At 72.0% G+C, this 53,784-nt stretch carries 58 protein-coding genes (1 of these 58 only partly in view); 32 read left to right on the forward strand and 26 right to left on the reverse strand.

Annotated elements, in window-relative coordinates; translation table 11 throughout:
• Positions 1-110 precede the first annotated feature (110 nt).
• Entirely contained in the window at positions 111-932 is an 822-nt protein-coding gene (locus ACZ4WZ_RS30125; protein ID WP_467895483.1) for a DUF3626 domain-containing protein, read from the reverse strand.
• Between the two features lie 41 nt (positions 933-973).
• Here ACZ4WZ_RS30125 and ACZ4WZ_RS30130 point away from each other — a divergent pair, with 41 nt between their 5' ends.
• Positions 974-1,519, forward strand: a complete 546-nt coding sequence (locus ACZ4WZ_RS30130; protein ID WP_467895486.1) for a GNAT family N-acetyltransferase — start codon at positions 974-976, stop codon at positions 1,517-1,519.
• Positions 1,520-1,536: 17 nt separating this feature from the next.
• Here the strand turns inward: ACZ4WZ_RS30130 and ACZ4WZ_RS30135 are convergent, their stop codons facing one another.
• The 7 genes from ACZ4WZ_RS30135 to ACZ4WZ_RS30165 form a co-directional block, all read right to left on the reverse strand.
• Entirely contained in the window at positions 1,537-3,219 is a 1,683-nt protein-coding gene (locus tag ACZ4WZ_RS30135) for a type VI secretion protein (protein ID WP_467895489.1), read from the reverse strand.
• Positions 3,220-3,221: 2 nt separating this feature from the next.
• Complete coding sequence (locus ACZ4WZ_RS30140) at positions 3,222-4,640, reverse strand: ATP-binding protein (protein ID WP_388945844.1); 1,419 nt, start codon at positions 4,638-4,640, stop codon at positions 3,222-3,224.
• A gap of 19 nt (positions 4,641-4,659) precedes the next feature.
• Positions 4,660-6,219 carry an SCO6880 family protein gene (locus tag ACZ4WZ_RS30145; protein ID WP_467895492.1) on the reverse strand — a complete coding sequence of 520 codons (1,560 nt, stop codon included), beginning with the start codon at positions 6,217-6,219 and terminating at the stop codon, positions 4,660-4,662.
• Positions 6,216-7,598, reverse strand: coding sequence for a hypothetical protein (locus ACZ4WZ_RS30150; protein ID WP_467895495.1), 1,383 nt, complete (start codon positions 7,596-7,598; stop codon positions 6,216-6,218). Before ACZ4WZ_RS30150 ends, ACZ4WZ_RS30145 begins: the two co-directional genes overlap by 4 nt.
• Positions 7,588-8,427 (reverse strand): DUF8175 domain-containg protein, encoded by an 840-nt coding sequence (locus tag ACZ4WZ_RS30155; protein ID WP_467895498.1) that lies wholly within the window; start codon positions 8,425-8,427, stop codon positions 7,588-7,590. The genes ACZ4WZ_RS30150 and ACZ4WZ_RS30155 overlap by 11 nt, the downstream gene beginning before the upstream one ends.
• A 102-nt stretch (positions 8,428-8,529) precedes the next feature.
• A complete protein-coding gene (locus ACZ4WZ_RS30160; RefSeq protein WP_008742356.1) occupies positions 8,530-8,838 on the reverse strand; it encodes a hypothetical protein in 309 nt (102 codons plus the stop codon).
• Positions 8,839-9,183: 345 nt separating this feature from the next.
• Positions 9,184-10,002 (reverse strand): pentapeptide repeat-containing protein, encoded by an 819-nt coding sequence (locus tag ACZ4WZ_RS30165; protein WP_467895501.1) that lies wholly within the window; start codon positions 10,000-10,002, stop codon positions 9,184-9,186.
• A 58-nt stretch (positions 10,003-10,060) separates the two neighbouring features.
• Here ACZ4WZ_RS30165 and ACZ4WZ_RS30170 point away from each other — a divergent pair, with 58 nt between their 5' ends.
• From ACZ4WZ_RS30170 to ACZ4WZ_RS30190, 5 genes are all read left to right on the forward strand, one after another.
• Positions 10,061-10,669: a LysE family translocator gene (locus ACZ4WZ_RS30170; protein WP_388945857.1), complete on the forward strand. Its 609-nt coding sequence runs from the start codon at positions 10,061-10,063 to the stop codon at positions 10,667-10,669.
• A 50-nt stretch (positions 10,670-10,719) separates the two neighbouring features.
• Positions 10,720-11,511 (forward strand): thioesterase family protein, encoded by a 792-nt coding sequence (locus tag ACZ4WZ_RS30175; RefSeq protein ID WP_467895504.1) that lies wholly within the window; start codon positions 10,720-10,722, stop codon positions 11,509-11,511.
• Between the two features lie 49 nt (positions 11,512-11,560).
• A complete protein-coding gene (locus ACZ4WZ_RS30180; RefSeq protein ID WP_467895507.1) occupies positions 11,561-13,312 on the forward strand; it encodes a serine/threonine-protein kinase in 1,752 nt (583 codons plus the stop codon).
• Positions 13,313-13,371: 59 nt separating this feature from the next.
• Positions 13,372-14,391, forward strand: a complete 1,020-nt coding sequence (locus tag ACZ4WZ_RS30185) for a C40 family peptidase (protein WP_467895510.1) — start codon at positions 13,372-13,374, stop codon at positions 14,389-14,391.
• 201 nt (positions 14,392-14,592) lie between these two features.
• The gene (locus tag ACZ4WZ_RS30190; protein WP_467895513.1) at positions 14,593-15,288 is read left to right on the forward strand and encodes a phosphatase PAP2 family protein; all 696 of its coding nucleotides are present in this window, start codon (positions 14,593-14,595) and stop codon (positions 15,286-15,288) included.
• A gap of 116 nt (positions 15,289-15,404) precedes the next feature.
• Here the strand turns inward: ACZ4WZ_RS30190 and ACZ4WZ_RS30195 are convergent, their stop codons facing one another.
• Complete coding sequence (locus tag ACZ4WZ_RS30195) at positions 15,405-15,647, reverse strand: hypothetical protein (RefSeq protein ID WP_467895516.1); 243 nt, start codon at positions 15,645-15,647, stop codon at positions 15,405-15,407.
• Positions 15,648-15,717: 70 nt separating this feature from the next.
• Positions 15,718-15,936 (reverse strand): hypothetical protein, encoded by a 219-nt coding sequence (locus ACZ4WZ_RS30200; protein ID WP_467895519.1) that lies wholly within the window; start codon positions 15,934-15,936, stop codon positions 15,718-15,720.
• Positions 15,937-16,078: 142 nt separating this feature from the next.
• On the opposite strand from ACZ4WZ_RS30200, the gene ACZ4WZ_RS30205 reads away from it, so the two are divergent.
• Positions 16,079-16,951 (forward strand): SCO4651 family lipoprotein, encoded by an 873-nt coding sequence (locus ACZ4WZ_RS30205; protein ID WP_467895521.1) that lies wholly within the window; start codon positions 16,079-16,081, stop codon positions 16,949-16,951.
• Between the two features lie 147 nt (positions 16,952-17,098).
• Positions 17,099-17,251, forward strand: coding sequence for a hypothetical protein (locus ACZ4WZ_RS30210; protein ID WP_467895684.1), 153 nt, complete (start codon positions 17,099-17,101; stop codon positions 17,249-17,251).
• 79 nt (positions 17,252-17,330) lie between these two features.
• Here the strand turns inward: ACZ4WZ_RS30210 and ACZ4WZ_RS30215 are convergent, their stop codons facing one another.
• A complete protein-coding gene (locus tag ACZ4WZ_RS30215) occupies positions 17,331-17,645 on the reverse strand; it encodes a metal-sensitive transcriptional regulator (protein ID WP_042801353.1) in 315 nt (104 codons plus the stop codon).
• 193 nt (positions 17,646-17,838) lie between these two features.
• Here ACZ4WZ_RS30215 and ACZ4WZ_RS30220 point away from each other — a divergent pair, with 193 nt between their 5' ends.
• Both ACZ4WZ_RS30220 and ACZ4WZ_RS30225 read left to right on the forward strand, forming a co-directional pair.
• Positions 17,839-18,459: a DUF47 domain-containing protein gene (locus tag ACZ4WZ_RS30220; RefSeq protein WP_388945876.1), complete on the forward strand. Its 621-nt coding sequence runs from the start codon at positions 17,839-17,841 to the stop codon at positions 18,457-18,459.
• Positions 18,460-18,464: 5 nt separating this feature from the next.
• Positions 18,465-19,463 (forward strand): inorganic phosphate transporter, encoded by a 999-nt coding sequence (locus ACZ4WZ_RS30225; protein ID WP_467895526.1) that lies wholly within the window; start codon positions 18,465-18,467, stop codon positions 19,461-19,463.
• A 121-nt stretch (positions 19,464-19,584) separates the two neighbouring features.
• On the opposite strand, the gene pstB is transcribed toward ACZ4WZ_RS30225, so the two are convergent.
• The 6 genes from pstB to ACZ4WZ_RS30255 form a co-directional block, all read right to left on the reverse strand.
• Entirely contained in the window at positions 19,585-20,361 is a 777-nt protein-coding gene (pstB, locus tag ACZ4WZ_RS30230; RefSeq protein ID WP_467895529.1) for a phosphate ABC transporter ATP-binding protein PstB, read from the reverse strand.
• Positions 20,362-20,417: 56 nt separating this feature from the next.
• Positions 20,418-21,500 carry a phosphate ABC transporter permease PstA gene (pstA, locus tag ACZ4WZ_RS30235; protein WP_467895532.1) on the reverse strand — a complete coding sequence of 361 codons (1,083 nt, stop codon included), beginning with the start codon at positions 21,498-21,500 and terminating at the stop codon, positions 20,418-20,420.
• Complete coding sequence (gene pstC, locus ACZ4WZ_RS30240; RefSeq protein WP_388945887.1) at positions 21,500-22,489, reverse strand: phosphate ABC transporter permease subunit PstC; 990 nt, start codon at positions 22,487-22,489, stop codon at positions 21,500-21,502. The genes pstA and pstC overlap by 1 nt, the downstream gene beginning before the upstream one ends.
• Positions 22,490-22,620: 131 nt before the next feature.
• A complete protein-coding gene (pstS, locus tag ACZ4WZ_RS30245) occupies positions 22,621-23,760 on the reverse strand; it encodes a phosphate ABC transporter substrate-binding protein PstS (protein WP_467895535.1) in 1,140 nt (379 codons plus the stop codon).
• A 327-nt stretch (positions 23,761-24,087) separates the two neighbouring features.
• Positions 24,088-25,053: a CHAD domain-containing protein gene (locus tag ACZ4WZ_RS30250; protein WP_467895538.1), complete on the reverse strand. Its 966-nt coding sequence runs from the start codon at positions 25,051-25,053 to the stop codon at positions 24,088-24,090.
• Positions 25,034-27,340, reverse strand: a complete 2,307-nt coding sequence (locus ACZ4WZ_RS30255; RefSeq protein ID WP_467895541.1) for an RNA degradosome polyphosphate kinase — start codon at positions 27,338-27,340, stop codon at positions 25,034-25,036. The genes ACZ4WZ_RS30250 and ACZ4WZ_RS30255 overlap by 20 nt, the downstream gene beginning before the upstream one ends.
• Before the next feature lie 297 nt (positions 27,341-27,637).
• Between ACZ4WZ_RS30255 and ACZ4WZ_RS30260 the strand changes: the two genes are divergently transcribed.
• Genes ACZ4WZ_RS30260 through ACZ4WZ_RS30270 form a run of 3 tightly spaced genes read left to right on the forward strand, consistent with a single transcriptional unit; the run spans position 27,638 to position 31,087 of the window.
• Positions 27,638-28,822 (forward strand): S1C family serine protease, encoded by a 1,185-nt coding sequence (locus ACZ4WZ_RS30260; RefSeq protein ID WP_467895544.1) that lies wholly within the window; start codon positions 27,638-27,640, stop codon positions 28,820-28,822.
• 52 nt (positions 28,823-28,874) lie between these two features.
• Entirely contained in the window at positions 28,875-29,624 is a 750-nt protein-coding gene (locus tag ACZ4WZ_RS30265; RefSeq protein WP_467895546.1) for a response regulator transcription factor, read from the forward strand.
• Positions 29,621-31,087 (forward strand): sensor histidine kinase, encoded by a 1,467-nt coding sequence (locus ACZ4WZ_RS30270; protein WP_467895549.1) that lies wholly within the window; start codon positions 29,621-29,623, stop codon positions 31,085-31,087. The genes ACZ4WZ_RS30265 and ACZ4WZ_RS30270 overlap by 4 nt, the downstream gene beginning before the upstream one ends.
• On the opposite strand, the gene ACZ4WZ_RS30275 is transcribed toward ACZ4WZ_RS30270, so the two are convergent.
• Both ACZ4WZ_RS30275 and ACZ4WZ_RS30280 read right to left on the reverse strand, forming a co-directional pair.
• Positions 31,067-31,942, reverse strand: a complete 876-nt coding sequence (locus ACZ4WZ_RS30275; protein ID WP_467895552.1) for a phosphatidylinositol-specific phospholipase C — start codon at positions 31,940-31,942, stop codon at positions 31,067-31,069. The two genes, ACZ4WZ_RS30270 and ACZ4WZ_RS30275, sit on opposite strands and share 21 nt — an antisense overlap.
• A 61-nt stretch (positions 31,943-32,003) precedes the next feature.
• Positions 32,004-32,591: a TetR/AcrR family transcriptional regulator gene (locus ACZ4WZ_RS30280; RefSeq protein ID WP_467895554.1), complete on the reverse strand. Its 588-nt coding sequence runs from the start codon at positions 32,589-32,591 to the stop codon at positions 32,004-32,006.
• A gap of 148 nt (positions 32,592-32,739) precedes the next feature.
• Between ACZ4WZ_RS30280 and ACZ4WZ_RS30285 the strand changes: the two genes are divergently transcribed.
• Positions 32,740-33,525, forward strand: a complete 786-nt coding sequence (locus ACZ4WZ_RS30285) for an alpha/beta fold hydrolase (RefSeq protein WP_467895557.1) — start codon at positions 32,740-32,742, stop codon at positions 33,523-33,525.
• Between the two features lie 108 nt (positions 33,526-33,633).
• Here ACZ4WZ_RS30285 and ACZ4WZ_RS30290 read toward each other — a convergent pair whose 3' ends face one another.
• Positions 33,634-35,451 carry a bifunctional metallophosphatase/5'-nucleotidase gene (locus tag ACZ4WZ_RS30290; RefSeq protein ID WP_467895560.1) on the reverse strand — a complete coding sequence of 606 codons (1,818 nt, stop codon included), beginning with the start codon at positions 35,449-35,451 and terminating at the stop codon, positions 33,634-33,636.
• Between the two features lie 137 nt (positions 35,452-35,588).
• Here ACZ4WZ_RS30290 and mshD point away from each other — a divergent pair, with 137 nt between their 5' ends.
• Complete coding sequence (gene mshD, locus ACZ4WZ_RS30295; RefSeq protein WP_467895563.1) at positions 35,589-36,518, forward strand: mycothiol synthase; 930 nt, start codon at positions 35,589-35,591, stop codon at positions 36,516-36,518.
• Positions 36,519-37,000: 482 nt separating this feature from the next.
• Here mshD and ACZ4WZ_RS30300 read toward each other — a convergent pair whose 3' ends face one another.
• From ACZ4WZ_RS30300 to ACZ4WZ_RS30310, 3 genes are all read right to left on the reverse strand, one after another.
• Positions 37,001-37,450: an NUDIX hydrolase gene (locus ACZ4WZ_RS30300; RefSeq protein ID WP_467895679.1), complete on the reverse strand. Its 450-nt coding sequence runs from the start codon at positions 37,448-37,450 to the stop codon at positions 37,001-37,003.
• Between the two features lie 62 nt (positions 37,451-37,512).
• Positions 37,513-37,833 (reverse strand): putative quinol monooxygenase, encoded by a 321-nt coding sequence (locus ACZ4WZ_RS30305; protein WP_467895566.1) that lies wholly within the window; start codon positions 37,831-37,833, stop codon positions 37,513-37,515.
• Positions 37,834-37,932: 99 nt separating this feature from the next.
• Positions 37,933-39,153: a helix-turn-helix domain-containing protein gene (locus ACZ4WZ_RS30310; RefSeq protein WP_467895568.1), complete on the reverse strand. Its 1,221-nt coding sequence runs from the start codon at positions 39,151-39,153 to the stop codon at positions 37,933-37,935.
• 132 nt (positions 39,154-39,285) lie between these two features.
• Here ACZ4WZ_RS30310 and ACZ4WZ_RS30315 point away from each other — a divergent pair, with 132 nt between their 5' ends.
• Positions 39,286-39,459: a hypothetical protein gene (locus tag ACZ4WZ_RS30315; protein ID WP_467895570.1), complete on the forward strand. Its 174-nt coding sequence runs from the start codon at positions 39,286-39,288 to the stop codon at positions 39,457-39,459.
• Positions 39,452-39,706, forward strand: coding sequence for a hypothetical protein (locus ACZ4WZ_RS30320; RefSeq protein ID WP_467895573.1), 255 nt, complete (start codon positions 39,452-39,454; stop codon positions 39,704-39,706). Before ACZ4WZ_RS30315 ends, ACZ4WZ_RS30320 begins: the two co-directional genes overlap by 8 nt.
• 484 nt (positions 39,707-40,190) lie before the next feature.
• Here the strand turns inward: ACZ4WZ_RS30320 and ACZ4WZ_RS30325 are convergent, their stop codons facing one another.
• Positions 40,191-41,213, reverse strand: coding sequence for a LacI family DNA-binding transcriptional regulator (locus ACZ4WZ_RS30325; RefSeq protein ID WP_388942551.1), 1,023 nt, complete (start codon positions 41,211-41,213; stop codon positions 40,191-40,193).
• Between the two features lie 24 nt (positions 41,214-41,237).
• A complete protein-coding gene (locus tag ACZ4WZ_RS30330; protein ID WP_467895576.1) occupies positions 41,238-42,056 on the reverse strand; it encodes a response regulator transcription factor in 819 nt (272 codons plus the stop codon).
• 478 nt (positions 42,057-42,534) lie between these two features.
• On the opposite strand from ACZ4WZ_RS30330, the gene ACZ4WZ_RS30335 reads away from it, so the two are divergent.
• The 13 genes from ACZ4WZ_RS30335 to ygfZ all read left to right on the forward strand — a co-directional run bounded on the left by ACZ4WZ_RS30335 (position 42,535) and on the right by ygfZ (position 52,187).
• A complete protein-coding gene (locus ACZ4WZ_RS30335) occupies positions 42,535-42,789 on the forward strand; it encodes a MoaD/ThiS family protein (RefSeq protein ID WP_361608620.1) in 255 nt (84 codons plus the stop codon).
• A gap of 10 nt (positions 42,790-42,799) precedes the next feature.
• Positions 42,800-44,518: a hypothetical protein gene (locus ACZ4WZ_RS30340; RefSeq protein ID WP_467895580.1), complete on the forward strand. Its 1,719-nt coding sequence runs from the start codon at positions 42,800-42,802 to the stop codon at positions 44,516-44,518.
• A 94-nt stretch (positions 44,519-44,612) separates the two neighbouring features.
• Positions 44,613-45,320: an LmeA family phospholipid-binding protein gene (locus tag ACZ4WZ_RS30345; RefSeq protein WP_467895583.1), complete on the forward strand. Its 708-nt coding sequence runs from the start codon at positions 44,613-44,615 to the stop codon at positions 45,318-45,320.
• Positions 45,321-45,482: 162 nt separating this feature from the next.
• On the forward strand, positions 45,483-45,566 hold the full coding sequence (locus tag ACZ4WZ_RS30350) for a putative leader peptide (protein ID WP_350206375.1): 84 nt from the start codon (positions 45,483-45,485) through the stop codon (positions 45,564-45,566).
• A gap of 197 nt (positions 45,567-45,763) precedes the next feature.
• Positions 45,764-46,609: a sulfurtransferase gene (locus ACZ4WZ_RS30355; RefSeq protein WP_388942538.1), complete on the forward strand. Its 846-nt coding sequence runs from the start codon at positions 45,764-45,766 to the stop codon at positions 46,607-46,609.
• Between the two features lie 64 nt (positions 46,610-46,673).
• A complete protein-coding gene (locus ACZ4WZ_RS30360) occupies positions 46,674-46,964 on the forward strand; it encodes a DUF1416 domain-containing protein (protein WP_007265476.1) in 291 nt (96 codons plus the stop codon).
• A gap of 112 nt (positions 46,965-47,076) precedes the next feature.
• Positions 47,077-47,340, forward strand: coding sequence for a DUF3099 domain-containing protein (locus ACZ4WZ_RS30365; RefSeq protein WP_467895586.1), 264 nt, complete (start codon positions 47,077-47,079; stop codon positions 47,338-47,340).
• Positions 47,341-47,483: 143 nt separating this feature from the next.
• Entirely contained in the window at positions 47,484-48,260 is a 777-nt protein-coding gene (locus tag ACZ4WZ_RS30370; protein WP_467895589.1) for a hypothetical protein, read from the forward strand.
• Positions 48,257-49,054, forward strand: coding sequence for a hypothetical protein (locus ACZ4WZ_RS30375; protein WP_467895592.1), 798 nt, complete (start codon positions 48,257-48,259; stop codon positions 49,052-49,054). The genes ACZ4WZ_RS30370 and ACZ4WZ_RS30375 overlap by 4 nt, the downstream gene beginning before the upstream one ends.
• Positions 49,051-49,839 carry a hypothetical protein gene (locus tag ACZ4WZ_RS30380; protein ID WP_467895595.1) on the forward strand — a complete coding sequence of 263 codons (789 nt, stop codon included), beginning with the start codon at positions 49,051-49,053 and terminating at the stop codon, positions 49,837-49,839. Before ACZ4WZ_RS30375 ends, ACZ4WZ_RS30380 begins: the two co-directional genes overlap by 4 nt.
• Before the next feature lie 267 nt (positions 49,840-50,106).
• Positions 50,107-50,679, forward strand: a complete 573-nt coding sequence (locus tag ACZ4WZ_RS30385; RefSeq protein WP_467895598.1) for a heme-binding beta-barrel domain-containing protein — start codon at positions 50,107-50,109, stop codon at positions 50,677-50,679.
• A 78-nt stretch (positions 50,680-50,757) separates the two neighbouring features.
• Entirely contained in the window at positions 50,758-51,198 is a 441-nt protein-coding gene (locus tag ACZ4WZ_RS30390) for a Fur family transcriptional regulator (protein WP_467895601.1), read from the forward strand.
• A 20-nt stretch (positions 51,199-51,218) separates the two neighbouring features.
• On the forward strand, positions 51,219-52,187 hold the full coding sequence (gene ygfZ, locus ACZ4WZ_RS30395) for a CAF17-like 4Fe-4S cluster assembly/insertion protein YgfZ (RefSeq protein WP_467895604.1): 969 nt from the start codon (positions 51,219-51,221) through the stop codon (positions 52,185-52,187).
• A gap of 19 nt (positions 52,188-52,206) precedes the next feature.
• Here the strand turns inward: ygfZ and dtd are convergent, their stop codons facing one another.
• A complete protein-coding gene (gene dtd / locus ACZ4WZ_RS30400; RefSeq protein ID WP_467895606.1) occupies positions 52,207-52,632 on the reverse strand; it encodes a D-aminoacyl-tRNA deacylase in 426 nt (141 codons plus the stop codon).
• Positions 52,633-52,765: 133 nt separating this feature from the next.
• On the opposite strand from dtd, the gene ACZ4WZ_RS30405 reads away from it, so the two are divergent.
• Both ACZ4WZ_RS30405 and ACZ4WZ_RS30410 read left to right on the forward strand, forming a co-directional pair.
• Positions 52,766-53,371, forward strand: coding sequence for an RsiG family protein (locus ACZ4WZ_RS30405; RefSeq protein ID WP_467895609.1), 606 nt, complete (start codon positions 52,766-52,768; stop codon positions 53,369-53,371).
• Positions 53,372-53,483: 112 nt separating this feature from the next.
• Positions 53,484-53,784, forward strand: the start of a protein-coding gene (locus ACZ4WZ_RS30410; RefSeq protein WP_467895612.1) for a GNAT family N-acetyltransferase. The gene runs 944 nt beyond the window's last position; only the first 301 of its 1,245 coding nucleotides appear in the window; its start codon is at positions 53,484-53,486; its stop codon lies off the right edge, out of view.

The following is a 53,784-nucleotide window of genomic DNA, read 5'->3' on the forward strand; positions in this document are numbered from 1 at the left end:
GCAGGGGGGACCCTGTGGGAGAGTAGGACGCCGCCGAACAATCATTGTGGGAAAGCCCCGCACCTTCTGGTGCGGGGCTTTTCTGCGTTTACGGGGCTTTACGCGGGTCTTTATGCCTGAGAGCCGAAACGGGCCAGGTAGTGCCAGACGCGCTTCAGGGCCTGCTCGTCGTAACGGCCCGTGCGGGCGGCCTCGCCGAGGATGCGCGGGGTGAGGACGTCGCCGACGGCGAGGGCGCAGCCGAGGTCGACGAAGTCCTGGCCGCGGTAGTCCGGGTGACGGCGGAGTTCGGTGACCGTGAGGCGGAAGCCCGGGTGCCATTCCGTGGGGCAGGGGAGCTTCGCGGCGGCGGCTTCGACCTCGGTGTCGCGGTAGCTGGGGTCGAGGACGAGGGCCGCGACGTCGTGGTCCAGCCGTACCGGGGTGTGGACCTGGGCCTCGATGTAGTCGTCGAGCGCGTCCTGGTCGTCGGCCAGGGCCAGGGGGATCAGCGACATGCGGTCGGCCACGCCGAAGGACTCGGGCTCCAGGTAGCTGTCCGGGTAGCAGAAGGTGGTGCGGGCCAGGGTTTCCGGGCGGAGACGGAAGTGGGCGGATCCGAAGCGGGGAGCGGCGCCGGCCGGGTTGTGGCGGAAGTTGAGGGCGCCGTACACCGGGCGGCCCTCGGCGGGCGCGTCGTCGTAGGCGCCGCCGAAGATACGGCTCTCCCAGTGCCAGCGGGCACCGCCGGGGCGGGCGGTGAGGCCGCCGTTGCTGGTGCCCGTCACGAACTGCGAGCGGTAGACGCCCTCCTCGGCCAGAGCGGTGAGGATCGGCCGGTCGTCGCTGACGCGGTCCGGGTGGAAGTTGAGCGTGACCGTGAGGGCCGGGTCCAAAGGGGGGCCGGAGGAGAGGGCGGTGACGTGGGCGAGCGCCCGGGCGTGCGGATGCATGGGTGCAGTGTGCACCAAGCGGGTCGCTAGGATCCGCGATTATGGATCAGTACGTGGTGCGGGCCGTACGGGCCGACGAGTGGCAGCGGGTCAAGGCGTTGAGGCTCGACGCCCTGCGGGACCCGGCGGCGCCGGTGGCGTTCCTGGAGACGCTGGAGCAGGCGGAGGAACGGCCGGACGAGTTCTGGCAGGCCCGGGCGCGGGGGGCCTCGCACGGGCGGGTCGCGCGGCAGTTCGTCGCGGAGGGGCCCGACGGGGAGTGGGACGGGTCGGTGAGCGTGCTCGTCGAGGAGGAGGGGAGCACCGACTTCTTCGGCCTGCCCGTGGAGAAGCACCAGGCGCATGTCGTGGGGGTGTTCGTACGGAAAGGGCGGCGGGGTAAGGGGCTCGCCGAGGCGCTGTTCACGGCCGCTGTGGAGTGGGCGCGGGGGCTGGAGGCGCCGGTGCCGGAGCGCATACGGCTCTTCGTGCACGAGGAGAACCTGCGTGCGGCCGCCTTCTACCGGCGGTTCGGGTTCGTGGCGAGCGGGCGCGTGGTGGAGCTGGAGTCGGGGGCCGAGGAGCGCGAGTACGTCCTCGAGCGGTGAAGCGGGGTCCGGTGGCGTCAGCGGGGCGGGTCCAGGGGGACGTTCGGCCAGCGGGAGCGGGCCTGTTCGCGGCTGCGGCAGAGCGCCAGCAGGGGGAGGGCCTCGTCGTGGAGGAGGTCCGGGAGCTGGGGGAGCGGGGCGACGGCCGCCACGTCCTCCAGGACCAGGGTCAGTGGTGGGTCGAGCCGGCCGTGGGATGACCGTGCGGCCATGCGGCGGCCGTGCTCGACCACGTCTGCGGCGAGTGCGGTCAGAAGGGGCATCGCACCCGGGTGGGTGCGGGGGTCCTCCAGGGGTTCGCCCAGCACGTAAAGGGTGCCCCCTTCGGCGGCGAACGATGCCAGGGTGAGGGAATCCGTACGGTTCGGGTTGCAGGCCTCGCGGATGTGGATCGAGGTCAGGCAGGACAGGGCGCGGGCCGTCAGCTGCTGGGCCTGGTCGCGGCGTTCGGGGTGTGCGGTGAGCGCGCTCTCGAGTTCACCGGCCGCGCCGGCAGCGGCCCGGGGGTGGGTGCGCAGGGTGCGGACCGGGTCCTGGGCGCTGTTGCCCTGGGCCCAGCGGGCCAGGTGCTTGAAGGGGAGGCCGTCGAGGGCGGCGGCCTGGAGCCAGCTGCGCAGGAGGGTCTCGGCGGTGTCGGCGACGGCGCTGTCCAGGCGGGCCTGGGGGCGTACGGGGGCCAGCAGGGCGACCGCCCGGGCGGCGGCGGTGTCGCGGTCGGCGCAGCCGTCGGCGGGGTTCCAGTGCATCCGGGCCGGGGTGTCGCACAGGTGCGAGGGGTCGTAGAGGAGGACCGGCCCGAGTTTCGCCCGCGCGTCCTTGGTTTCCGACCACAGTGCGGGGGACGAGGTGACCACCAGGGCGGCGCCCTCGGCGGCGGAGAGGGCCTGGGCGGCGAGGCGGTGGCGTTCGGCCGGGCCGCCGTAGGCGAGGCGGGGGGCCGGGGCGGTCGACGGTGCCGGGGCGTAGCCGAACCCATAGCGGTAGGCGTCCCCGGCCGGTGCGGGGGCCTGGCCGGCGGTGGTGTAGCGGGCCGGGGTCGGCTTCCGGGGCGGGCTGGCCGGTGCGGGTACGGGCGCCGGTGCCGGGGCGGAGACCGGGGCGTGCGCGGCGGGTGCGGCCGTTGCCCGGGCCGGGGCGTGTGCCGGGCCGGGGAGCGGGGTCCGGCCCCCGGGGGCGGGGGGTGCCGGTGCCGGGCCGGGGTGACCCGGTGCGGTCGCCGCCGGTGCCGAGGCGTGGGCGCGGGGGTCGCCCGGCACCTGGCCCGGCGGCGCGGTCGGTGCCGGGGCCTGGGCAGGGGCGGGGTCGGGGCCGGTGTCGCCCGGCTGGTGTCCGGCGCGGGCGCGGCGGGCCTTCGTACGGGCCACGACGCCCATGGTGAAGATCGTCAGGACCAGTAGGACCAGCAGCTGGCTGATGAACAGGCCCCAGAAGAGCCCCCATCCGGGGAGGGCCGCCGGGTCGGTGTCGGGCCAGGCCCCCGCGAGGTCGTGGGGTTGCGTTATCAGGGCCCGGACGGCTTCCGGGGTGCGGGTGAAGGTGACGGTGTCCGGCCAGGCGCCCTTGGTGAAGAGGGCGGCGAGGCCGGTGGCCGACCAGACCAGGACGGCGAGGCCGAGGAGGAAGGCCAGGAGGCCGACGAGGACCCCGTCGGGGACGCCGCCGGCGCGCGCGGGGGGTTCCGTACGTCTCGCGTCGGGCATGGTCAGGCCACCGTGGTCGCTGATCCGGGGCCGGAGCCCCGCTGGCGTTCGATGTACAGGGCTCGTTCCTCCGCTTCGAGTTCGGCGGCCAGCAGTTCGTCGGGGAGCTGCTCGGGGGTGGAGGACTCGGTCATCGCGCGGTCGGTGTAGACGAGGGGGCGTTCGGTTTCGGTGATCAGGTGTTTGACGACCTGGACGTTGCCGTTGACGTCCCAGACGGCGATGCCGGGGGTGAGGGTGGGGATGATTTCCACGGCCCAGCGGGGCAGGCCGAGGACGCGTCCGGTGGCGCGGGCCTCGTCGGCCTTCTGGGCGTAGATGGTGCGGGTGGAGGCCATTTTGAGGATGGCGGCGGCCTCGCGCGCGGCGGCGCCGTCGACGACGTCGGAGAGGTGGTGGACGACGGCGACGAAGGAGAGGCCGAGGCGGCGGCCGAACTTGAGGAGGCGCTGGAAGAGCTGGGCGACGAAGGGGCTGTTGATGATGTGCCAGGCCTCTTCGACGAGGAAGATGCGCTTCTTGCGGTCCGGCCGGATCCAGGTGTGTTCCAGCCACACGCCGACGATCGCCATGAGGATGGGCATGGCGATGGAGTTGCGGTCGATGTGGGAGAGGTCGAAGACGATCAGCGGGGCGTCGAGGTCGATGCCGACGGTGGTGGGGCCGTCGAACATGCCGCGCAGGTCGCCGTCGACGAGGCGGTCGAGGACGAGGGCCACGTCGAGGCCCCAGGCCCGGACGTCGTCTATGTCGACGTTCATGGCCAGCGCCGATTCGGCTTCGGGGTGGCGCAGCTGTTCCACGATGTCGGTGAGGACGGGCTGGCGGTCCTGGATGGTCTCGACGACGTAGGCGTGGGCGACCTTGAGGGCGAAGCCGGAGCGTTCGTCGAGGCCGTGGCCCATGGCGACTTCGATGATGGTGCGGAGCAGCGCGAGCTGTCCGGTCGTGGTGATCGCCGGGTCGAGGGGGTTGAGGCGGATCCCGTCGTCGTTGGCGGCGACGGGGTCCAGGCGGATGGGGGTTATCCCCAGCTGCTGGGCGATGAGGTTCCATTCGCCGACGCCGTCCTCGCCCTGGGCGTCGAGGACGACGACCTGCCGGTCGCGGAAGCGGAGCTGGCGCAGGACGTACGTCTTCTCGAGCGCCGACTTGCCGTTGCCGGACTCGCCGAGGACGAGCCAGTGGGGGGCGGGGAGCTGCTGGCCGTAGAGCTGGAAGGGGTCGTAGATGTAGCCCTTGCCGCTGTAGACCTCGCGGCCGATGATCACGCCGGAGTCGCCGAGGCCGGGGGCGGCGGTGGGCAGGTAGACGGCCTGGGCCTGGCCGGTGGAGGTGCGGACGGGCAGGCGGGTGGTCTCGACCTTGCCGAAGAGGAAGCTGGTGAAGGCGTCCGTCAGCGCGGACATGGGATCTCGCATGGGCGGCACTTCCCTCCAGCTAGCGTCGGATGCCGGTGGCGAACGGCAAGGTGTTGACGAAGGCGCGGTGGTGCTCGCGGTCGCACCATTCGAGCTTCAGGTAGGACTTGCCGGCGGAGGCGCGGATGGTGCGCTTGTCGCGGGCGAGGGCCTCGGGTGAACGCGAGGACACCGTGATGTACCCGACGAGGTTGACTCCGGCAGCGCCGCTGGCGAGATCTTCACCCCTCTGGTCGAGGCGGCCGTGGGCGGCGATGTCGCGGGGGTCGACGGTGCGGTTCATCTTGGCGGCGCGGGAGGCGTCGGCCTCGTCGTTGGTCTTCTCGGTGAGCATGCGCTCGATGGCGATCTCGGTGGGTTCGAGGTCCATGGTGACGGCGACGGTGCGGATGACGTCCGGGGTGTGGACGAGGAGGGGGGCGAGGAAGTTGACGCCGACCGGGGTCATCGGCCATTCCTTCACCCAGGCGGTGGCGTGGCACCAGGGGGCGCGGGTGGAGGATTCGCGGGTCTTGGCCTGGAGGTAGGTGGGCTCCACGGCGTCGAGTTCCGCCGGCCAGGCGTTGCGCTTGGTCATGGCCTGGATGTGGTCGATGGGGTGGTCCGGATCGTACATGGAGTGCACGAGGGAGGACAGGCGTCCCTGGCCGAGGGGCTGCCGGACGCGGATGTCGGCTTCGGCGAGGCGGGCGCAGATGTCGGTGAGCTCGCGGGCCATGACGATGGCGAGGCCGGAGTCGCGGTCGAGCTTGCGGCCCTTGTGGCCGCCGGCGCGGGCGATGGCGTTGGCTTCGGCGGCGAGCTCGCGGGTGTAGTGCATGCAGGCGACGAGGTAGGCGCGGTGCTGCTCCGAGGAGGTGGAGACCATCGACTGGAGCTGGTCGTAGGAGTCGCGCAGCCAGGCCGGGGCGTGGGTGTCTCCGCGCTGGGCGACGTCCTTGGCGTGGGCGTCGGGGTCGGCGGGGAGGGTGCGGGCGAGCATCTGGATGCGGGTGACGAAGCCGTCGCCGTTGGCGACGTGCTTGAGGAGGGTGCCGAAGCGGTCGACGAGGGCTTCCTGGTCCTCGCTGTCGCGCAGGCCGACGCCGGGGCCCTCGATCTCGATGGCGGCCGTGACGGTTCTGCGGTCGGCGTGCAGGAGGACGGCGATCTCGTCGGGGCCGAAGGGGGCGGCGAGCCAGTTGATGCGGCCGATGCCGGGGGGCGGGCCGACCTCGACCTCGCGGCCGTCGATGGCGCGGGTGCCGGCTTCGACGGCGCCCGATCGGTACGTCGTACCGCGCCGCAGGATGCGCTTGTAGCTGCGGCTGATCTCGAACCACCGGTAGAAGGTGCGGCCCTTGTAGGGGACGTACACGGCGGCGAGGGCGAGCAGGGGGAAGCCGACGAGGCTGACGATGCGCAGGGTGAGGTGGGGGACGAGCAGTCCGCTCATCATGCCGAAGAAGGCGCCGGTGATGATCAGTGCGATTTCGCCGGTTTCGCGGTTCTTGCCGACGATCGCGTTCGGCCGGGCCCGGCCGATGAGATACGTACGGCGGGGCGCGACCGGGTGGAGCTGGTGGGACTGGGACGTCAACGCCCGTCACCTCCTGTGTTCCTCGTACTCGAGCCAGTGCGGGGCGGGGGTGCGGCGGGGGGGACGTTCCCGCCGCCGGATCCGCTGCCGGAGCGGCGGCTGCTGTGGGCGGCCATGCCTCCGGAGATCTGGTTGGCGTCGCCGCCGCCGGTGTTGCCGCCGGTGGCGCGGTGGGAGCCGCCGCGGCTGCTGTGGGTCTTGATGCCCTGGGAGACGAGGGAGGCCGGGGAGCTGATGACGGCTGCGGCCTGGGCGCCGTCGGTGGCCTTGGAACGGTTGGTGCGGGCGGCGGCGATCTCGTCGCCGAAGCCGGGGACGAAGCGGTAGATCATCGCCGAGGCGAAGATCGCCAGGAGGATGATGGCGAGGCCGGAGACGACGGCGGAGAAGGCGTTGGGGCCCTTGTCGCCGGCGAGGGCTCCGGCGAGGCCGAGGACGATCACGATGACCGGTTTCACGAGGATGACCGCGATCATGATGCCGGCCCAGCGGCGGACGTGGCCCCACATGTTGCGGTCGACGAGTCCGGCGTAGACGACGGTGCCGAGGAGGGCGCCGACGTAGAGCAGGGCGGCGCGGATGACGAGCTCCAGCCAGAGCACTCCGGCGGCCAGGACGGTGACGAGGGAGACGACGACCAGCATGATCGGGCCGCCGCCGATGTCCTCGCCCTTCTTGAGGGCTTCGGCGAAGGAGCCGAAGAAGACGTCGGTCTGGCTGCCGGTGGCGGCGGCGATGACCTCGGTGATGCCGTCGGTGGCGGAGACGACGGTGTAGAGGATCAGCGGGGTGAAGGCGGAGGCGAGGACGGTCAGCCAGAGGAAGCCGATGGCCTCGGAGAGGGCGGTGCTGAGGGGGACGCCGCGGATGGCGCGCTTGGCGACGGCCAGCAGCCACAGGACGAGGGTCAGGACGGTGGAGGCGGCGAAGACGACGGCGTACTGCTGGAGGAAGGCGGGGTTGGTGAAGTCGACGTTGGCGGTGCTCTTGACCGCTTCGCTGAGCTTGCCGACGATCCAGGCGGCGGCGTCGGCGCAGCCCTTGGCGAGGGAGGCGAGGGGGTTGATGGCGTCCGGGGGGCTGTTCGGCGAGAGGCCGGTGCCGGGTGCGGTGCCGGGGGTGTTGCCGACCTGGCGTTCGCAGTCCTCCTTGAGCGGGCCGATGACGCCTTCGCACTTGGAGGGTGACGGGGTGGCGGAGGGTGAGCCCGAGGGGGTGCCCGACGGGGTCGGGGTCGGGCTGGGGGCGGCGTAGGCCCGGGCGGACAGCAGGACGAGCGCCGTCTGTACGGCGGCCAGGGCGGCGGCGGTACGGGCGGCCGCGCCGCGCGGTGCCCGGCTGGTCCTCGTACCGCTGTCGGGGCGGCGGCTACCGGGCATAGGTGAACCCTCCGAACTCCTGGACGGCCTTGCTGATGTCGTCGGACGTGGAGGCGGGGACGTCGCCGGGGACCGGGGCGGGGCCGTCCTGCTGGCTGTCGGAGGCGACCTTCCAGCCGTCCGCGGTCCAGGTCAGTTCGAAGGTCCAGGTCTTCCAGGTGGTGCGGACCGGGCTGGTGGACTTGGGGCCGGACATGCCGACGAGGCCGGTGTACCAGACCGCGATCTTGGCGGTGGTGGGGCTGTAGCCCTCGACGCGGGTGCCGACGGGGACGGCGCGGGTGACGAAGGTGCTGCCCTGCGGGGCGTTGCCGTTCGCGTCGAGTCCGAGGGTGGCGAGGAACGCGGGGGAGTACGCCGCGTCCTGGGTGCCCTTGCGCCGTGCCGCGGCCTCGGGGGTGTAGATGCCGTCCACGAGCGCGTGCCGGACGTCCTTCTTGAGCATGCCGTCGGAGCCGAGGGCCACCGTGTAGTTGGCGGCCGCCGACTGGGCGCCCTGCTCGTCGTGGGCGAAGCCCGAGGGGATGCCGGCCGCCTTGCCGGTGACCGGGGCGGTTCCGGTGGGGGCGGTGGAGTCGGCGGCCGGGGGCTTGTCGGAGGACGGGGAGGCGTCGGGCGGGGGGTCCTGGGACCGGTTCGCGAACGCGATGGCGGCGATCAGCAGGACCACCACCCCGACCACGGTGATCAGGCCGCGGGAGGAGCGGGGGTTGCGGCGCGGGCCGCCGTACGCCTCGGAGGGCAGGTCCGGGAGCCGGGTGCGGGTCTGGCCCGTGCCGCCGACCTCGGCGTGGCCGCTGCCGCCGCCGTACTGGTCGTCGTTGCTCATTGCGTGTCCGCCCCCTCCGCGTCGTACGACGGTAGCGCTCGTTTCCGCTCAGGCGCGGTGTGGTGATTCCTCATCAGGGTGCGGCCGGGTGCGGCGATCCGGCTAGACGGCCATCCCGTAGACGATGGTGAAGAGGGTGCCGAGGGAGCCGATGATGAAGACGCCGGTGAGGCCGGCCACGATCAGGCCCTTGCCCTGTTCGGCGCTGAAGGTGTCGCGCAGGGCGGTCGCGCCGATGCGCTGCTTGGCGGCGCCCCAGATGGCGATGCCGAGGCAGAGGAGGATCGCGACGGCCATGACCACCTCGATCATGACCTTCGCTTCGTTGCCGAGGCTGCCGAACGGCCCCCAGTTCGGGGCGATTCCGCCGATGATGGTGGTGATGTCGCCCTTTTCAGCTGCCAGGATCATGTAACTCACCGCCCCTGTAAGGGTAGTTCCGGTAGCCCGTGCCCGACGGCAGGGGTCACGCACTATCTTCGCTGATGAAACCGGCGCCGTCGTCGACTTGGCCGGTCTCTTTACCCGTTCTCTCGGCCCGCGCCCCGTATGCGCACCCTGAGCAGGTCACTCTGTGTATCACGGGGGGTGACCCCGGGCAATGATTGTCGGCCCGCCGTGCGCGGGGCCTTCCGAGGGCTGGCCGTTCGGACTAACCGGGGGAGTCCGGGGCAGCGGGGGAGCGTACGGAGGCGCGGGGGGCGCATCGGCGCCGGGCGGGCGCCGGAGGGATCGGCGGTGTGTGCGGGCGGCGTGTTACGCGGGGAGCCAGTGCGCGGGGCGGGTGAGGTGTGCGGGGATGCGGGTGGCGGGGTTGCCGCGGGCGGCGCCCAGCTGGGGCTGGGTGAGGAAGAGGGTGTCGCGCAGGTCGGCGCCGCGCAGGTCGGCGTCGCGGAAGTCCGCGCCGATCAGGTCGGCGCCGCGCAGGTCGGCGCGGCTGAGGTCGGCGGCTATCAGGTAGGCGCCGCGCAGGTTGGCCCCGCGCAGGTCGGCGCCGCGGAGGCGGGCGCCCATCAGGTCGGCGCCGCGGTGGTTCTTCTTGCGGCCGGGCGTCTTGGCGCGGACCAGCTCGCTGGTCTCGAGGAGCAGGGCGTTGATCTCCTGGCGCAGGGCCGGGACGTCGAGGGCGGTGAGGGTGGCGGCGTCGGCGCGGGTGAGGGCCTCGGTCCTGGCGAGGGCCGTGCGCAGGGCCGGGTGGAGGGGGGCGGCCGCGGGGCGGGTGAGCGCCTCGGCGGTGTAGAAGAGCAGTTCGTGCAGCTGCCGCATGACCGGGAAGGCCTCGAACATGGCCTCGCGGGTCTCGGGGTGGGTGCGCCAGTCGCGGCCCTCGAAGGTGACCTGGGAGATCTGCTGGCCGGCGCCGAAGCAGTCGAAGACGGTGCAGCCCTGGAACCCTTCGTCGCGCAGCCGGGTGTGGATGCCGCAGCGGAAGTCCTGCCGGAGGTTCTCGCAGGGGGTGCCGGCGGTCTTGTTTGCGGCGAAGTCGGCGGACTTGGCGAAGGGCAGCGCGACGCAGCACAGGGCGAAGCAGGTGGAGCAGTCGGCCTGGAGGAGGGGCAGTGGGGTGGTGGACACCCTTCCATTGTGACCGGAGCGTCTTGATCCGTCGGGAGGGGGCGGCGAGCATCCGTACATGACAGAAGTGATCGCAGTTGCCGTCATCACCCTGCTCGCCGTGATCAGTCCCGGTGCGGACTTCGCGATGGTGGTCAGGAACAGTTATCTGTACGGGCGGCCGACGGGCCTGTTCGCGGCGGCGGGAGTCGCGGCCGGGGTGCTGGTGCACGTGTCGTACACGATGCTCGGGGTCGGTCTGCTGATCGCCTCGTCGACCGCCCTGTTCACGGCGATCAAGCTGGCGGGCGCGGCGTACCTGGTGTGGATCGGCATCCGTACCTTCCGGGCGCGGGCGGAGCTGACCGTGGACCTGGAGTCGAAGCCGGGGCTGACGCGGGCGGGGGCGCTGCGGTCGGGGTTCTTGACCAATGTGCTGAATCCCAAGACGACGCTGTTCGTGGTGTCCACGTTCACCCAGGTGGTCAACCCGGACACCTCGGCGTGGCAGCAGGCGGGGTACGGGCTGTTCATGTCGGCGGCGCACCTGGTGTGGTTCGGGGCGGTGGCGCTGTTCTTCTCCGATTCGCGGCTGCGGGACCGGATGCTGCGGGCGCAGAAGACGCTGAACCGGGCGATCGGGTCGGTGCTGGTGGGGCTGGGGGTCGGGCTGGGTTTCGCGCGCTGAGCCGTGCCGGGTCTGGCATCCCGGGTTACCTGTGGGTAACGTGCCGGGGCATGGATGCTGAGGACGGGTTCTACGAGCGGCTCGGCGAGGGCCGCTTCCTGGCCACGGAGGCGACGCGCGGGCCGTGGGACCCGGGCTCCCAGCACGCCGGACCGCCGGCCGCGCTGCTGGGGCGGGCCGTCGAGGAACGGCCCGGTGCGCGGGCGGACATGAGGATCGCCCGGATCACGTACGAGATCCTGCGCCCGGTGCCGATCGGGGAGCTGGAGGTGACCGCCTCGGTGCTGCGGGCCGGGCGCGGCACCGAGCTGGTCGAGGCGGCCCTCGCCCCGGCGGGCGGGCCGCCGGTGATGCTGGCGCGGGCGCTGCGGATCCGGGTGTCCGGGGAGCCGGTGCCGGCGGTGGTCCCGGCGGCGGTGGTGCCGCCGCCCGGGGAGGTGGGGGTGACGCCGTTCTTTCCCGTGCCGTGGGAGACGGGCTACCACTCCTCGGTGGAGACCCGCTTCACGGAGGGCGCCTTCGCCGAGCGGGGGCCGGGGACCTGCTGGATGCGGATGCGGGTGCCGCTCGTGGCGGGGGAGGAGGTCCGGCCGTTGGACCGGGTGCTGGTGGCCGCCGACTCGGGCAACGGGATCAGCGCGGTGATGGACTTCGGCCGGTTCGTCTTCGTCAACGGGGACCTCACCGTCCACCTGCACCGCCATCCGGTGGGCGAGTGGGTGTGCGTGGAGGCCCGTACGAGCGTGGACGCGGCGGGGATCGGCCTCGCGGACTCCCGCCTGCACGACGAGAAGGGGCCGGTCGGGCGGGGCGCGCAGAGCCTGTTCGTGGCCCCCCGCTGAAGCCAACCCCCGTTTCCCGCGGGGAAGTCGGTATGGCACCCTCGACCGGATGGAGGCCCTGAGAGAGACCGACCCCGCCCACATAGGGGCGCACACGCTGTTGGCCCGGCTGGGGGCCGGAGGCATGGGGCAGGTGTATCTCGGGCGGTCCCCGGGCGGCCGCCTGGTGGCCATCAAGGTGATCAAGGACGAGATCACCGGGCACCCTGAGGCCCTCGCGCGGTTCCGCCGGGAGGCCGAGACGGTGCGCGCGGTGCGGTCGGCCTACACCGCGAACCTGATCGACGCCTCGCTGGCGGCCCCGCCGTACTGGCTGGCCACCGAGTACGTGGCCGGGCCGACGCTCAGTCACGCGGTGGGCGGCTTCGGCGCCCTGCCCGCCGACTCCTGCCGCAGGCTGTTCGCCGCGCTGGCGGAGGGCCTGGCGAGCGTGCACGCGTACGGGGTCACGCACCGGGACCTCAAGCCGCAGAACGTCATCCTGGGCGCGCAGGGGCCGCAGCTCATCGACTTCGGGATCGCCAAGGGCGTGGCCGAGACGGCCCTGACGCAGGCCGGCACCGCCCCGGGCACCCCCGGCTACACGGCCCCCGAGGTGCTGCTGCGCGGCGAGGTGGCGGACGCGGCGGACGTCTTCGCCCTGGGCGCCACCCTCGCGTACGCGGCCACCGGGCGGTCCCCGTACGGCACCGGCGAGCCGACGGCGGTCAACTTCCGCGCGGCGCACGGCGAGATCGACGTCGAGGGCGTGGAGCCGGAACTGGCCGCGCTGATCAGGGCCTGCGTGGCGAAGGAGCCGGGCGGGCGGCCCGCCCTGGCCGAGGTCATCCGCCGCTGCGCGGTGGACGCGGCGCTGGTCGACGACCCGGTGTACGCGGCCCTGACGGCCGCCGGCGGCGGGGCGGCGCGGGTGCCGGCGCTGCCGTCGACCATCGGTCCGGGGCTCGGCGCCGCCGGTTCCGGGTACGTGCCGACGTACGTACCGGCGGCGGCCCCGGTGCCCGCCGGTACGGGCGCCCGCCGGGCCCCGCGCTGGGCGCTGGCGGCCGTCGCCGGGCTGGTGGCGGGGGGACTCGTCGCGGGCGGGTACCTGATGAGCGGGAACGGCAAGGGCGAGGAGGCCGGCGGAGGGGGGCGGGCCGCCGCCCCGCCGGGCGGCGCCGGGGCCTCCTCGGCCGCGCCGGGCGGCGCCGGGCCTTCCGCGGCCGCGCCGTCCTCCGCCGGGCAGCCGGCTGCGAGCCCGGCCGCCCCGGCCGGGGCCGGCGTGCCGGGCGCCGTGCCCGACCACATCGAGCCGAACAAGGTGTCGCGGGACCTGTGGAGCAGCAGTACGGGCGGCTGCAACCTGCCCAACGAGGAGCGGGCGGAGTTCCTGCTGGCGTCCGTCGTCGACGCCGACGATCCGCAGGCGCCGACGGTCTCGGGCAAGGTCAGGATCCGGGTCTTCCTGAAGCAGCACAACACGGAGAAGGGCACCTACGCCGTCTCCGTGGGCGTGAAACCGCCGCACGAGATCGACGAGAGCACCCGGCGGCCCTTCGAGGCGGTCCGCGACTACAACCACAGCATCGGCTACACGAGCCGGCCGGTCGACCTCAAGAATCCGGCGACCGGCGGTTCGGTGGAGCTCACGTATCCGGACGACTTCGTCACGGAGCTCGTGGACAACGCGGGGACGCGGAAGAAGTTCCCGGGCATCCCGACCGCCAACGATCCCGGCGACTGGACCGTGCTGGTCTACCGGGTCCGTGGGGTCCAGGAGTACAGCAGTGTCTACTGCACCGGCTTTCCGGTGAAATAGTGCCGGAACTGACTGGCGAATGCGCTGTCAGGCGGGCCGTCATGAGGCAGTGTTGACGGGTGCGCAAGTTCTGGATGGCGAGCGGGATCGGGATCGGCGTGTGCCTGACCTTCGTCGCGCTGCTGGTCGTCGGCACCTACTCGGCGGCGGCGGGCATCGCGAGCGGTGCCCGGCAGGGCGCGGTCGGGCTGGTGAAGGGCGCGGTGCCGGCGGTCTACCAGCCACTGGTGGAGAAGTGGGGAAACCTTTGCCCCGCGCTCAATCCGGCGCTGCTGGCGGCCCAGTTGTACACCGAGAGCCACTGGAAGCCCGACGCGATCAGCCATGCCGACGCGCGGGGCATCGCCCAGTTCATCCCGGAGACCTGGGCCACGTACGGGGTCGACGGCGACGGTGACGGGGACCGCGACATCTGGGACCCGAGGGACGCCATCCCCTCGGCGGCCACCTACGACTGCCAGCTCGCCAAGGACGTCGCGGGGGTGCCGGGCGACCGGTCCGACAACATGCTGGCCGCCTACAACGCCGGCCCCTACCGCGTCATCAAGGCGGGGGGCGTGCCGCCGATCAGCGAGACCCAGGGCTACGTGAAGGCCATCCGCTCCCTGGAGAAGAGCTTCGCGCGGCCCGTTGCCCGGCTCGCGCCCTCCCAGCAGGCCAGCGGCGCCATGTACTTCGCGCAGAAGCAGCTCGGGACGCCGTACCTGTGGGGCGGCAACGGGACGGCCGACCAGGACGGGCGGTTCGACTGCTCCGGGCTGACCAAGGCGGCGTACGAGAGCGTGGGGATCGAGCTGCCGCGCGTGGCCAACGACCAGTACAACGCCGGGTCGCACCCCTCGCGCGAGGAGCTGCTCCCCGGTGATCTGGTTTTCTTCTCCGACGATCTGACGAACTCTCGGGAGATCCGCCACGTCGGGATGTACGTGGGGGGCGGCTACATGATCAACGCCCCGTACACCGGCGCGGTCATCCGTTTCGACAAGATCGACACCCCTGACTACTTCGGAGCGACCCGGGTGACCAAGGATGGTGCCGCGGCCCTTCCGGAGCCGGCCGGGACGGCTCCCAAGTCTTAGTGACTCTCCGTGAAGCCGAGGCCCTGAGCTGCGACGACGAGTCACTCTTGGATAACGTTGGAGTGATCATTCGGTGGAGGGTGGAACGTCCCAGGCAGAACGGGCGTTCCATGGTCACGGGGGTTGATCGGCTGGGGGGTTGAAGGGGCGCACACCGTCGTGCGCCCGCAGGGGACCTAGGCAGGCAAGGGGCCGCGGCGCATGGCTGGACTCACGACCGGTGGGCCGAATGTGGATGTCAGCCTGCTGTACGGAATCAACGCCCTGTCCCGGCGCGCCCCGGACTGGTTCGACCGCGCCGTGGCCTTCACCGGCTCGTACGGACTGCCGCTGGCCATGGTCCTGCTCGTGCTGTGGTGCTGGCGCGGCACCAGGCGGCAGGACGAGACGACCGCCGCCGAGTCGTTCGCCGCGCTCGTGTGGGCGCCCCTCGCCGCCGGCGTCGCCCTGCTGGTGAACGTACCGCTGCGTCAGTTCGTCGCCCGGCCCCGGCCGTTCCTCCAGCACGACGGCCTGGAAGTGCTCGGCGGCGCGGGCGCGCCCGTCCCCGGCTTCTCCTTCGTCAGCGACCACGCCACCCTCGGGATGGCCCTCGGCGTCGGAGTGTTCCTGGTCAACCGCCGGCTCGGGCTCGTGGGGATCGGCCTGGCGCTCGCCGAGGGGCTGTGCCGGGTCTACCTCGGGGTGCACTACCCGACCGACGTCATCGGCGGGTTCGCGCTCGGCACCGCCGTCGTCCTGCTGCTCGCCCCGCTCGCCATGGCGGCGCTGGCCCCGGTGGTCAGGGCCGTCGCGCGCGCGCCGCGCCTCGGGCGGCTGGTACGGGCTCCCGAGCGGGTGGTGGCGCGCCCGGTCGAGCTGGCGCAGCGCCCGGCCGAGAGCGACCTCGCCGCGTAGGCGCGGCCCCGCCCGGACGGCTCAGGGGTTCCAGAGCGCGAGCAGGAGCGCCACCAGCAGGCACAGCCCCGCGGCGCCGAAGCACAGGCGCACCGCCACCGGGCGCGGGCGCGGCGTCACGGGTCGCCGCCCTCGCCGTCCCCGCCCGGATGCTCCGGCTCCGTGCCGTCGCGGCGGTAGCGGGAACGCAGCCACAGCCCGGTGGCCACGGCCGCCGCGGTGGTGACCCCGATGGCCAGCGCCACGTCGGCCGGTCCGTCCACCGACCCCACCGGGCGGGCCCAGGCAGCCGCGGCCGGGGTGAGCGCGAGCAGCAGGGCCCAGAGGAGGGCCGCGAGGGAGCGTGCGGTACCTGGCATGGAACCAGAGCAACCGCTCGCGGGGGCCCCGGCCAGCCGGGGCGTCCGAACGGACGAAGGCGCGCCGCGGCTATCCCGAGGTGTGCAGGGTCGCGTCCCTGCGGGCCAGGTCACGGGAGCGGCGGGCCGGCCCCTTCCAGCCGCAGCTGCACACGGCCAGGCAGAAGGAGCCGCGTTCCGCGGTGCTCGTGGAGTGGCCGGCGGGCGGCTGTGCGGGTTCCGCGCGGCCCCGCGGCAGGGGCACAGCGGTAAGCGGAGCGAGCGGCGTCGCCTTCGTGTGCTGATCCACCCCTCCACCGTACCCGGGCGCGGGCCCGTCCGGTACGGCCCCGGCAGCTGGGCGGCCCGTTACGGGAAACCCCGGACCTCGTTAACCGGAGCGGGTGGGGGCCTCGGGCAAACAGCGGTCTCGCGTTGGGGGTTGGCAGGCGATGGTGGTGCACCAGCACAGGCGACGGAGAAGGCGTGCGGGTGAGGCGGTGCTCGCGGTCTGTGCGGCGGTGGCCGTCGCGGCGCTGAGCGCGTGCGGAGCGGCGAGCGGCACGGACGCCGGCGGCGGTTCCGGCACGGGCTCCCGCGGCGGTGACGGCCGGCCCCCGGGCGACCCGGCCGCCGCGGTCCGCGGCGCCGCCGACGCGCTGACCGCCGCCGGGAGCGCGAAGGCCCGTACGGCGATGGAGATGGCGACCGGCGGCACCCGGGTCACCATCCGGGGCGAGGGCGGGGTCGACTTCCGCAAGCGGATGGGCCAGCTGCTGGTGATGCTCCCCGCCGACGTGAAGGGTCAGGCCGAGCACCGGCCCATCACCGAGCTGCTCGTCCCCGGCGCGCTCTACATGAAGAACCGGGGCGCCGGAGTCCCCGACGACAAGTGGGTCCGGCTCGACACCGCCACCCTCTCCGACGGGAACCTCGTCACCGGCGGTGCCACCGATCCGGTGGCCGCGGCCGAGCTGCTGCGGGGCGCGCGGGAGGTGACGTACGTGGGCGAGACCGAGCTGGCCGGCACCAAGGTGCGGCACTACCGGGGTACGACGGACATCGCGGAGGCCGCGCGGAGGGCCTCGCCGGAGACCAAGGGGGCCCTGGAGGCGGCGGCGAAAGGGTTCAGCAAGGACAGCGTGCCGTTCGACGCCTACCTCGACGAGGAGGGGCGTCTGCGCAAGGTCCGGCACCGGTTCACGTACGTCAAGAATGGCGTGATCGATGTGTCCTCCACCACGCTGCTCTACGGATTCGGGACTCCGGTGACCGTCGTATTGCCCCCAAGCGGGGACATTTACGCCGGGAAGATCGCCGAATAGCCTGCCGGGCGGGGTGAACCGGCGCCTCCGGGCCATGGCCCCGCTATCCGGAAATGGTCCATCCGTGTCATGCGCGGCGAGAGGCCCGCTCCCTAGGCTGGGATGCCGAGCGCCGACGGGCGAGGGCGGCAGAGAGAGGTGACACGCGTGACTCCCGCAGGCGGCATGACGGTGCAGGACCACGTGGCGCTCGCCGAGATCGAGCTGTGCGGTGAGCTGATCATCGCGGCCTCGGCGGCGGCCGAGGAACGGCTGAGCCAGGACCGGATCGACGAGGTGCTGATGGGGATCCGCCTGTAGCTCCGGGCGGCCCGGGGCGGTCCCGGCGGCGCCGTTGCCGGGGGCCGCGCCCCCGGACCCCGTACCGGCGCGCGCCGGGTCAGCTGCGCAGCAGGCGCGCGATGGCCTTCGTGGCCTCCTCCACCTTCGCGTCGATCTCGGTACCGCCCTTGACGGCGGCGTCCGCGACGCAGTGGCGCAGGTGCTCCTCCAGCAGTTGGAGGGCGAAGGACTGGAGGGCCTTCGTACTGGCCGACACCTGCGTGAGTATGTCGATGCAGTACACGTCCTCGTCGACCAGGCGCTGGAGGCCGCGGATCTGGCCCTCGATCCGGCGCAGCCGCTTGAGGTGCTCGTCCTTCTGGTGGTGGTAGCCGTGGACGGCTCCGGAGCCCTCCGCCTCGATGGTCGTCATCGGTCCTCCCGTGGTCCGGAAAGAGGGGTTATACCCCTCGTGGGTATAGGGTACGTCGCCCGGGCCGGGGGGACAGGGGTCCGTAACCCCCACTCTGCCTGATGGAGGACACTGGGGAACCGCCGGTTAGCCGTGGCCGGGGGATGCGCCTAGCATCAGCCTGACCGAATCCAATGCACCCCGAGGACCTCACGTGCGATTTCGTCTGACCCCCAGGGAGACGAGCTTCTACGACATGTTCGCCGCATCCGCGGACAACATCGTCACGGGCTCCAAGCTCCTGATGGAACTGCTCGGAGCGGAACATTCCGCCCGGGCCGAGATCGCGGAGCGGATGCGGGCGGCGGAACACGCTGGGGATGACGCCACCCACGCGATCTTCCACCAGCTGAACTCCTCCTTCATCACGCCGTTCGACCGCGAGGACATCTACAGCCTCGCCTCGTCGCTCGACGACATCATGGACTTCATGGAGGAAGCGGTCGACCTCGTCGTCCTCTACAACGTGGAGGAGCTGCCCAAGGGCGTCGAGCAGCAGATCGAGGTGCTGGCGCGGGCCGCCGAGCTGACCGCCGAGGCCATGCCGCACCTGCGGACGATGGAGAACCTCACCGAGTACTGGATCGAGGTCAACCGTCTCGAGAACCAGGCCGACCAGATCCACCGCAAGCTGCTCGCCCAGCTCTTCAACGGCAAGTACGACGCCATCGAGGTGCTGAAGCTCAAGCAGATCGTCGACGTCCTCGAAGAGGCCGCCGACGCGTTCGAGCACGTCGCGAACACGGTGGAGACCATCGCCGTCAAGGAGTCCTGAACCCCGTGGACACCTTTGCGCTGGTCGTGACCATCGGTGTCGCGCTCGGCTTCACGTATACGAACGGCTTCCACGACTCCGCGAACGCCATCGCCACCTCCGTCTCGACGCGGGCCCTGACCCCGCGCGCGGCCTTGGCGATGGCCGCCGTGATGAACCTGGCCGGCGCCTTCCTCGGCAGCGGGGTGGCCAAGACGGTCAGCAAGGGTCTGATCGAGACCCCGCACGGCAACAAGGGCATGTGGATCCTCTTCGCGGCCCTGGTCGGCGCGATCGCCTGGAACCTGATCACCTGGTACTTCGGTCTCCCGTCGTCCTCCTCGCACGCCCTGTTCGGCGGCATGGTGGGCGCGGCGCTGGCCGGCGGGACGGAGGTCATCTGGTCCGGTGTGGTCGAGAAGGTCGTCATCCCGATGTTCGTCTCGCCGGTCGTCGGTCTCGTGGCCGGTTATCTGGTGATGGTCTGCATCCTGTGGATGTTCCGCCGGGCCAACCCGCACAAGGCCAAGCGCGGCTTCCGCATCGCGCAGACGGTCTCGGCGGCCGGCATGGCGCTCGGCCACGGTCTCCAGGACGCCCAGAAGACGATGGGCATCGTGGTGATGGCCCTGGTCATCGCCGATGTCCAGGGTGCCGACGAGGCCATCCCGATCTGGGTGAAGGTCGCCTGTGCCGTGATGCTGTCGCTGGGCACGTACGCGGGCGGCTGGCGCATCATGCGCACCCTCGGCCGCAAGATCATCGAGCTGGACCCGCCGCAGGGCTTCGCGGCGGAGACCACCGGTGCCTCGATCATGTTCGGCTCGGCGTTCCTCTTCCACGCGCCGATCTCGACCACCCACGTGATCACCTCGGCGATCATGGGCGTGGGCGCGACCAAGCGGGTGAACGCCGTCCGCTGGGGCGTCGCCAAGAACATCATCCTGGGCTGGTTCATCACCATGCCGGCGGCGGCTGCGGTGGCCGCGGTCAGCTTCTGGATCGTGAACCTGGCCTTCGTGTAGCGCCTTAGCGCCGTACGAAAGCGGGCCGGCTCCCCCCACCCAGGGGGAGCCGGCCCTTTTCTTTCGCCCTGCGGCGGCACCGCCATGCAGCGCCGCAGGACGTCCAGGCGGGTTCCGGCGATCAGCCGAAGCGGCCCGAGATGTAGTCCTCCGTCGCCTGGACGGACGGGTTGGAGAAGATCCGGTCCGTGTCGTCGATCTCGACGAGCTTGCCCGGCTGGCCGACGGCGGCCAGGTTGAAGAAGGCGGTGCGGTCCGAGACGCGGGCCGCCTGCTGCATGTTGTGCGTCACGATGACGATCGTGAAGCGCTCCTTCAGCTCCCCGATCAGGTCCTCGATGGCGAGGGTGGAGATCGGGTCGAGGGCGGAGCAGGGCTCGTCCATCAGGAGGACCTGCGGCTCGACCGCGATGGCGCGGGCGATGCACAGGCGCTGCTGCTGGCCGCCCGAGAGGCCGGAGCCCGGCTTGTTCAGGCGGTCCTTGACCTCGTTCCAGAGGTTGGCGCCCTTGAGGGACCGCTCGACGGTGTCCGCGAGCTCGGCCTTCTTGTAGCTGCCGTTCAGGCGCAGGCCCGCCGCCACGTTGTCGAAGATCGACATGGTGGGGAAGGGGTTGGGGCGCTGGAAGACCATGCCGACCGTGCGGCGCACCGCGACCGGGTCCACGCCGGGGCCGTACAGGTTCTCGTCGTCCAGCAGCACCTTGCCCTCGACGCGGCCGCCGGGGGTGACCTCGTGCATGCGGTTCAGGGTGCGCAGGAAGGTCGACTTGCCGCAGCCGGAGGGGCCGATGAAGGCCGTCACGGAGCGGGGTTCCACGGTCATCGAGATGTCGTCGATGGCCTTGTGGCTGCCGTAGAAGGCGGAGAGGCCGCTGACGTCGATTCGCTTGGCCATGAGGGTCACTTCGCTTTCAGTTGGTCACCGCGGCGGAGCCGCTAATGGGCTCGCTCTTAGCGACCGGTCTTCGGGGCCTTCCAGCGGGCGATGCCGCGGGCCACCAGGTTGAGGATCATGACGAAGGCGATCAGGACGAGCGCTGCCGCCCAGGCCCGGTCGTAGGAGGCTTCACTGCCGACCTTGTACTGCTCCCAGATGTAGAGCGGGAGCGAGGACTGGGCGCCTTCGAAGGGGTTGCCGTTGATGAGCTGCGAGCCGAAGACCAGCAGCATGATCGGCGCGGTCTCACCGGCGATGCGGGCCACCGCCAGCATGACACCGGTGGAGATGCCGCCGATGGCGGTGGGGAGCACCACCTTCAGGATGACGCGCCACTTCGGCACGCCGAGGGCCAGGGCGGCCTCGCGGAGCTCGTTCGGGACGAGCTTGAGCATCTCCTCGGTGGAGCGGACCACGACCGGCATCATCAGGATCGACAGGGCCATCGCGCCGGCGAAGCCGGAGGGGCCGAAGCCGAGCATCAGGTTCCAGGTCGTCAGGATGAACAGGCCCGCGACGATGGAGGGGATGCCGGTCATCACGTCGACGAAGAAGGTGACGGCCTTGGCGAGCCGGCCCTTGCCGTACTCGACCAGGTAGACGGCGGTCAGCAGGCCGATCGGCGCGGCGATCAGGGTGGCCAGGCCGACCTGCTCCAGCGTGCCGAGGAGGGCGTGGTAGACGCCGCCGCCCTGCTCGAAGCTGGTCACGCCGTTCATGGAGTGGCTCAGGAAGTCGCCGTCGAGGACGCCGATGCCGCGGCTGACGGTGGTGATCATCAGGGAGAGCAGCGGGACGACGGCGAGGACGAAGCAGACCCAGACGACGGAGGTCGCGACGCGGTCCTTCGCCTGGCGGCGGTTCTCGACGACCGCGCTGGAGGCGTACGTGATCCCGACGAACAGCAGCGCCGCGATCAGGCCCCACTGGATCTTGCTGTGCAGGCCGAAGAGGAGGCCGGTGCCGGTGCCGAGCGCGGCGGAGGCGACGGCGGTGCCGGCCGGTGCCCAGCGGGGCAGGCCGCCGCGGGTCAGTCCGGCGGGGGAGGAGGAGCGGCGGGCCCCGGCGGGGCGCTGGTCCTGGAGTGCGTGGCTCATCAGGCGTTCGCCCCCGAGAAGTCCTTGCGACGGGCGATGATCAGGCGGGCCGCGCCGTTGACCAGCAGGGTGAGCAGGAAGAGGACCAGGCCGGAGGCGATCAGCGCGTCGCGGCCGAACTCGTTGGCCTCGTCGAACTTCGCGGCGATGTTCTGCGCGAAGGTGCCGCCGCCCGGGTTCAGCACGTGCAGCGAGATGAGGAAGCTCGGGGAGAGGACGGTCGCGACGGCCATGGTCTCGCCGAGCGCGCGGCCGAGGCCCAGCATCGAGGCGGAGATCACGCCGGAGCGGCCGAAGGGCAGCACCGACATCCGGATGACCTCCCAGCGGGTCGCGCCGAGGGCCAGGGCGGCCTCCTCGTTCATGCGCGGGACCTGGAGGAAGACCTCGCGGCTGACGCTGGTCACGATCGGCAGGATCATGATCGCGAGCAGGATGCCCACGGTGAAGAGCGAGCGGGCGACGCCGACCTGGGTCTTCTCGAAGACGTAGGTCCAGCCGAGGTACTCGTCGAGCCAGAGGTTCAGCCCGTTCAGCTGCGGCACCAGGAAGAGGGCGCCCCAGATGCCGTAGACGATCGACGGCACGGCGGCCAGCAGGTCGACCACGTAGGCGAGGGGCGAGGCCAGCTTGCGCGGCGCGTAGTGCGAGATGAACAGGGCGATGCCGACGGCGATCGGGACCGCGATGACCATCGCGATGATCGAGCTGACGACGGTGCCGAAGAGGAGGACGGCTATGCCGAAGACGGGGGGGTTGGCCGAGGCGTTCCAGTCGAAGGTGGTGAGGAAGTTCCCCTCGTTCTTCGACAGCGCGATGGTGGCCCGGTAGGTGAGGAAGGCGGCGATCGACGCCATGATCACCAGGAGCAGGATGCCGGAGCCCTTGGAGAGCCCCGCGAAGATCTTGTCACCGGCGCGGCCGGTGGACCTCGTGCTCGAGGAGACGGGCGGAGCCGCGTCTGTCTGGGTGAATGTGGTGGAAGCCATGGTCTTTCCGGTCTGTGTGGGGGGCGGGCCCCCTGGCGGCGGTGCACCGGATTTCCCCCGGGTGGAGGGGGAGGGTCCCGGGTCCCGGGGCCGATCGGCGGAGGATCGGCCCCGGGCCGGGAGGGGTGTTGCTAGGCCAGCGACTTGATGACTTCGCGGACCTTGGTGTTGATCTCGGCCGGGATCGGCGCGTAGCCGTTCTCGGTGAGGACCTTCTGGCCCGCGTCCGAGGAGGTGTACTCGAGGAAGGACTTCACGGTGCCGAGCGTCTCGGGCTTGTTGCCCTTGTCGCAGACGACCTCGTACGTGACCAGGACGATCGGGTACGCGCCCTCGGCCTTGGTGGTGTAGTCGAGCTTCAGGGCCAGGTCGGAGCCGGTGCCGGCGATCTTCGCGGCGGCGATGGCCTTGGAGGCGTTCTCCGGGGTGGCCTTGACCGGGGTGCCGGCGCCGGTGTTGACGTCGACGGTCTTGATGCTCTGGGAGGTGGCGTACGAGAGCTCGAAGTAGCCGATCGCGCCGTCCACGGCCTTGACCTGGGAGGCGACGCCGGCGGAGCCGGAGGCGGCCTGGCCGCCGGGGGCGGGCCACTTCTTCGAGGCCTCGTAGGACCAGGCGTCGGGGGCGGCGGCCTTGAGGTACTTGCCCAGGTTCTCGGTGGTGCCCGAGTCCTCGGAGCGGTGGAAGGCCTGGATGGCGGTGGAGGGGAGCGTGACGCCGGGGTTCAGCTTCTTGATCGCCTCGTCGTCCCACTTCTTGATCTTGTCGTTGAAGATGTTGGCGATCGTCGCGGCGTCCAGGTTCAGCTTGTCCACGCCGGAGACGTTGAAGCCGAGGGCGATGGGGCCGCCGACCATCGGCAGGTTGATGCCCTGGCCGCCGGTGCAGATCTTCTTCGACTCCTCGACCTGCTCGGGCTTCAGCGCGGAGTCCGAGCCGGCGAAACCGACGGTGCCCTGGTTGAAGGCGACGATGCCCTCACCGGAGGAGGAGGACTTGTAGTTCACCTCGACGCCGGAGCAGGCGGCCATGTAGTTCTTCACCCACAGGTCGACCGCGTTCTTCTGCGCGGAGGAGCCGGAGGCGAGGAGCTTGCCCTTGGCGCCGTCGCACTTGACGTCGCCGGGGGCGGGGGCCGAGGCCTTCTTGGTGCCGTCGGCGCCGGTCTTCGTGTTGTCGTCCGAACCGCACGCCGTGAGGACCAGGGCGCCGGACACGACGAGGGCCCCGAGGGCGGAGGCACGAAGCCGGTTCTTGCGCTGAAGCTTCACTTTCGGGTGTTCCTTCCGAGGAGCCGCCGGCCGCTTTCTGTATCGGGGCGGCGTGCGAAGAGGACTACGGGGCTGTGGGGTGCGGCGCCGCGTTTTCCCGATCGGCTCGCACTGTGCACTATCGAAATTAGGCAGAACAGGTGAAGCCGTCGACCGCGCTTGGTGAACGGGGGGTGAACCGTGGCGGACGGCCTGGTGCGGATGGGGTGGTTTGCGCCGGGGCGCAATCGGGCGTTATCCGCCCGTTACGACGCGGTTGCCTCTTCCCGGGCGCGTGCGCGGGCATGGCCGGATCCCGCCGGTGCCCCGGCCCGGCCCGGCGGGGCGCTACGGGTGGAGGACGGCCCCGGCCGGGGCGGGGTGCCAGACGCGGTGGAAGGCGCGGCGGGCCGCCTCCACCGCGTGGCGCTGGTCGGCGTGCAGCACGCCGAGGGCGTACGCGGTCGCCGGGGCGATGCGCGGGGTGCGGGCGGCCGCCGCCGAGGCCGTGGCGGCCTCCGCGGCGTCTCGGTGCAGGTCCAGCACCTCGCCCGCCGCCGAGAGCCGGGCCACGTCCCCGCCCAGGGCCTCCCGCGCGTACCGGTGCACCCGCAGCAGGCGGCGTACCTCGTGCCAGGCGGCGTCCTCGTGCGCCGCGTACGGGGTGCCCTGCGCGGCGGGCAGGGCGGCGACGGCCCCCGCGAGGCGGGCGCCGGTGAGCTCCGCCAGCGGTTCGAGCACGTCCCCGGCCCGGCCCCGGGCGGCCGCCGGGTCCAGCGGCACCTCCGAGGCCAGCACCGCGACCGCGTCCGCCACCGCGTGGAAGCGGGACGACCCGAGGGCCTGGAGGGTGGCCGAGTGCGCCCGGGTGCGCGCCAGGGTGAGCCGGCGCTCCAGCAGGGCGCCCGCCCGCGCCGAGCCCACCGTGAGGGCGCCCGGGGCGCCCGCCCCGCCCCGCGGCGCGGGCAGGTCGGGGGAGCCCGACAGCCGCTGGAGGGCCTCCAGCAGCCGGGACAGCCGGGCGGCGTGGGCGTGCTCGTCGGCCAGGGTGGCGGACAGCCAGACCAGCTCCGTGCGCAGGGAGTCCGCCCAGCCCGGCTCGGTGACCGGCCGGAACGTGCTCAGCGAGCCGGCGATGCGGCGCGCCGCGCCCCGCAGGCCGTACGCCGCCCCGCTGCTCTCGGCGGAGTCGGAGCCGCCCGCCGCGCCCGCGTCGTGCAGGCGCAGCGCGCGCAGGAAAGCGGTGGCCTGGGAGCGCAGGTACGCGCCGAGCACGTCACCCGCGGTCAGGTCGTCATGGTTTGGCAGAGCCACGCCGGCGCCTCCGGGCGTCTATGAGCATCTCCTGTACGTGCCGCAGCGGCTGGCCTTCGGCGTCGGTGCTGTGCCGGGTCCATTCGCCGTCCGGGCCCAGGTGCCAGGAGGAGGTGGCGTCGGACATGCCGGTCTCCAGCATCCGGTCCAGTGCCGCGCGGTGGGCCGGGTCGGTGACCCTGACCAGTGCCTCGATGCGGCGGTCGAGGTTGCGGTGCATCATGTCGGCGCTGCCGATCCACACCTCGGGTTCGCCGCCGTTGCCGAAGGCGAAGACCCGGGAGTGCTCCAGGAAGCGGCCGAGGATCGAGCGGACCCGTATGTTCTCCGACAGCCCCGGGACGCCGGGGCGCACGGCGCAGATGCCGCGCACCCAGATGTCGATGGGGACGCCCGCGCGGGAGGCCCGGTAGAGGGAGTCGATGAGGGCCTCGTCGACGATCGAGTTCATCTTCAGCCGGACCGACGCCGGGCGGCCCGCCCGGTGGTGGTCGGCCTCCTTGTCGATGCGGGAGATCAGCCCGTCGCGCAGGGACTTGGGGGCGGTCAGCAGCCGGCGGTAGGTCTCGCGGCGGGAGTAGCCGGACAGCCGGTTGAAGAGGTCCGAGAGGTCCGCGCCGACCTGCGGGTCGGCGGTGAGCAGGCCGAGGTCCTCGTACAGGCGGGCGGTCTTGGGGTGGTAGTTGCCGGTGCCGACGTGGCTGTAGCGGCGCAGGGTGTCGCCCTCCTGCCGGACGACGAGGGAGAGCTTGCAGTGGGTCTTGAGGCCGACGAGGCCGTAGACGACGTGGCAGCCGGACTCCTCCAGCTTGCGCGCCCACTTGATGTTGGCCTGCTCGTCGAAGCGGGCCTTGAGCTCCACGAGGACGAGGACCTGCTTGCCGGACTCGGCGGCGTCGATCAGCGCGTCCACTATCGGGGAGTCACCGGAGGTCCGGTACAGGGTCTGCTTGATCGCGAGGACGTCCGGGTCCCCGGCGGCCTGTTCCAGGAAGGCCTGTACGGAGGTGGAGAAGGAGTCGTACGGGTGGTGGAGCAGTACGTCGCGCTCGCGCAGCGCGGCGAATATGTCGGGCGCGGACGCGGACTCCACCTCGGCGAGGTCGCGGTGGGTGCCGGCCACGAACTTGGGGTACTTCAGCTCGGGCCGGTCCAGGGAGGAGATGCCGAAGAGCGCGGTCAGGTCGAGCGGGCCGGGCAGCGGGTACACCTCGGCGGCGCTGACCTTCAGCTCCTGGACGAGGAGGTCCAGGACGCCGGGGTCGATGGACTCCTCCACCTCCAGGCGCACGGGCGGGCCGAAGCGGCGCCGCATGAGCTCCTTCTCCAGGGCCTGGAGGAGGTTCTCGGCGTCGTCCTCCTCGACCTCCAGGTCCTCGTTGCGGGTCACGCGGAACATGTGGTGCGCGAGCACCTCCATGCCGGGGAACAGCTCCTCCAGGTGCGCGGCGATGACGTCCTCCAGGGGGACGTAGCGCTGCGGGGAGGCCTCCAGGAAGCGGGAGAGGATCGGCGGGACCTTGACCCGGGCGAAGTGGCGGTGGCCGCTGACGGGGTTGCGCACGACGACGGCCAGGTTGAGGGAGAGGCCGGAGATGTACGGGAACGGGTGCGCGGGGTCCACGGCCAGCGGGGTGAGCACCGGGAAGATCTGGTTGCGGAACAGGGTGAAGAGGCGGGCCTGCTCCTTCTCGGTGAGGTCGGGCCACCGGATGAGGTGGATGCCCTCCTCCGCGAGCTGGGGGGCGATGTCGTGCTGGAAGCAGGCGGCGTGCCGGGCCATGAGCTCGCGCGAGCGGGTCCAGATCAGGTCCAGCACCTCGCGGGGCTGGAGACCTGAGGCCGAACGGGTGGCGACGCCGGTCGCGATGCGGCGCTTGAGGCCGGCGACGCGGACCATGAAGAACTCGTCGAGGTTGCTCGCGAAGATCGCCAGGAAGTTGGCGCGCTCCAGGAGCGGGGTGGCGGGGTCCTCGGCGAGCTCGAGCACCCGCTCGTTGAAGGCCAGCCAGCTGCGCTCCCGGTCGAGGAACCGGTTCGCGGGGAGCTCGCCGGTCTCGTCCTTGTCCTCGTACGCGTCCAGGTCGGCGTCGAGGTCGGGATCGAGGTCGACGTGGCCGACCACGCGGGCCGCGTGGGGGCGGTGGGCGGCTATGGAACCGAGGCGGGGCTTGCCGGTGCCGGTGCCGTTGCCGGCGTCGCCGGTGCTGCCGCTTCCGGTTGCGGGGGTGTGAGACGGGTGCTGGGCGGGGACCCCGGCGGGGCCTGCGCTGGGCTGGTGGCTCATGACTCCATTCTTCCGCGCACGCGGCAGGACAGGCGCGTCGGAAGTGTCTGCCGTCAGGCGGAGTCGGGGCTGCATGCCGGGAGACTCGCAAGCGCGTCTGAATGCCCGGTTAATGGCGTATGGCTTTCGGGGTCCGCCTGGCGCACGCGGCGGGGGCGGGTGCGCCTTTCCCGCGCCCGGGCGGGCCTTCGGCGGGCCTTCCGGCGGGCGGGGCTTTATATCGGGCATACGCGGTTCTGTCGGGCTTCTCAGCCGGGACTCAGAATGCTTTCATGATCCGCGGACAGAGTCGGAGGCATGACCGAGAGCTTCCGCCGCGAAGGCGAGTACCCCCAGCAGAACCAGGAGAACGGCCCGGACCGCCACGGCGCGCCCTTCGGGGACGACTGGCTGCGGGGGCGCGAGCGGCTGGCGCGGGATGCCGGGGCCGGGGCCCTTCCGCCGCCGCCCCCGTATCCGCCGGCCGCCCCGGCCCCCGGCTGGCACGAGGCGCACCAGCCGCCGGTGCTCCGCGGCGAGGCCCTCCCCGCGGGGCCGCCCGCCGGGCCCGCCACCGGGCCCGCGCACGCGGCCCGCGCCGGGCGCCCCGTCGCGCTGCTCGCCGCCGTCGCCCTCGCGGCGGCCGTGATCGGCGGCGGGTCGGCCGTCGCCGTGCAGGAGCTCCTCGGGCGGGGCGCGTCCACGGGCGGCGGCTTCAGCGGTACCAACGTCTCGCAGTCCAGCAACGGCACCGTCTCGGGGGTCTCCGAGCAGGTCAGCCCGTCCGTCGTCCGCATCGACACCCGCACCGGCTCCGGTCAGGGCACCGGCTCGGGCATCGTGCTCACCGCCGACGGCGAGGTCGCCACCAACAACCACGTCGTCAACGGTGCCTCCGAGATCGAGGTGACGATGAGCGACGGGAAGAAGTACCAGGCCAAGGTGGTCGGGACCGATCCCGGCAAGGACCTCGCGCTCATCAGGCTCCAGGGCGCGAGCGGCCTCAGGCCCGCCGAGCTCGGCGACTCCGACCGGCTCAAGGTCGGTGACCAGGTCGTCGCCATCGGCTCCCCCGACCGCCTCACCGGCACCGTCACCAGCGGCATCGTCTCGGCCCTGAACCGGGAGGTGAACGTGCCGAGGTCCGACGACCGGCAGCAGGCCCCGCAGCGGCAGCCCGGCGGTTGGCCGTTCTCCTTCGAGGGCCGGCAGTTCAACGGCGACACCGGCTCCAGCACCACCTCGTACAAGGCCATCCAGACCGACGCCTCCCTCAACCCCGGCAACTCCGGCGGCGCCCTCGTCAACATGAACGGCGAGGTCGTCGGAATGCCCTCCGCGATCTACTCCCCGGCCGCCGACGGCGCCGGTGCCGGCAGCGTCGGCCTCGGCTTCGCCATCCCCGTCAACACCCTCAAGGCCGACCTCGACTCCCTCCGGAAGGGGGGCGCCGGGAGCGGCGGCGCCGACAGCGGCGCCACCGGCTTCGGCACCTCCTTCTGACACCCTGGGACGTGCCCCGCGCACCGACCGACCACCCCTGGGGGAGCCCACCATGGCCGCAGCCGCCACCACCGGCGCAGAAGGCGAACCGCAGCGGATCCTCGTCGTGGACGACGAGCCGGCCGTACGTGAGGCCCTGCGCCGCAGCCTCGCCTTCGAGGGCTACGCCGTCGCGACGGCCGTCGACGGGCTCGACGCCCTCGACCGGGCGGCCTCGTACACCCCCGACCTGATCGTCCTCGACATCCAGATGCCCCGGATGGACGGGCTGACGGCGGCCCGCCGGCTGCGCGCCTCCGGCAGCGTCACGCCGGTGCTGATGCTGACCGCCCGCGACACCGTCGGCGACCGCGTCACCGGCCTCGACGCGGGCGCCGACGACTACCTGGTGAAGCCCTTCGAGCTGGACGAGCTCTTCGCCCGGGTCCGCGCGCTGCTGCGCCGCAGCTCGTACACCGCCCCCGCCGCCGGCCGGGAACCGGACGGGGACTCCCTCGCCTTCGGCGACCTGCGCATGGACCTCGCCACCCGCGAGGTCACCCGCGGCGGGCGCCCGGTGGAGCTGACGCGTACGGAGTTCACCCTGCTGGAGATGTTCCTGGCGCACCCGCGCCAGGTGCTGACGCGCGAGCAGATCCTCAAGACGGTCTGGGGCTTCGACTTCGAGCCGAGCTCCAACTCCCTGGACGTCTACGTGATGTACCTGCGCCGCAAGACCGAGGCGGGCGGCGAGCCGCGGCTGGTCCACACCGTGCGCGGGGTGGGGTACGTCCTGCGCGTCGGCGAGGGCGGGCCCGAATGACGGGTCCGGCCGCCCGGTTCCGCGCCCTGCCGTTGCGCTCGCGGCTCGCGCTGCTGGTCACCGTCGCGGTGGCGGTCGCCGTGGCGGCGGTGGCGGGGGTGTCCTGGGTGATGGTCCGGGCGCAGCTGAACGACCAGCTCAACCGGTCGCTGAGGGGCACCAACCCCAACGAGCAGGTGCTGCGGACCCTGCGCGAGGGATGTGCGAACCGGCCGGCCCAGACCTCCCCGAACATCGCCGAGGAACTGAACGCCACGGTCCAGATCGTCACCGCCGACGGCGGCCGCTGCCTGGTCGACGGCCGGCGGGACCTGCCGGTCACCCGGGCCGACCTGGAGGTCGCGGTGACGCCGAACGCCAGCAGGCTGCACGACGTGACGACCGACGACGGCACCGGCATGCGGGTCTACACCCGCTCCGCCAGCCTCGCCGGAGGCCAGCGCTTCGCGATCTCCATCGCCAAGCCCCTCGCCGACATCGACAAGCCCCTGTCCACCCTGGCCTGGGTGCTGCTGCTGGTCTCCGGCATCGGTGTCGTCGGCGCCGGCGCGGCCGGGCTGTGGGTGGCCCGTACCGGGCTGCGGCCCGTCGACGAGCTCACCGGCGTCGTCGAGCACGTCGCCCGTACCGAGGACCTGACGGTGCGCATCCCGGACGAGGGCGACGACGAGATCGCCCGCCTGTCGCGGTCCTTCAACTCGATGACCGCCGCCCTCGCCTCCTCCCAGGAGCGCCAGGCCCAGCTGATCGCGGACGCCGGGCACGAGCTGCGCACACCGCTCACCTCGCTGCGCACCAACATCGAGCTGCTCGCGCGCAGCGAGGAGACGGGCCGGGCCATCCCGCCCGAGGACCGCAGGGAGCTGCTCGCCTCGGTCAAGGCGCAGATGACGGAGCTCGCCGCGCTGATCGGGGACCTCCAGGAGCTGTCCCGCCCGGACGCGGCCCCGCACGCCCCGCTCGGGGTGGTGGCCCTGCACGCGATCGTGGCCTCGGCCCTGTCGAGGGCCCGGCTGCGCGGACCCGAGCTGCGGTTCGGCTCGGCCCTGGAGCCCTGGTACGTACGGGGCGAGGCGGCGGCGCTGGAGCGGGCGGTGGTCAACCTGCTGGACAACGCCGTGAAGTTCAGCCCGCCGGGTGGCGCGGTGGAGGTCTCGCTGCACGCGGGCGAGCTGACCGTGCGCGACCACGGGCCGGGCGTCCCGCCCGAGGACCTCCCGTACGTCTTCGAGCGGTTCTGGCGTTCGGAGTCGGCCCGGGCCCTGCCCGGCAGCGGGCTGGGGCTGTCCATCGTGGCGCGTACGGCCGCCCGCTCGGGCGGCACCGCCGAGCTGCGCGCCGCCGCGGACGGGGCGGGCGGCACGGAGGCGGTCCTGCGCATCCCGGGCGCCCCGGCGCCGCCGCCGTCCTCGCGGCCCGCGGCGGGGGCCGGGGCACGGCCGTCAGTTGTGCCGGATCAGTGAGGCGACCAGGCCGGAGCGGGTGTTCGGGAAGTCCATCGGGACGATGCCGAGGCCGGTGCGGCCGGACAGCTCCGTGCCGTCGACGAAGGCGTGGACCTGCGGGTTGAGCCGGTCGGAGTTCCAGCGCGGGGGCATGTACGCGGCGGTGCTCACGTAGTTGACGAAGAGTTTGCCGGGCTGCTGGACCGCCTTGCGGAAGTGGTCCTCGATGCGGCCGCGCTTGGCGAAGGGCTCGGTGTTGTAGTCGTCCTGGATGTCGAAGACGGCGCCGTCGCCGTAGCGCAGGCCGGGCAGGCCGGCGTTGTCGGCGAGGAGGACGACCTTGCCGCGGGCCTGCCCGAGCGAGGGCAGGGTGTCGGAGATGCGGAAGAGCGGGCGCCAGCCCCGGTTGTCGAGGTAGTCGTCGAAGACGGCGCGGAAGGCGGCGTCGCTGTCGGAGGAGTACTCCTGCTTGACCCGCATCAGCACCGTCTCCGAGGGGTGCGCGGCGAGGAAGTTCCAGCAGTCGGTGAGGACGTCGCCGAACATCAGGCCCTGGTAGAACGAGCCGTGGTGGATGGCGAACGAGCCGCCGGTCACCCGGCAGCGGACGTCCAGGAAGCGGATCCCGGAGCCGAGCTGCTCGGCGACCGAGGTGTTCTGGCAGGCGACGTACAGGCCGCCCTGGCGGGCCCCGGAGTCGTGGGTGCCGGGGATGGTCATCCGCTGGAGGGCGGTGGAGTCGGCGAGGCCGGCCATCCAGTCCTGGGTGCCGAGTGCGCGCGCGGAGGCGGGGGCCGCCGTCCCCAGTCCGAGGAGCGCGCCCGCGCCCGCGGCCGTCGCCCCCGCCAGAAATGCCCGCCGGTCCCATGCCATGCCCCGCCCCTTTGCCGATCCGGTGATGGGACCGGATTATGGCGTGCGGAACCCGCGTTTACTACCCGTCGGTAGGCTCCGGATCCTCCAGCAACTCCACCATCCTGCGCAGCCCTTGGGTGAGCTCACGCCCCGTCGGGGCCTGTTCGGAGTCGGTCAGGGCCTGCACCATCACCCCGCTGAGCAGGGCCAGGTGCACGGACCCGAGGGCCCGTACGTCCTCCTCGGTGACGTCCTCCTCGGACACCCCGGCCAGCTGCGCGGCCACCATCCGCCGGGACCGGCGCTGGCCCTCGGCGAGGACCGCGAGCAGCTCGGGCGAGGACTGGGCGTGCACGAAGGCCTCGATGTTGGCGATCCACAGCCAGCGCATGTCGAGGAAGTCGCGGCTCTTGCGGTCCCAGGTGTCGGCGTACCGCTCGGCCGCGGTGCGGCCCTGCCCGGCGAGCCGGCCGGAGCCGGCGGCCCAGTCGTCCATGGCGGCGAACAGCGCCTGGTTGAGCAGCGCCTCGCGGGATCCGAAGTGGTAGCCGATGGCGGCCATGCTCACCCCGGCGGCCGAGGCGATGTCGCGCACGGTGGTGCGCGCGTACCCCTTCTCCTCCAAGCAGCGGCGCGCGCCGGCCAGCAGGTCCTCGCGATTTCCCATGTCCCGGATGGTATCCGCGCCCCCGCGGCGTGCCGTGCGCCCGGAATTGGGCAAGCGTGCAAGACGGTCGTATTGCGCGCTTGCCCAACTCCTGGCAGGGTGATGCCGTCACCACACCACCGCGGTCCACGAACGGGGAGAACCGGACATGCGCAACACGCTGGACATCGAAGGACGCACACTGTCGTACCTGGACCCGGGCGGCACCGGCCGCCCGCTCCTCGCCCTCCACGGCGGGATGTCCGAAGCCGCCGCCCTCACCGGCCTGGCCGCCGCCCTCGGCGACCGGTGGCGGGTCATCGCTCCCGACCAGCGCGGCCACGGCGACTCCGACCGGGCCCCCCACTACCGCCGCGAGGGGTACGTCACCGACGCCGTCGCCCTCCTCGACCATCTCGGGCTCACCGGGCCCGTCACCGTCCTCGGCTACTCCCTCGGCGGGCTCAACGCCTACCACCTGGCCGCCGCCCACCCCGGCCGGGTCGGCGCCCTGATCGGCGTGGACGCCACCATCGACATCCGCACCCCCGCCGGACCGCAGTGGTTCGACTTCCTCGAAGCCCTCCCCTACACCGCGCCCACCCGCGAGGAGCTCCTCGCCGCCGTGGACCCGGCCGCCCTGCCGTTCGTCGCCGACGGGGTGCGCCCCCTGGCCGACGGGAGCGGCTGGCGCCTGGCCTTCAACGGCGAGGACATGCTCGACTCCATCCGCTCCTGCGAGGGCGACCACTGGGACACCTGGCTCGCGAGCAACTGCCCCGCGCTGCTGATCCACGGCCGCCACAGCCGGGCGCTCACGCAGACCGTCGCCGACGCCATGGTCGCCCGGCGCCCGGGGACCTCGTACACCGCCCTCGACGGCGACCACTTCGTGCCCTTCACGGACCCGGAGGGCTTCCACGCGGCCGTCGCGGCGTTCCTGGCGACCCTCTGACGCCCCCGCCCCCTCCGGCACGGGGGTGCGGGGGGAGGGGCGGGAAAAGCCCGAGGGGGCGGCGGGCCGTCCGGCCCACCGCCCCCTCGGGAACGCACCCGCGTACCGCTACTTGACGACCGTGATCCGGTCGGCCGCCGGCGGGGCGATCGGGCTCGCAGCCGTCGACTTCGCCAGGTAGGCGTTGAAGGCGTCCAGGTCGGACGCGCCCACCAGCTTGTTCTTGTGCTCCTTCAGGACGGTGAACCCGTCGCCGCCGCCCGCGAGGAACTCGTTCATCACGACCCGGTACGTCTTGGCGGGGTCGATCGCCGCGCCGTTCAGCTTCACCGAGTCCACGACGACGCGGTCCGCGCCCGTCTTCGTCATGTCCAGGGTGTAGGTGAAGCCCTTCGACACCTGGAGGATCTTCGGGTTGGCCCCGTTGACCGGGCCGCTGACCTGCTGCTGGAGCGCGGTGATCAGCTGCGCGCCGGTCAGGTCCACGATGTTCATCAGGTTGTTGAACGGCTGGACCGTGTACGACTCGCCGTACGTGACGACCCCGTCGCCCTCCTCGCCCGAGGCCTTGTAGGCCAGGTCGGAGCGGATGCCGCCCGGGTTCATGATGGCCAGCTGCGCGCCGCCCTTGTCCGCCGGGGCGGTGGCCTCCAGCTGCGCGTCGGCGATCAGGTCGCCGAGCGGCTTCTCCGGCGCGTCCAGACCGCGGCCCGGGATGTCGGCCGAGATGTAGCCCATCGGACGGTTCGCCACCGGGGCGGCGAGCTCCTTCCAGCGGGTGATCAGCTCGGACATGTCCGGGGCCTTCGGCTGCTCACGGCCGACGACCTTGTTCACCGGCTTCGGCGACATGACCGGCGTACGGACGATGTCCTTCGTCGCCCGGTCGTACGTCAGCGTGGTGTCCGTGTACAGACGGCCCAGGGAGGCGGCCGAGGTCACCGTGCGCGGGTTGCCCGCCGGGTCGGGGATGTTGCAGGAGTACGCCTGGTGCGTGTGACCCGTCACCAGCGCGTCGACCTTCGCGTCGACGTTCTTGGCGATGTCGACGATCGCACCCGAGATGCCGGCGCCGGCGCCCGGCACGTCGCAGTCGTAGTTGTACGCGCCGCTCGCGGGCAGGCCGCCCTCGTGGATCAGCGCCACGATCGACTTCACGCCCTGCTTGTTCAGCTCGGCCGCGTACTTGTTGATCGTCTCGACCTCGTCGGCGAACTTCAGGCCCTTGACGCCCTCGGCGGTGACGACGTCCGGCGTGCCCTCCAGGGTGACGCCGATGAAGCCGATCTTCACCTCCCCCTTCTTCCAGACGAAGGTGGGCGACATCATCGGACGCTTGGTCTTCTCGTCCGTGACGTTCGCCGCGAGGTACGGGAACTGCGCCCCGGTGAAGGTCTTGCCGTACTCGAAGCACCCTTCGACCGGGTGACAGCCGCCGTACGCCATCCGGCGCAGCTCGGCCCGGCCCTCGTCGAACTCGTGGTTGCCCACGCTCGACACGTCGAGGTTCAGCTTGTTGAGCGCCTCGACGGTCGGCTCGTCGTGGAAGAGACCGGACAGCATCGGGCTGCCGCCGATCATGTCACCGGCCGCGGCCGTGACGGAGTACTCGTGGCCCTTGCGGGCCTCGCGCAGGCTGGTGGCGAGGTACTCGACCCCGCCCGCCGGTATTGCTTTGGTGGTGCCGTCTGCCTGACGTTCGCTCACGGTGCCGGAGGAGCCCTGCGGGGGCTCCAGCGTGCCGTGGAAGTCGTTGAACGAGAGCATCTGTACGTCGACGGTCCGGCCCTTGGGAGGCGTACCGCCACCACTCGCGGCACCGGCCGGCAGTGCGGCGGCGACCAGCGCGCCGGCACCCGCCGTGAGGGCGAGGGCGCCGAAGGTCAACCGGCGGGCCGAACGGGGCCGTTGTGGCTTCGCTGACATTTAGTCCCCTTTGTGGACAGCGAGACAAGTTGGGAGTGCCTCGCAGCCTAAGGTCAACGCGCGTAGCACGACAGGGGGTATCGGGTTGCGAGCTGGTTACGCACGGCCCCCGGGCGGCGGCGCCGTAGGCTCGGAACATGACTGACGCAGCAGCGGCCCTGGAGCCGGGACGGCAGATTGAGATCCTTGAGGAACTGACGGAGGAGCAGGCCGACTCCGTACTGGAGCTGATCACGGAGGCGGCCCGCACCGACGGCACCACCGCCGTCTCCGAGCAGGGACGCCTCCAGCTGCGCGGGGGACCGCGCGAGGGGATCCGGCACTTCCTCCTCACCGACGGCGGCCGGCTGTGCGGATACGGGCAACTGGAGGACACCGACCCGGTGGAGGCCCCCGCCGCCGAGCTCGTCGTCCACCCCGCCCTGCGCGGCCGCGGCCACGGCCGCGCCCTGGGCACCGCCCTGCTGCACGCCTCCGGCAAGCGGATCCGGGTGTGGGCCCACGGCGGCAAGTCCGCCGCCCGGCACCTCGCGCAGGTGCTCGGCCTGACCCTCTTCCGCGAACTGCGCCAGCTGCGCCGCCCCCTGGGCCCCGACGCGGCACCCCTGCCCGTGCCGGTGCTCCCGGCCGGGGTGACGGTCCGCACCTTCGTCCCCGGCCAGGACGACGCCGCCTGGCTGGCCGCCAACGCCGCCGCCTTCGCCCACCACCCGGAGCAGGGCGCGCTGACGCAGCGGGACCTGGACGACCGGATCGCGCAGCCGTGGTTCGACGCCAAGGGCTTCTTCCTGGCGGAGCGGGAGGGCGAACTGGTCGGCTTCCACTGGACGAAGATCCACGCCGAGGAGCAGCTCGGCGAGGTCTACGTGGTCGGCGTCCGCCCGGGCGCCCAGGGCGGCGGCCTGGGCAAGGCCCTGACGGCGATCGGCCTGCGCCACCTGGCGGAGTCGGGCCTGCCGACGGCGATGCTGTACGTGGACGCGGACAACCCGGCAGCGCTGGCGGTGTACGAGGGGCTGGGCTTCACGACGCACGAGATCGACCTGATGTACCGCACGGAGAGCTGAGGGGGGCGGGGCGGGGTGGGGGAGCGGTAGCCCCTTGGGCGGTATCAGGGCCGGTTTGGGGGTTTCCCGTCAGTCCCATCGTCCTTCCGGTTCGTGCCGGCCCGTCAAGGGCGCTCCTTCGTCGCGTCACTGCGTGATCGCCTTCGGCGACCCTTGACAGCCCGTCCCGCCCCGGAAAGACAAGGACTGCCGGGAACCCCCCAAAAGAACGGCACGGTCCAAGGGGAGGGGACGGGTCCCTCAGCGACGAGACGAGGGACCGGGCATCGGCCCGCCGGGCATCCGGGCCCCTGAAGGCCTGCCCCACGGCCAGGGGCCCGGCCCCCCGCACCCCGTGCCGACCAGAGCGGGGAGGGGAGCGGGTGGGCGCGTCAGATCGCTACGCGCTTCCCTCGGCATGGCGTCCGACGACCGTCCGGGGCTGATACCCGCACCAGATGTCGACCGGGACAGCGAGGGAAGCGGGTGGGCGCGTCAGATCGCTACGCGCTTCTCTGATCCCGGCGACCGGCCGCCGTCCGGGGCTGGTCTGTGAGGAGTCGATGCCCGTCGTGACTTCGTACGTGGGGGCTGCTGCCGTCGAGGGCGTCGAGGAGTCGGATGGCGTAGACCTCGGACATGCGCTCGGCCACCTCGTCGGGTGTGAGCCACTGGACTGCCGTGCTTTCGCCAGAAACGCGTTCTGTGCCGCCGGAAGGCTTGCAGCGGAAGACCAATGCCACCACTCCAGCCGCAATGTTCTTGTACACACCGGTGAGGTGGTCCACCTCGACATGGATGCCGGTCTCCTCACGCACTTCCCGGCACACCCCGTCCTCCGGGGTTTCCGTCAGCTCCAGTACTCCGCCGGGCAGCTCCCACGTCCCGTTGTCAGCTCGGCGGATGGCCAGCAGCCGACCGTCATCACGCACCACGGCTCCCGCAACCGACACGGAGTGGCGCGGCGTTGCCCTGTCCGATGGGACGCTGTTACTCACGTGCCGCGCATCGGAATTCACTGCCGTGCCGCCACCTTCCCAGCGATCGCGTCGAGGAACGTGACCTCGACGCCGGCAAGGTACTGGTCCCGCTGGGCGAGGAAGTGCTTGGTGTGCGGCTGGGCCTCGTGGGCCTCGAAAGCCGCACGGTCCGCGTAGAGCTCGTAGAAGACGCGCACCAAGGGCTCACCTTCCGGTGCGTGGATGACGTAGGTCAGCGTGCCGGGCTCAGTGCGCTTGATGCCCTCCAGAGTGATCGCACACAGCTCGTCGAATGCCTTCGCGGCTTCCCGATTGAGCAGGGAGAAGCGCACGACCAGGCCGAATCCCTCGCTCATACGTGCCCCTTCGAGTCGTAGAGAAAGCTCACGCGGACATCCTGCGGCTCACAGTTCCTCTGCGAGCCGCATGCTTCAGATGGGCGGCGCCGATGTGTCTCAGTCGAGCCGGGTGAGCGCGTCCACCAGTGTCCGGCCTTCCCGGGACCCTCGGCGCAGCAGGAGGCCGCCCACCTTGTGCAGTTCGGACCACGCATGGGGGCGGCCGACTTCCGAGGCATCGTGGATGACACCCAGTGCGGTGGTCAGAGCGGCCTCGGCCTCTCCGGCGCCCGCGTAGGCGTGGGCCAGGCAGGACCCGTACCAAGCCCGATCCCGGCGGTATGAGGGGGCGAAGCCGGCCAGTCCTGACGTCAGATGCACGATCGCACCGTCCCAGTCCTTCAGGTGCAGGGCGGCCATACCGCGCTGAGCCGCGAACCAGGACTCTCCGTAGAAGTAGAGCCAGGGCGGCGCGTCGGTGGCGCCGGTGATGATCCTCTGAGCCTCGTCCAGTCGGGAGTACGCCTCGTTGCGCTCACCTTCCAGCGCGTACCCACGCCCCGCCATCTGCACTGCCATGGCCCTGGTGGCCTCGCTCGCCCCTGACAGCGACGCAGCAGCCTCACCCAGCCGCGCACAACGCCGCCCACTGCCTCCCGACCACGCCAGGTGTGCCTTCATGCTCAGGGTGGTGGCCGCCAGGTCGCCGTACCCGGATTCCAGCGCCCAGTCGTAGGACCGGTCGAACCACCCCAGTGCGACAGGCCCATCGTCCTGGTCCTGTGCCATCCATGCCAGGAACTGGGCATACTCGGCCAGCAGCCTCACCACCCGGTCCGCCAGAGCGCCCCGGGCCTGTCCGTACAGCCCCACCACCTCCCGGAACTGTGCCAGCACCAGCGGGGCAACGGTGCGCGACCCGACTGTGTCCTCGGCCCGCCGATGGGCGGCCAGTAAGACATCCATCGCGTCGACCGAAGCCGCATCCAGCCGCAGCCCACCCTCTTTCACCCCGGCCAGACGCTCAGCGTCAGACCCTGACACCAACCCGGGCAGTACGAGCGAGGGAAGTGGCAGGTCCTCGTGCCGGGCTCCGAGCAGTTCTGGCGGCACGCCGAGCCCGTCGATGATGCGCTGCCGCACCTCGACCGAGGTCACCGCGCGGCGCCGGTTCTCGATGGCGGAGACGTCCGGCTGCGCCAGGCCCACGAGGGCGCCGAGCCGGCTCTGGCTGCTGCGCGTCAACTTCCGCCACGTCCCCAGCAGGGCAGCCCAGTCCTCGGCCGCTGCGGCCGCCCGCAGTTCGGGGTGCACCCACACATCCAACTTGGGCTCCATGCCCGAAATATAGGACGGCCCTATAGGACGCGGCAGTGGTTCGGCCCGGCCGCCACCCCACATGGTGGGTCACGCCCGGAGCGCCGGCGGAAGTTCGTTCCACCGCCCGTTGACGACGTCAGGGAGTAACCCGTGACCAACCGCATCAAACACAGCTGCACCCACGATGCATCTCGCACCGATACTTCTGACGGCCTCTCGGCGAAGGCGCCCTTCCTGGTCGAGCCCAGCGCCGATCTGCTCGACCGGGCCCGTGCCGGCTGGATGCGTTTCCTCAACAGCTCATCACAGGTGTCCGATGAGTGAGCAATACGAGTACGTCCCCCACCGGCTCCTCCGCCGTCGCGTCCGCGACATCGCCTCCGGCGTCGAGGGCGTGCTGATGGCGGTGATCAACGAGAACGTCTCGGACACCGGTGTCGAGCGCTGGATGGAGCTCGCCTACATCCGCAACGCCTCCGGTCGGGAGTTCACCACGGCCGTGGGCAACGTCGAGCCCGCCTTTGACCAGCCCCGGACGGCCGTCGGACGCCGAGATCAGAGAAGCGCGTAGCGATCTGTCGCGCCCACCCGCTCCCCTCGCTGTCCTGGTCGACATTTGGTGCGGGTATCAGCCCCGGACGGTCGTCGGACGCCATGTCATGAGGAGCGCGTAGCGATCTGGCGCGCTTGGGTGTTCCGCCGGGGATCTGGTCAGCGTGGAGTGGAGGTAGCCGCGCCCCGGCCCGGAAGCGGAGACATGGGGCCCGGATGCCCGGCAGGCCGTGCCCCCCGGTCCCTCGTCTCGTCGCTGAGGGACCCGCCCCTCCCGCTCCTGCCCCGTGACCGTTCCTTCGGGGGCTTCCCGGCAGTCTTTCGGCTTTCCGGGGCGGGTCGGTCGGTCAAGGGTGGCCGAAGGCCATCGCGTAGCGACGCGAACGAAGTGAGCGCCCTTGAGGGACCGGCACGAACCGGAAGGACGATGGGACTGACGGGAAACCCCCGACCCTCCCTGACACCGCCCGAGGGGCTACCGCTCCCCCGACCCCGAGGAGCCGCTACCGGCAGCCGCAGCTGCGGCGGATCACCAGGGCCGACGGGAACTGCTTCAGGCGCTCGCGGCGCGAGCCGGCCACGCGGAGGGCGTCGTCCAGGACGAGGTCCACCGCCGCGCGGGCCATCGCCGGGCGGTCCGAGGCGATCGTCGTCAGCGGCGGGTCCGTGAGGGCCGCCTCCTTGACGTCGTCGAAGCCGGCCACCGCCAGCTGCTCGGGGACGTCGATGCGCAGCTCACGGGCGGCGCGCAGCACCCCGATGGCCTGGTCGTCCGTCGCGCAGAAGATCGCCGTCGGCCGGTCGGGCCGGGCCAGGACCTCCAGGGCGACCCGGTACGCGTCGTAGCGGTTGTACGGGGCCTCGATGAGCCGGCCCTCGACCGACCGCCCGGCCTCCAGCATGGCCCGGCGCCAGCCCTCGACGTGGTCGGCCACCGGGTCGCCGACGGAGGGGGTGTTCTCGATGCCGCCGATGCAGGCGACGTACTCGTGCCCGTGCTCCAGGAGGTGCCGGGTGGCGAGCTGCGCACCGCCGATGTCGTCGGTGACGACCGCGACGTCGTCGATCGCCTCGGGCCGCTCGTGCAGCAGCACCACCCGTGCGTCCCACGCGTCGATCTCCGACGCGGCGCGCTCGCTCATGCCCTGGCTGACCAGGATCAGTCCCGACACCCGCATGCCGAGGAAGGCACGCAGGTAGTGGACCTCGCGCTCGTCCCGGTAGTCGGAGTTCCCGACCAGGACCATCTTTCCGCGCTCGGCCGCGGCCTGCTCGACCGCGTGCGCCATCTCCGCGAAGAACGGCTGGCGGGCGTCGGGGACGATCATGCCTATGAGGTCGGTGCGGCGGGACGCCATCGCCTGCGCGACCCGGTCCGGGCGGTAGCCCAGGTCCTTGATCGCGGCGAGTACACGCTCGCGCGTGGCCGGGGCGACCGGCCGGGGTCCGTTGTTGATGACGTAGCTCACGACGGCGGTAGAAGTACCCGCAAGTCGCGCTACGTCATCCCGCGTCACCTTGGCCACGCGCGGAAGTCTACGCGGGGTGACCTACCTCTGGGCAGGGTGTTTGACCGACGGGATGGTCACAGGAGCTTCCTCCGAACGGGGGACGGCTTCCTCCGTACGCTCCGGGACCTGTGCCGGGGCCTGCTTGGCGGCCGCCTGCGCCGCGGCCTCGGCGGCCGCCCGCTCCACCTTCTCCGGGGTGACGAAGCGGTAGCCGACGTTGCGGACGGTACCGATCAGGGACTCGTGCTCGGGGCCGAGCTTGGCGCGCAGCCGCCGTACGTGGACGTCCACCGTGCGGGTGCCGCCGAAGTAGTCGTAGCCCCACACCTCCTGGAGGAGCTGCGCACGGGTGAAGACCCGGCCCGGGTGCTGGGCGAGGTACTTCAGGAGCTCGAACTCCTTGAAGGTGAGGTCCAGGACCCGCCCCTTCAGCTTCGCGCTGTACGTCGCCTCGTCGACCGAGAGGTCGCCGTTGCGGATCTCCATGGGGGAGTCGTCCGAGCCGAGCTGCTGGCGGCCGGTGGCCAGCCGCAGCCGTGCCTCGACCTCGGCGGGGCCGGCGGTGTCGAGGAGTACGTCGTCGATGCCCCAGTCGGCGGTGACGGCGGCGAGGCCGCCTTCCGTGACGACGAGGATCAGGGGGCAGCCCGGTCCGGTGGACCGCAGCAGCTGGCACAGCGACCGCACCTGCGGCAGGTCGCGGCGGCCGTCGACGAGGATCACGTCCGCGCCGGGGGTGTCCACCAGGGCCGGCCCCTCGGCGGGGGCCACCCTGACGTTGTGCAGCAGCAGGCCGAGTGCGGGCAGCACCTCGGTCGACGGCTGGAGGGCATTGGTCAGCAGGAGGAGAGAGCTCATGCCCGACCACCTGCCCTGGTCCGGCGGCCTTGCTCCTGTTTGCTTCGCTGGTCCATCACGTCGGTTCCTCCTCGGTCCCGTCGAGGACGTGCGTGGTACTGCTTCGTACGTCGTGCCTGGCAGCCGCCGCGGTCCCCGCGCCCTGGGGTCCGGATGGATACCTCTGTTCTCGGTCCGTTCAACGTGCTGAAAGCACAAAAGGACCCGGGGGCTACGTTGCCCGGATCCTCTACGCCGCCAGAATAGCCCACCGGCCCTTTCGGGGCCGAGGGCTGCCGTGCACCGCATTCTGTGGTTCGCGCCACGCCTTCCTCCTGCGTATGCCCTGGTTTCGCCGGATCGAGAGGTCCGCCGACCCGTCCCGCGGCCCCTCCGGGCGCACGGACGGCGCGTGGAGGCACGCCGTGGTGACGGGCCAGAGGGGTCATCATGGAGGCCGACGGTAGAGAGCCGACGGAGCCGACCGATAGGAGCTGCAGTGGCAACCGGAACCATCCGCTACTGGGCGGCGGCGAAAGCCGCCGCCGAGACGGCGGAGGAGCCGTACTCGGCGCACACACTGGCCGAGGCGCTCGACGCCGTGCGGGACCGCCATCCGGGGGAACTCACCCGGGTCCTGCAGCGCTGCTCCTTCCTCGTGAACGACGAGCCCGTGGGCAAGCGCCCGCACGATGCCGTCCTGCTGACCGAGGGGGGCACCGTCGAGGTGCTCCCGCCGTTCGCGGGCGGGTGAGCGGAAACCGATGAGCACTCCCGAAGAACAGCAGCAGCGGCAGCGACAGCAGCGGGCCGCCGAGCAGGACCCGTACGCGACGCAGACCTGGCAGTCCGACACCTGGGAGACCGGCTACCAGCCGGTGCACCCGCCGCTGGGCTCGGTGCCCGGCCAGCCGGCCGCGCAGCCCCAGGCCCCGGACCCGCAGGGGCAGTGGGGGCAGAGCGTCGGCGGCGCCGTGCCGTGGCCGGACGCCACCGGGGGCGGCGCGGCCGCCGCCGCGGAGACGGCGTACCTGCCGCCGGTGCCGGCGCAGCACCAGCCCCAGCCGCCCCAGCAGCAGCACCAGCCGCCCCAGCAGCAGCCCGCCGTGCCCGAGGGCTGGTTCCGCGACGAGCAGCAGCAGGCTCCCGCGCAGGGCGGCTGGCCCGCCGACGCCGCCGCGCAGACGGCGTACCTGCCGCCCGTGCCGGCGCAGCACCAGCCCCAGCAGCAGCCCGCCGTCCCCGACGGGTGGTTCCGGGACGAGCCGCAGCAGCAGCCGCAGGCGCCGGCCGCGCCCTGGTCCGACGGATCGGGCTCCGCCGCCGCGGCGGAGACGGCGTACCTCCCGCCGGTGCGCGAGTCCGCCGGTGCGGCCGAGCAGACGGCGTACCTCCCGCCGGTGCGCGAGTCCGCCGGTGCCGCCGAACAGACCGCGTACCTCCCGCCGGTGCCGGCGCAGGGTGCCGTGCCCGACGGCTGGTTCCGGGACGAGCCCCAGGCCGCCCCCGCCCCCGCCCCCGCCGCCGAGCAGACCGCGTACCTCCCGCCGGTGCGGGAGCAGGGCGCCGCGTCCGGTGCCTGGCCCGCCGGGGCCTTCTCCGACGCCGCCGCCGCGCAGACGGCGTACCTGCCGCCCGTGCCGGCGGAGCCGGAGCCGGAGCGACAGCCGCAGCCCGGTCCGTCCGCCGAGTACTCGCCGCCGACCCTCGGCGGCAACACCCTGCGCGCCGTCGACCCCGCCCAGGCCCGCGCCGAGGGCCGGTCGCCGATCATCGACCCGGGGCCGCAGTCGGCCATACTGACCGCCGCCCTGGGGCTCCTGATGGCCGGTGCCGCGGCGCTCGGCCAGTGGGCGCTGCTCGTCCCGCTGATCGCCCTCCAGGGGCTCACCGCGGCCGGGTGGTTCCGCCTCAACGGCATGTGGCCGGCCCGTCAGGGCATCGTCCTGGCCTTCGCGGGAGCCCTCGTCGCCGACGGCGCGGTGCTCGCGGTGGACCGTACGTACGGCCCCGGCGCGATCATCGGCACCCTCGGGGCCTGGGTGCTGCTGACGCTGGTGCTCCAGCTGCGCAGCCAGGCGGACCCCGACGAGCGGATGTACGGGCTGATGGCGTCGGTGGCCTCCGCCGCGCTGGCCATCGTGTGCGCGGGCTTCCTCGCGGCGGACCGGGAGCCGGTGACCACCGGTGCCGTCGCCGTCGCGGTCGCGGTGTTCGCGCGGGCCCTGCCGCTGCCCACCGCGCCGTCCGTCGGCGTGTCGCTGGCGGCGGCGGCCGGTGCGGGCATCGCGGTCGGCGGGCTGACCGGGCTCGGCGCCGGCGGGGCGCTGGTGGGTCTCGCGGCCGGGGTGTGCGCCCTGATCGGGCTGCGCGTGGCCGCGTACGACTACCCGTCCAAGTTCGTCCACATGACGGCCGGTGTCGCGTTGCCGCTGGCCGCGGCGGCTCCGGCCGTGTACCTCATGGGCCGGGTCGTCGGCTGACGCCGGGGCCGGGGGAGCCCCGCCGCTGATCCCGCCCTCACGGCCGGTCATGGTCCACTAGAACGCACGTACCGACTAGCAGGGGGAGGGACACGTGCGTTTCCTACGTGTCGTGGTGATCATCGGCGTGGTGCTGGGAGGGCTGTTCGTGGGCGTCGACCGCTGGGCGGTCGGCTATGCCGAGGACCGGCTGGCCGACCGCGTCCAGTCCCACCAGGGCCTCGCGGGAAGCGCCGAGGTGGAGATCCACGGCTTCCCCTTCCTGACCCAGGCGCTCAGCCGCGACCTGGACCAGGTCGACCTGAAGGTGGCGGGCGTGGACGTCACCGCCGACGGCCGCAAGACGCGGCTCTCGGAGCTCAAGGCCTCGTTCCACGAGGTGAAGCTGAACGACAGCTACAGCGGCGGCACCGCCGCGCGGGCCGAGGGCACGGCCCTGATCTCGTACGAGGACCTCACCAAGGCCTCCCAGAACGGTGTGGTCCTCACCTACGGCGGGGCGCCGAACAAGGTGAAGGTCACCGCGACCGTGGACTTCCTCGGCAGGGCGGTCACCCGCAGCGTGGTGTCGACCGTCGCCCTGGTGGACTCCGGCAACTCCAAGGTCGTCCGGGTGCGCGCGGACTCCGTGCCGGGTGAAGGGATCCCGGGGATCGAGAGCGCCGTGCGCAAGCGGACCGACTTCGACCGCCGCATCGACGACGGGCTGCCGGCCGGGCTCAAGCTCGCGTCGCTGACCTCGGACGAGTCCGGCGTCCACCTCACGCTGAGCGGATCGGACGTGTCCCTGGCCGGATCGTGAGACGGCGCGGTCCGATCCGCAGGAGGACGGGCCGCACGAACAGCCCCGGAAGGCCGTGGGACGGCCGTCCGGGGCTTTCTCATCCCGTCATGCGGACGATCCTGTCTCGGTATATGACACGCCGGTGACAGGGCGGCCCGTTCGTCCCTACGATCCATGGCTATGAAGCATCAGCAGGCGGACCTCACGAAGCGGCGGGCAGTAGACCTGTGTCGCGTCGCCGCCATGCTCTGTCGCTCCATGTGAGGTGTGAGCCTTCCGCTCCGCCGGCCGGACCGACGGCCCTCATCCCGCGTGACCGCACCGCCGCGCACCAGCCTCCCGTCCCCTGACGCCTCCCCGCGCAGGGCCGGAGAGCCGCATTCGGAACGCCACGCACCAGCACCGCCCGCTCGCAGCAGCCCCAGCACAGCCCCGCCGCAACTGCCCCGGAGGAGAACACCATGAGCCGCAGCGACGTCCTCGTAGACGCCGACTGGGTCGAGGCCCACCTGAACGACGCCAACGTCGTGATCGTCGAGGTGGACGAGGACACGTCCGCGTACGACAAGAACCACATCACCAACGCCGTCCGGATCGACTGGAAGCAGGACCTCCAGGACCCGGTCCGCCGCGACTTCGTGGACCAGGAGGGCTTCGAGAAGCTCCTCTCCGCCAAGGGCATCTCCAACGACGACACCGTCGTCCTCTACGGCGGCAACAACAACTGGTTCGCGTCCTACGCCTACTGGTACTTCAAGCTCTACGGCCACCAGGACGTCCGCCTCCTCGACGGCGGCCGCAAGAAGTGGGAGCTCGACTCCCGCGACCTGGTCGACGGCAAGGACGTCCCGAACCGCCCGGCCACCCAGTACAAGGCCAAGCCGCAGGACACCTCCATCCGCGCCTTCCGCGACGACGTCGTGGCCGCGATCGGCTCCCTGAACCTGGTCGACGTCCGCTCGCCCGACGAGTTCTCCGGCAAGCTGCTCGCCCCGGCGCACCTCCCGCAGGAGCAGTCGCAGCGCCCCGGCCACGTGCCGAGCGCCCGCAACATCCCGTGGTCGAAGAACGCCAACGACGACGGCACCTTCAAGTCCGACGAGGAGCTGACCGCCCTCTACCAGGCCGAGCAGGTGGACCTGGCGAAGGACACCATCGCCTACTGCCGCATCGGTGAGCGCTCCGCGCTCACGTGGTTCGTGCTGCACGAGCTCCTGGGCCAGGAGAACGTCAAGAACTACGACGGCTCCTGGACCGAGTACGGCTCGCTCGTCGGCGTGCCGATCGAGCTCGGCCCCAACAAGTAATCCGGCCGGGCACGCGACGCCCGTCCCCGTAGCAGCAGAACTTCTCCAGGACAGGACAGAGAACATGTGTGGAGCACAGATCGGCGGGCCCGACCTCGCGACGCTGAAGCCCGGTGAGACCGCGATCCAGGGCCAGGTGACCAAGGACGGTGAGCCCATCAGCGGCTACGTCCGCCTGCTGGACTCGACCGGCGAGTTCACCGCCGAGGTCCCCACCTCCGCGACCGGTCAGTTCCGCTTCTACGCGGCCACGGGCTCCTGGACGCTGCGGGCGCTCGTCCCGGGCGCCCAGGCCGACCGCGCCGTCGTGGTCGCCGAGGCCGGCGGCGTGACGGACGTCGCCATCGCGGTCTGATAACCCGGACCGACAGCCGAACCGGCCGAAGGGCCGCACCCCAGGGGGTTGGACGCCACTGGAACGGGGTGCGGCCCTTCGCGCCGTCCGCGTCCGGGCCTACGCTGGAAGCATGTACGCGCGGCGCCGGCGGGCCTATTTCCTGCTGATGGGCGGATGCCTGTTCCTCTTCGTCTCCGCCTGGTCCTTCGTACGCCTGTTCTCGGTCGAGGCGGCGGTCGCGCTGTGCGTGGTCGCCATGGTCATTCCGCCGGTCGCGGCGATGGTGGCGAACCGGCGCGGGCCGGACGACCGCTGGTGGGACGACCCGTCGGGCGATCCGAAGTCGGACGAGTGGTGGGACGAACTGGACGGGAAGCGGCGCCCGCGCGACTGAATCGCTCCTATATAAGAACGTAATAAGGGTGCGTACAACGGGTTCCCGCACCAGGGTGTCTTGGATGTGCGCGGGCGAACGATCCCGCGTCTCCAGTCCTGTGGGGGGACCCCATTTTGGAAATCGAAAACCGGGATCCGGGCATGCCGGAAATCAAGCCGGTTGACGCGGTCATTCCGCCCGTGCCCGTTCCGCCCGGTTCCGCCCGGCGCCGCCGCGGGCGTACGACGCCCCTGATCGCCGCGGCCCTGGCGCTGGGCGCGGCCGTCGGCACCGTCACCGGCTACGCGGTCCAGTACCACCGCCCGCCCACGCCCCTGCCGCCCCTGGCACAGCAGAAGCTGGACTCCCCGAAGCCGCTGGCGCCGGACGACGCGACGACGGCCAAGACGATCAACGCCAACCGCTGGCACAAGACCGACGACGACCTCACGAAGCTCCTGATCGAGGCACCGGCCGGGGCGAAGGTCGAGGAGAGCGGTTATGCCGGCCTCGACTCCTTTGTGACACGTTTCGAGAGTCCGGATTCCGTCCTGCGCAGTTTCGCGAAGGACGGGATCCGCCGCGTCGCGACGACCCTCTGGACGACGGACGACGTCCTGGTCGAGGTCCGGCTGGTGCAGTTCCGCGACTTCTCCGGCGCGAACGGTTATCAGAAGAGGCAAGCCGGCTACATGGACGACAAGGAGTACGCGGGCAACGCCGGCGTGGCGATTCCCGGCGTCCCCGCAGAGCTCGGGCACGTCTGGGTGGCATCGGAAGCCCGTGAGGAGCCCGGCTACCTCCCCACCCGCGAGGGCCGGGCCCTCGTCCGCCGCGGCGACATCGTCCTCGATCTCTACTACGTCGACACGCGCGGCCGCCGGTTCGCCGAGAGCGATGTCATCGACCTGGCCAAGCGACAGCTGGAGCGACTGTGACCGAGCCGCAGACCGAAACGCCCCCGGCTTCCGAGGCGGTGCGCACGGTGCGCCGCAGGAAGACGGCTGCCCTCGTCGCGGCTCCCGTTGCCGCCGTCCTCGTCGGCGGAGGGATCTGGGCGTCCTCCGCCCTCGCGGCCGCCGACCGGACCGCGCCGACCGCCTACTGGGTCGAAGCCGGCGGGAAGCCGCCCGAGGCCAAGAAGCCCGAACCGGTACCGGCCAACGCCCTCTCGGGCAGGCTGCTCCCGGTCCCGTCCGGGTTCGTCCTCGGGCCCGACCTCGCGGGCGACGGGAACGACTACTACCTCTCCGGGGAGAAGGCCGTCGAGGGCCTCAAGGAGGCCCGCAAAGGTCTGTCCAGCTCGGAGCGGAAGAAGCGTGACGACCTGCTGGCCGATCTCAGGCTCAAGGGCCTCGCGGGACGGAGCTACGTCGGCAACACCGGCAGTCCGGTGGTCGAGATCCGCCTCATGCAGGCCGACCCGCAGGCCGTGGGCAAGTTCTCCGAGGTTGCCAAGAAGCTTCTCGACTACCCCGGTGGTGAAGGCGACGCACCGAAGGTGGACGGCTTCCCGGACGCCAAGTGCTCCGGGCTGCCGGTGGGCGAGGGGAAGCGGCCGGGCAACTCCCTCTACTGCGTGGCCGTCCAGGGTGATGTGCTGGTGAACTTCCGCGCCTACGGGTCCACGTTCTCCGTCGACGGAATCGGCACCGAGTTCTCCTGGTCCGAAGCCACCGGGTTCCTCAAGAACCAGCTGTCCCACCTGAAGTCCCCCGGGGAGTCCGCGTGACCGAGCAGAACATCCCCGCCGCCCCCCACGACCGCCGCACCCTGCGCGCCGTGCTGCGCTGGACCGCCGCCGTCCTCGTCTTCGGCGCCGCCGGCGCGGGGACCGCGTACGGGATCACCCAGGCCGAGCGCACCGACGTCCCCGGACTGTCCACCCGGGACGACGGGCGCTGGACCTACCCGGCCCTGGTCAAGCCCAGCCTGCCCCCCGGCGCGGCGCTGCCCTTCGCCGTCGACAACAAGGACGGCATCCACTTCGCCGGCCTCACCCAGCTGCTCCTCCCGGCCCCGCTCGGATCCACCCCGGACACCGGCCTGAAGCTGGAGAAGGACTCGGCGGTGAGCGTGGACACCTTCCTGGAGGAGTACGAGGGGTCCGCGCGCGAAAAGATGAAGCAGGGGTTCACCGACAACGGGCTGCGCCAGATCGCGGGCCGCGGCTGGACCACCCCGGACGGCACCCGCACCCGCATCTACCTGCTGCGTTTCCACGCATCCGGGTTGGCGGACACCTTCACCGGCTGCGGCCCCGACATGAACCTGAACGGCGTCAACCGCATCCAGACCGACGACGCCTGGGGCAGGGCCCGCGTCGCCCAGGGAGCCCCCGACCCCACCGGCGTCACCGTCCTGGAGGAACCCGCTCCGTCCGGCGACGAACAGATCAGGGTCGGGTGCGTCCAATCGGGCGACATCCAGGCCGTGATCCTCCAGACCCGCAAGGGCGCGGCCGGAGCCATCCCGCTCCACCAGGCCGTGATCCTTCAGCAGCAGCTGCTGAGCTGAACCGGAGGAGGCCGGTACGGCCCACCTCACAGCGTGCGCCGGTCCCCGGGCCAGTAGGCTTGGGGACCGGCCCGTCCACCCGCACCGAAACCTCCGAGGAGCACCCCGTGCTTGAGGCAGTCTTCACCTCCCTGCTGGTCCTGGTCTGCGTCGGCGTACTCGCCTTCACCGCCCTGGCCGTCAAGAAGCTGTACCAGGGTCAGCGCTGAGCGTCCGCCCAGCCGACCGCCCCGGAACCCCTCCCACAGATCGCCTGAGCAGCCAAACATGATCCAGATCCCCTCCGACCTGAACCCGGGCCTCGTCCCCCTCGCCTTCCTCCTCGGCAACTGGGAAGGCGCGGGCGTCTTCGACTTCCCCGGTGAGGAGAAGTGCAACTTCGGCCAGGAAGTCGTCTTCAGCCACGACGGCCGGGACTTCCTGGAGTACACCTCCCACACCTGGGTGCTCGACAGCGAGGGCAACAAGGTGCGCCCGCTGGAGTCCGAGTCGGGCTACTGGCGCATCGACAAGGACCGCAAGGTCGAGATCGTCATGGTGCGCGACCAGGGTGTCGTCGAGGTCTGGTACGGCGAGCTCGCCGACCAGAAGCCCCAGATCGACCTGGTCACCGACGCGGTGGCGCGTACGGCCGCGTCCGGCCCGTACAGCGGCGGCAAGCGCCTCTACGGCTACGTGAAGAGCGACCTCATGTGGGTCGGCGAGAAGGCCACCCCCGACGTCGAGCTGCGCCCCTACATGTCGGCCCAGCTCAAGAAGGTCGTCACCCCGGAGGAGATCGCCGACATGGCGCGCAACCTCCCGGAGCTCCCCGAGGACGGCATCGCCTTCTTCCGCTGAGCAGCGCACCCGGCACGGGCAGAGGCTGAGGGGACCGCGGGCTGACCGCGGTCCCCTTTCCGCGCTTACACTGGCCGGGTGGTGACCACCGACTGGAAGAGCGATCTGCGGCAGCGCGGCTACCGGCTGACGCCGCAGCGCCAGCTCGTGCTCGAGGCGGTCGACGCCCTGGAGCACGCCAGCCCCGACGAGATCCTCGTGGAGGTGCGCAAGACCGCCTCCGGGGTGAACATCTCCACCGTCTACCGGACCCTGGAGCTCCTGGAGGAGCTCGGACTGGTCTCCCACGCCCACCTCGGGCACGGGGCCCCCACCTACCACCTCGCCGACCGGCACCACCACATCCACCTCGTCTGCCGCGAATGCACCGGCGTCATCGAGGCCGACGTGGACATCGCCGACGAGTTCACCGCGAAGCTGCGCGCCACCTTCGGGTTCGAGACCGACATGAAGCACTTCGCGATCTTCGGGCTCTGCAAGAAGTGCGCGGCGGCCGGGCGCCAGGCGGGCACCGCGTAGCGGGGTCGTAGGCTGGGGGCATGACCAGCAGCCCCTTGCTCCATCTCCCCGGCGCCGTAGCGGCCGAAGGCATCGACGAGGGCGTCGCCGCCCACTACGGAGAGCTCTACGGCGAACAGCGCTCCCTCGCCGACGGCCGCGGCTTCGTCGACCTCTCCCACCGCGGGGTCGTCACCGTCACCGGAGCGGACCGGCTGAGCTGGCTGCACCTGCTGCTCACCCAGCACATGAGCGACCTGCCCGCCGGACAGGCCACCGAGGCGCTGATCCTCTCCGCCCACGGGCACATCGAGCACGCGCTCTACCTCGTCGACGACGGGGAGACCGTCTGGGCGCACGTGGAGCCCGGCACCCGGGAGGCGCTCCTCGGCTACCTGGAGTCGATGAAGTTCTTCTACCGCGTCGAGGTCGCCGACCGCACCGACGACTTCGCCGTCGTCCACCTCCCGGCCGGCTCGATCGCCGAGGTCGCCAAGGAGCACGTCGTACGCGAGACCGCGCACGGCCGCGACGTCTTCCTGCCCCGTGCCGAGCTGGAGGCCTTCGCCGCCGCCCACGGCCCCGCCGCCGGACTCCTCGCCTACGAGGCCCTGCGCGTCGAGGCCCATCGGCCGCGCGTCGGCCTGGAGACCGACCACCGCACCATCCCGCACGAGCTGGGCTGGATCGGCACCGCCGTGCACCTGCAGAAGGGCTGCTACCGGGGCCAGGAGACGGTCGCCCGCGTCCACAACCTGGGCAAGCCCCCGCGCCGCCTGGTCTTCCTGCACCTGGACGGCTCCGAGGTGCTGCTCCCGGCGCACGGGACGCCCGTACGGCTCGCCTCGGACGGGGAGGACGGTCGTCAGCTCGGCTTCGTCACCACCGCCGTGCGCCACCACGAGCTCGGCCCTATCGCGCTCGCGCTGGTCAAGCGGAACGTCCCGGTCGACGCCCCGCTGCTGGCCGGGAACACGGCCGCCGCGCAGGAGGTCGTCGTAGCCCCGTAAGGGCGGGAGGCCGTGCCGCTCAGATGTCGATGACGAGGGTGAACGGGCCGTGGTTCGTCAGCGAGACCCGCATGTCCGCGCCGAACCGGCCCGTCGCCACCGTCGCGCCCAGCGCCCGCAGCCGCGCCACGACCTCGTCGACCAGCGGCTCCGCCACCGGCCCGGGCGCGGCCGCGTTCCACGTGGGGCGACGGCCCTTGCGCGCGTCCCCGTACAGCGTGAACTGGGAGATCACCAGCATCGGCGCGTCCACGTCGCTGCAGGACTTCTCCCCCTCCAGGATCCGTACGGACCAGAGCTTGCGCGCCAGCAGCTCCGCCTTCTCCGGAGTGTCGTCGTGGGTCACCCCCACCAGCACGCACACGCCCTCGCCGACGATCTCGCCGACCGTCTCGCCGGCCACGACGACGCTCGCGCCGTCCACCCTCTGCACCACAGCTCGCATACCACCTGTGTACCAGCTGTGCACCCGTCCGGGGCCGATCGGGTGGACGGGGACTGCGTCCACACCACGGAGAGTGGCACCATGCACGCAGGCGGTGCCCCCAGCACCGGTCGAGGGGACGGATACGAACGTCATGAACACTTCTGGTACCTCCGCACCTGCACCCGAGTCACCCGTGTCACCCGTGTCACCCGCTCAGGCATCCGCCGCGGGTCCCACCGGGTGGCCTCCCGCGCAGCGCACCGGCGAGCCGCTGGGGCCGACCACCCCCGCCACCGCCCTCGGGCTGCCCGAGCTGCGCGCGCTGCGGCGCGACGCGCAGCGCGACGAGGCCGACCTGAGCTACGTGCGCAGACTCCTACAGGGCCGCATCGACATCCTGCGCGCCGAGCTCGCCCGCCGTACGGACCCCGAGGCGCCGGTGGTGGACCGGCTCTCGGAGATCCTCGCCGACGCCCCTTCCAGCCGCAGTGCCTCCGCCCGGCACGTCACCCTCGGCACCCCGCACAGCGAGGAGTACCGGCTGCTGGCGGCGGAGATGCTGTCCGACGTGGAGCTCTCCGACCTGGAGGCGCGCACCGACGGCGAGCTGCACGACGCGATGGGCCGGCTGGTCCGCTACGAGCAGCAGGTCTCGCGGCGCCGGCAGCAGCTGCAGCGGATGGCGGACGACTCCAGCGCGGAGATCACCCGCCGCTACCGCGAGGGCGAGGCGCAGGTGGACGACCTGCTGGCGTAGCCGGAGGGCGCGGGCGCCAGGGAGGTGTGCTCGGGGCGCGGCTGCGGGCGCGGCTCGGGGCCGGCGAAATTCGGGCGACCCGGCCGGTACCCGGCGGTTAGCGTGGCCGGTCATGAGCGCTGACGTGCGGCCGATCGCCGCATCCGAACTCCCCGCCTGGCTCACCACGTTGAACACGGGCTTCCTGACTCCGGGCACCCCCACGGAATCCGATGTGGCCCAGCGCGCCGCGCACAGCGACCTGGCGCGCGTGCAGGGGGCCTTCGACAAGGAGACCGGGCGGTGCGTCGCCACCTTCCGCTCCTTCGCCCAGGAACTGACCGTGCCCGGCGGTGCCGCCGTCGGGTGCAGCGCGGTCTCGAACGTGGCCGTCCTGCCCACCCACCGCCGCCAGGGCCTGCTGACCCGCATGA

Source organism: Streptomyces sp. NPDC029122, from assembly GCF_055569445.1.

What these genes read in the sequence shown, in the direction of transcription:
- ACZ4WZ_RS30125 (WP_467895483.1), bottom strand. Translation starts at nt 932, where the DNA reads ATGCATCCGCACGCCCGGGCGCTCGCCCACGTCACCGCCCTCTCCTCC.
- ACZ4WZ_RS30130 (WP_467895486.1), top strand. Translation starts at nt 974, where the DNA reads ATGGATCAGTACGTGGTGCGGGCCGTACGGGCCGACGAGTGGCAGCGG.
- ACZ4WZ_RS30135 (WP_467895489.1), bottom strand. Translation starts at nt 3,219, where the DNA reads ATGCCCGACGCGAGACGTACGGAACCCCCCGCGCGCGCCGGCGGCGTC.
- ACZ4WZ_RS30140 (WP_388945844.1), bottom strand. Translation starts at nt 4,640, where the DNA reads ATGCGAGATCCCATGTCCGCGCTGACGGACGCCTTCACCAGCTTCCTC.
- ACZ4WZ_RS30150 (WP_467895495.1), bottom strand. Translation starts at nt 7,598, where the DNA reads ATGCCCGGTAGCCGCCGCCCCGACAGCGGTACGAGGACCAGCCGGGCA.
- ACZ4WZ_RS30155 (WP_467895498.1), bottom strand. Translation starts at nt 8,427, where the DNA reads ATGAGCAACGACGACCAGTACGGCGGCGGCAGCGGCCACGCCGAGGTC.
- ACZ4WZ_RS30160 (WP_008742356.1), bottom strand. Translation starts at nt 8,838, where the DNA reads ATGATCCTGGCAGCTGAAAAGGGCGACATCACCACCATCATCGGCGGA.
- ACZ4WZ_RS30170 (WP_388945857.1), top strand. Translation starts at nt 10,061, where the DNA reads ATGACAGAAGTGATCGCAGTTGCCGTCATCACCCTGCTCGCCGTGATC.
- ACZ4WZ_RS30175 (WP_467895504.1), top strand. Translation starts at nt 10,720, where the DNA reads ATGGATGCTGAGGACGGGTTCTACGAGCGGCTCGGCGAGGGCCGCTTC.
- ACZ4WZ_RS30180 (WP_467895507.1), top strand. Translation starts at nt 11,561, where the DNA reads ATGGAGGCCCTGAGAGAGACCGACCCCGCCCACATAGGGGCGCACACG.
- ACZ4WZ_RS30190 (WP_467895513.1), top strand. Translation starts at nt 14,593, where the DNA reads ATGGCTGGACTCACGACCGGTGGGCCGAATGTGGATGTCAGCCTGCTG.
- ACZ4WZ_RS30195 (WP_467895516.1), bottom strand. Translation starts at nt 15,647, where the DNA reads ATGCCAGGTACCGCACGCTCCCTCGCGGCCCTCCTCTGGGCCCTGCTG.
- ACZ4WZ_RS30205 (WP_467895521.1), top strand. Translation starts at nt 16,079, where the DNA reads ATGGTGGTGCACCAGCACAGGCGACGGAGAAGGCGTGCGGGTGAGGCG.
- ACZ4WZ_RS30215 (WP_042801353.1), bottom strand. Translation starts at nt 17,645, where the DNA reads ATGACGACCATCGAGGCGGAGGGCTCCGGAGCCGTCCACGGCTACCAC.
- pstB (WP_467895529.1), bottom strand. Translation starts at nt 20,361, where the DNA reads ATGGCCAAGCGAATCGACGTCAGCGGCCTCTCCGCCTTCTACGGCAGC.
- pstA (WP_467895532.1), bottom strand. Translation starts at nt 21,500, where the DNA reads ATGAGCCACGCACTCCAGGACCAGCGCCCCGCCGGGGCCCGCCGCTCC.
- pstC (WP_388945887.1), bottom strand. Translation starts at nt 22,489, where the DNA reads ATGGCTTCCACCACATTCACCCAGACAGACGCGGCTCCGCCCGTCTCC.
- ACZ4WZ_RS30255 (WP_467895541.1), bottom strand. Translation starts at nt 27,340, where the DNA reads ATGAGCCACCAGCCCAGCGCAGGCCCCGCCGGGGTCCCCGCCCAGCAC.
- ACZ4WZ_RS30260 (WP_467895544.1), top strand. Translation starts at nt 27,638, where the DNA reads ATGACCGAGAGCTTCCGCCGCGAAGGCGAGTACCCCCAGCAGAACCAG.
- ACZ4WZ_RS30265 (WP_467895546.1), top strand. Translation starts at nt 28,875, where the DNA reads ATGGCCGCAGCCGCCACCACCGGCGCAGAAGGCGAACCGCAGCGGATC.
- ACZ4WZ_RS30270 (WP_467895549.1), top strand. Translation starts at nt 29,621, where the DNA reads ATGACGGGTCCGGCCGCCCGGTTCCGCGCCCTGCCGTTGCGCTCGCGG.
- ACZ4WZ_RS30275 (WP_467895552.1), bottom strand. Translation starts at nt 31,942, where the DNA reads ATGGCATGGGACCGGCGGGCATTTCTGGCGGGGGCGACGGCCGCGGGC.
- ACZ4WZ_RS30280 (WP_467895554.1), bottom strand. Translation starts at nt 32,591, where the DNA reads ATGGGAAATCGCGAGGACCTGCTGGCCGGCGCGCGCCGCTGCTTGGAG.
- ACZ4WZ_RS30285 (WP_467895557.1), top strand. Translation starts at nt 32,740, where the DNA reads ATGCGCAACACGCTGGACATCGAAGGACGCACACTGTCGTACCTGGAC.
- ACZ4WZ_RS30290 (WP_467895560.1), bottom strand. Translation starts at nt 35,451, where the DNA reads ATGTCAGCGAAGCCACAACGGCCCCGTTCGGCCCGCCGGTTGACCTTC.
- mshD (WP_467895563.1), top strand. Translation starts at nt 35,589, where the DNA reads ATGACTGACGCAGCAGCGGCCCTGGAGCCGGGACGGCAGATTGAGATC.
- ACZ4WZ_RS30305 (WP_467895566.1), bottom strand. Translation starts at nt 37,833, where the DNA reads ATGAGCGAGGGATTCGGCCTGGTCGTGCGCTTCTCCCTGCTCAATCGG.
- ACZ4WZ_RS30310 (WP_467895568.1), bottom strand. Translation starts at nt 39,153, where the DNA reads ATGGAGCCCAAGTTGGATGTGTGGGTGCACCCCGAACTGCGGGCGGCC.
- ACZ4WZ_RS30320 (WP_467895573.1), top strand. Translation starts at nt 39,452, where the DNA reads ATGAGTGAGCAATACGAGTACGTCCCCCACCGGCTCCTCCGCCGTCGC.
- ACZ4WZ_RS30330 (WP_467895576.1), bottom strand. Translation starts at nt 42,056, where the DNA reads ATGAGCTCTCTCCTCCTGCTGACCAATGCCCTCCAGCCGTCGACCGAG.
- ACZ4WZ_RS30340 (WP_467895580.1), top strand. Translation starts at nt 42,800, where the DNA reads ATGAGCACTCCCGAAGAACAGCAGCAGCGGCAGCGACAGCAGCGGGCC.
- ACZ4WZ_RS30350 (WP_350206375.1), top strand. Translation starts at nt 45,483, where the DNA reads ATGAAGCATCAGCAGGCGGACCTCACGAAGCGGCGGGCAGTAGACCTG.
- ACZ4WZ_RS30355 (WP_388942538.1), top strand. Translation starts at nt 45,764, where the DNA reads ATGAGCCGCAGCGACGTCCTCGTAGACGCCGACTGGGTCGAGGCCCAC.
- ACZ4WZ_RS30360 (WP_007265476.1), top strand. Translation starts at nt 46,674, where the DNA reads ATGTGTGGAGCACAGATCGGCGGGCCCGACCTCGCGACGCTGAAGCCC.
- ACZ4WZ_RS30365 (WP_467895586.1), top strand. Translation starts at nt 47,077, where the DNA reads ATGTACGCGCGGCGCCGGCGGGCCTATTTCCTGCTGATGGGCGGATGC.
- ACZ4WZ_RS30370 (WP_467895589.1), top strand. Translation starts at nt 47,484, where the DNA reads ATGCCGGAAATCAAGCCGGTTGACGCGGTCATTCCGCCCGTGCCCGTT.
- ACZ4WZ_RS30385 (WP_467895598.1), top strand. Translation starts at nt 50,107, where the DNA reads ATGATCCAGATCCCCTCCGACCTGAACCCGGGCCTCGTCCCCCTCGCC.
- ygfZ (WP_467895604.1), top strand. Translation starts at nt 51,219, where the DNA reads ATGACCAGCAGCCCCTTGCTCCATCTCCCCGGCGCCGTAGCGGCCGAA.
- dtd (WP_467895606.1), bottom strand. Translation starts at nt 52,632, where the DNA reads ATGCGAGCTGTGGTGCAGAGGGTGGACGGCGCGAGCGTCGTCGTGGCC.
- ACZ4WZ_RS30405 (WP_467895609.1), top strand. Translation starts at nt 52,766, where the DNA reads ATGAACACTTCTGGTACCTCCGCACCTGCACCCGAGTCACCCGTGTCA.